The 49138-nt window shown below is 55.7% G+C and carries 36 protein-coding genes, 1 tRNA gene and 1 CRISPR repeat array; of the genes, 20 read left to right on the top strand and 17 right to left on the bottom strand.

The window, feature by feature from the left end:
* Window position 1: 1 nt before the first annotated feature.
* A CRISPR array of direct repeats spans window positions 2-690; the repeat unit is 30 nt; unit sequence CGCACCCCTCGCGGGTGCGTGAATTGAAAC.
* Between the two features lie 401 nt (window positions 691-1091).
* The 5 genes from bioA to bioD are packed head-to-tail and all read left to right on the top strand — an operon-like array spanning window position 1092 to window position 5591.
* Complete coding sequence (gene bioA / locus HMPREF2890_RS04250) at window positions 1092-2384, top strand: adenosylmethionine--8-amino-7-oxononanoate transaminase (RefSeq protein WP_070465901.1); 1293 nt, start codon at window positions 1092-1094, stop codon at window positions 2382-2384.
* Window positions 2381-3514, top strand: coding sequence for an aminotransferase class I/II-fold pyridoxal phosphate-dependent enzyme (locus HMPREF2890_RS04245; protein ID WP_070465899.1), 1134 nt, complete (start codon window positions 2381-2383; stop codon window positions 3512-3514). The genes bioA and HMPREF2890_RS04245 overlap by 4 nt, the downstream gene beginning before the upstream one ends.
* Window positions 3505-4173, top strand: a complete 669-nt coding sequence (locus HMPREF2890_RS04240) for a pimeloyl-ACP methyl esterase BioG family protein (protein WP_070465898.1) — start codon at window positions 3505-3507, stop codon at window positions 4171-4173. The genes HMPREF2890_RS04245 and HMPREF2890_RS04240 overlap by 10 nt, the downstream gene beginning before the upstream one ends.
* Entirely contained in the window at window positions 4149-4931 is a 783-nt protein-coding gene (locus HMPREF2890_RS04235; RefSeq protein ID WP_083289792.1) for a methyltransferase domain-containing protein, read from the top strand. The genes HMPREF2890_RS04240 and HMPREF2890_RS04235 overlap by 25 nt, the downstream gene beginning before the upstream one ends.
* 3 nt (window positions 4932-4934) lie before the next feature.
* Complete coding sequence (gene bioD / locus HMPREF2890_RS04230) at window positions 4935-5591, top strand: dethiobiotin synthase (RefSeq protein ID WP_070465890.1); 657 nt, start codon at window positions 4935-4937, stop codon at window positions 5589-5591.
* 10 nt (window positions 5592-5601) lie between these two features.
* On the opposite strand, the gene HMPREF2890_RS04225 is transcribed toward bioD, so the two are convergent.
* The gene (locus tag HMPREF2890_RS04225) at window positions 5602-6360 is read right to left on the bottom strand and encodes an ADP-ribosylglycohydrolase family protein (RefSeq protein ID WP_070465886.1); all 759 of its coding nucleotides are present in this window, start codon (window positions 6358-6360) and stop codon (window positions 5602-5604) included.
* Between the two features lie 205 nt (window positions 6361-6565).
* Between HMPREF2890_RS04225 and folP the strand changes: the two genes are divergently transcribed.
* The 10 genes from folP (at window position 6566) to HMPREF2890_RS04175 (ending at window position 20368) form a co-directional block, all read left to right on the top strand.
* Window positions 6566-7453, top strand: coding sequence for a dihydropteroate synthase (gene folP, locus HMPREF2890_RS04220; protein ID WP_070465883.1), 888 nt, complete (start codon window positions 6566-6568; stop codon window positions 7451-7453).
* Between the two features lie 18 nt (window positions 7454-7471).
* Window positions 7472-8290 carry a diadenylate cyclase CdaA gene (cdaA, locus tag HMPREF2890_RS04215; protein ID WP_070465879.1) on the top strand — a complete coding sequence of 273 codons (819 nt, stop codon included), beginning with the start codon at window positions 7472-7474 and terminating at the stop codon, window positions 8288-8290.
* Window positions 8291-8326: 36 nt separating this feature from the next.
* Complete coding sequence (locus HMPREF2890_RS04210; RefSeq protein WP_070465876.1) at window positions 8327-8941, top strand: nitroreductase family protein; 615 nt, start codon at window positions 8327-8329, stop codon at window positions 8939-8941.
* 28 nt (window positions 8942-8969) lie between these two features.
* A complete protein-coding gene (locus HMPREF2890_RS04205) occupies window positions 8970-11399 on the top strand; it encodes a DUF5686 family protein (RefSeq protein WP_148130671.1) in 2430 nt (809 codons plus the stop codon).
* A 20-nt stretch (window positions 11400-11419) separates the two neighbouring features.
* Complete coding sequence (locus HMPREF2890_RS04200) at window positions 11420-13594, top strand: TonB-dependent receptor (protein WP_148130670.1); 2175 nt, start codon at window positions 11420-11422, stop codon at window positions 13592-13594.
* A gap of 4 nt (window positions 13595-13598) precedes the next feature.
* Window positions 13599-14744 (top strand): hypothetical protein, encoded by a 1146-nt coding sequence (locus HMPREF2890_RS04195; RefSeq protein ID WP_070465868.1) that lies wholly within the window; start codon window positions 13599-13601, stop codon window positions 14742-14744.
* A gap of 193 nt (window positions 14745-14937) precedes the next feature.
* Entirely contained in the window at window positions 14938-16458 is a 1521-nt protein-coding gene (locus tag HMPREF2890_RS04190) for a zinc-dependent metalloproteinase lipoprotein (protein ID WP_070465863.1), read from the top strand.
* 4 nt (window positions 16459-16462) lie between these two features.
* Window positions 16463-17833, top strand: coding sequence for an ArnT family glycosyltransferase (locus tag HMPREF2890_RS04185; RefSeq protein WP_148130669.1), 1371 nt, complete (start codon window positions 16463-16465; stop codon window positions 17831-17833).
* A 4-nt stretch (window positions 17834-17837) separates the two neighbouring features.
* Window positions 17838-19760, top strand: a complete 1923-nt coding sequence (locus HMPREF2890_RS04180; RefSeq protein WP_148130668.1) for a hypothetical protein — start codon at window positions 17838-17840, stop codon at window positions 19758-19760.
* 107 nt (window positions 19761-19867) lie between these two features.
* A complete protein-coding gene (locus HMPREF2890_RS04175) occupies window positions 19868-20368 on the top strand; it encodes a flavodoxin (RefSeq protein WP_070465855.1) in 501 nt (166 codons plus the stop codon).
* A 97-nt stretch (window positions 20369-20465) separates the two neighbouring features.
* Here HMPREF2890_RS04175 and mscL read toward each other — a convergent pair whose 3' ends face one another.
* The 3 genes from mscL to lepA form a co-directional block, all read right to left on the bottom strand.
* Window positions 20466-20885, bottom strand: coding sequence for a large-conductance mechanosensitive channel protein MscL (mscL, locus tag HMPREF2890_RS04170; RefSeq protein ID WP_070465852.1), 420 nt, complete (start codon window positions 20883-20885; stop codon window positions 20466-20468).
* A gap of 67 nt (window positions 20886-20952) precedes the next feature.
* Entirely contained in the window at window positions 20953-22515 is a 1563-nt protein-coding gene (dnaB, locus tag HMPREF2890_RS04165) for a replicative DNA helicase (RefSeq protein WP_070465848.1), read from the bottom strand.
* 20 nt (window positions 22516-22535) lie between these two features.
* Window positions 22536-24326 (bottom strand): translation elongation factor 4, encoded by a 1791-nt coding sequence (gene lepA / locus HMPREF2890_RS04160; protein ID WP_070465845.1) that lies wholly within the window; start codon window positions 24324-24326, stop codon window positions 22536-22538.
* A 302-nt stretch (window positions 24327-24628) separates the two neighbouring features.
* Here lepA and HMPREF2890_RS04155 point away from each other — a divergent pair, with 302 nt between their 5' ends.
* Window positions 24629-26383 carry a DUF4091 domain-containing protein gene (locus tag HMPREF2890_RS04155; RefSeq protein ID WP_070465840.1) on the top strand — a complete coding sequence of 585 codons (1755 nt, stop codon included), beginning with the start codon at window positions 24629-24631 and terminating at the stop codon, window positions 26381-26383.
* A 69-nt stretch (window positions 26384-26452) separates the two neighbouring features.
* On the opposite strand, the gene asnS is transcribed toward HMPREF2890_RS04155, so the two are convergent.
* The 8 genes from asnS to HMPREF2890_RS04115 all read right to left on the bottom strand — a co-directional run bounded on the left by asnS (window position 26453) and on the right by HMPREF2890_RS04115 (window position 35912).
* The gene (gene asnS / locus HMPREF2890_RS04150) at window positions 26453-27853 is read right to left on the bottom strand and encodes an asparagine--tRNA ligase (protein WP_070465837.1); all 1401 of its coding nucleotides are present in this window, start codon (window positions 27851-27853) and stop codon (window positions 26453-26455) included.
* Between the two features lie 17 nt (window positions 27854-27870).
* Complete coding sequence (locus HMPREF2890_RS04145) at window positions 27871-29361, bottom strand: pseudouridine synthase (protein ID WP_246825297.1); 1491 nt, start codon at window positions 29359-29361, stop codon at window positions 27871-27873.
* Between the two features lie 101 nt (window positions 29362-29462).
* Window positions 29463-30812, bottom strand: coding sequence for an adenylosuccinate lyase (gene purB, locus HMPREF2890_RS04140; protein ID WP_070465834.1), 1350 nt, complete (start codon window positions 30810-30812; stop codon window positions 29463-29465).
* A 68-nt stretch (window positions 30813-30880) separates the two neighbouring features.
* Entirely contained in the window at window positions 30881-31666 is a 786-nt protein-coding gene (locus tag HMPREF2890_RS04135) for an ABC transporter ATP-binding protein (RefSeq protein ID WP_070465831.1), read from the bottom strand.
* Window positions 31663-32673: a FecCD family ABC transporter permease gene (locus HMPREF2890_RS04130; RefSeq protein ID WP_070465828.1), complete on the bottom strand. Its 1011-nt coding sequence runs from the start codon at window positions 32671-32673 to the stop codon at window positions 31663-31665. The genes HMPREF2890_RS04135 and HMPREF2890_RS04130 overlap by 4 nt, the downstream gene beginning before the upstream one ends.
* On the bottom strand, window positions 32674-33498 hold the full coding sequence (locus HMPREF2890_RS04125; RefSeq protein ID WP_070465825.1) for an ABC transporter substrate-binding protein: 825 nt from the start codon (window positions 33496-33498) through the stop codon (window positions 32674-32676).
* 18 nt (window positions 33499-33516) lie between these two features.
* Entirely contained in the window at window positions 33517-34194 is a 678-nt protein-coding gene (locus tag HMPREF2890_RS04120) for a porin family protein (protein WP_083289791.1), read from the bottom strand.
* A complete protein-coding gene (locus tag HMPREF2890_RS04115) occupies window positions 34194-35912 on the bottom strand; it encodes a LysM peptidoglycan-binding domain-containing protein (protein ID WP_083289790.1) in 1719 nt (572 codons plus the stop codon). The genes HMPREF2890_RS04120 and HMPREF2890_RS04115 overlap by 1 nt, the downstream gene beginning before the upstream one ends.
* Before the next feature lie 595 nt (window positions 35913-36507).
* Here HMPREF2890_RS04115 and HMPREF2890_RS04110 point away from each other — a divergent pair.
* Window positions 36508-40317 (top strand): TIM-barrel domain-containing protein, encoded by a 3810-nt coding sequence (locus HMPREF2890_RS04110; RefSeq protein WP_070465823.1) that lies wholly within the window; start codon window positions 36508-36510, stop codon window positions 40315-40317.
* Between the two features lie 6 nt (window positions 40318-40323).
* On the top strand, window positions 40324-41610 hold the full coding sequence (locus tag HMPREF2890_RS04105; protein ID WP_070465820.1) for a DUF2851 family protein: 1287 nt from the start codon (window positions 40324-40326) through the stop codon (window positions 41608-41610).
* Between the two features lie 52 nt (window positions 41611-41662).
* Here HMPREF2890_RS04105 and HMPREF2890_RS04100 read toward each other — a convergent pair.
* A tRNA-Gln gene (locus tag HMPREF2890_RS04100) sits at window positions 41663-41734 on the bottom strand.
* A gap of 303 nt (window positions 41735-42037) precedes the next feature.
* On the opposite strand from HMPREF2890_RS04100, the gene HMPREF2890_RS04095 reads away from it, so the two are divergent.
* A complete protein-coding gene (locus HMPREF2890_RS04095) occupies window positions 42038-44458 on the top strand; it encodes a transglycosylase domain-containing protein (protein ID WP_070465817.1) in 2421 nt (806 codons plus the stop codon).
* A 301-nt stretch (window positions 44459-44759) separates the two neighbouring features.
* Here the strand turns inward: HMPREF2890_RS04095 and HMPREF2890_RS04090 are convergent, their stop codons facing one another.
* Together HMPREF2890_RS04090 and HMPREF2890_RS04085 are read right to left on the bottom strand one after the other, a co-directional pair.
* Complete coding sequence (locus HMPREF2890_RS04090) at window positions 44760-45095, bottom strand: hypothetical protein (RefSeq protein WP_070465814.1); 336 nt, start codon at window positions 45093-45095, stop codon at window positions 44760-44762.
* A gap of 134 nt (window positions 45096-45229) precedes the next feature.
* Entirely contained in the window at window positions 45230-45688 is a 459-nt protein-coding gene (locus HMPREF2890_RS04085) for a ParB N-terminal domain-containing protein (RefSeq protein WP_070465807.1), read from the bottom strand.
* A 45-nt stretch (window positions 45689-45733) separates the two neighbouring features.
* Between HMPREF2890_RS04085 and HMPREF2890_RS04080 the strand changes: the two genes are divergently transcribed.
* The gene (locus HMPREF2890_RS04080) at window positions 45734-46087 is read left to right on the top strand and encodes a hypothetical protein (protein ID WP_070465804.1); all 354 of its coding nucleotides are present in this window, start codon (window positions 45734-45736) and stop codon (window positions 46085-46087) included.
* Window positions 46088-46194: 107 nt separating this feature from the next.
* Here HMPREF2890_RS04080 and HMPREF2890_RS04075 read toward each other — a convergent pair whose 3' ends face one another.
* Together HMPREF2890_RS04075 and fumC are read right to left on the bottom strand one after the other, a co-directional pair.
* Window positions 46195-46545 (bottom strand): hypothetical protein, encoded by a 351-nt coding sequence (locus HMPREF2890_RS04075; protein ID WP_070465801.1) that lies wholly within the window; start codon window positions 46543-46545, stop codon window positions 46195-46197.
* A gap of 1039 nt (window positions 46546-47584) precedes the next feature.
* Complete coding sequence (fumC, locus tag HMPREF2890_RS04070) at window positions 47585-48979, bottom strand: class II fumarate hydratase (RefSeq protein WP_070465799.1); 1395 nt, start codon at window positions 48977-48979, stop codon at window positions 47585-47587.
* Window positions 48980-49138 lie beyond the last annotated feature (159 nt).

Raw genomic sequence — 49138 nt, 5'->3', positions numbered from 1 at the left:
TCGCACCCCTCGCGGGTGCGTGAATTGAAACAAATCCTTAGGGAGATGGGGGTGACGGTAGTGTGTCGCACCCCTCGCGGGTGCGTGAATTGAAACACCCTACGAGCTGGGAGGGATGCCCGACCGGTTGGTCGCACCCCTCGCGGGTGCGTGAATTGAAACTGAGACGATGGGGACGCAAATGGGACGAGACACTGTCGCACCCCTCGCGGGTGCGTGAATTGAAACTGCGAGATGCCACGGGTAACCGTCGCTTCTGGGTCGCACCCCTCGCGGGTGCGTGAATTGAAACGCCTTGAGCCGTGGCAAGAGTTTTTGATCGCCTGGTCGCACCCCTCGCGGGTGCGTGAATTGAAACGTCTCACACGCCAGATAGTCCCTCTTGACCTCAGGTCGCACCCCTCGCGGGTGCGTGAATTGAAACTCTTGGTAGGTCAGTTGCTCCTCGATCAGCTTGTGTCGCACCCCTCGCGGGTGCGTGAATTGAAACTACACGATACTCAAGTTTGACCCTAAGCTCCTGAGTCGCACCCCTCGCGGGTGCGTGAATTGAAACTTCTGGATAGGGTTAATCCTATGCGAGTACTCTAGTCGCACCCCTCGCAGGTGCGTGAATCAAAATAGGTCAACAGCCTTCTAAGCTGTGGGTCTTGGGTTTGTCTCACCCCTTTCGGGTCGTGAGATGAAACAGCCGTCGGTTTTGTCGCTCAGCCGACTCCTTTTGTCGCACTCCTTGAGGGTGTATGGATTGCAAGGCAAGCTTTGAAGGGCGGACAAAATGGGCAAGGAATTCGGTGGGGGCCTTGCCTCTTTTGGGAGGAAATTCACCTGCATTCCCCGAGATGAGTAACACCATTTCTCATATGAAATACTCAGTAAACTGTGTGCGCAAAACGGATTCTCCAGAGAGTCTCTGAGGGTTTGAAACCCTCTTCCTACCCCACTCTATGCATCTGTCATAAGAGGGAGCAGTGAAGGGTCATAAGGTCAGTGGTAGTCCCCTGCGTACTCAATCGGGGGTGGAAATCTGCTGACAATTGAGGGAGGGATTGGGTACCTTTGCTGCCACAATGCAAGGATCACGAACTCTCATGACGACTGACGAACTACTGGAGTGGGACCAAACCCATCTCTGGCACCCCTACACCTCCACCACTCATCCCCAGCAGACCTACCCTGTCGCCTCAGCCAAGGGCTGTGTCATCACCCTTGAGGATGGCAGGGAGCTTATCGATGGGATGAGCTCTTGGTGGTGTGCGATCCATGGGTACAGCCACCCTATTCTCACGAGCGCCATCACGGAGCAGGCAGACCACTTAGCGCACATAATGTTTGGTGGGCTAACACACCGCCCTGCTGTGGAGCTGGGGAAGTTGCTTGTCGAGAGGATCCTTCCCGAGGGCATGGACCGACTCTTCTACTCCGACAGTGGCTCGGTATCGGTCGAGGTGGCACTTAAGATGGCGATCCAGTACCAGCTGGCGCATGGGCGGCGAGGGCACACCCACTTCGCTACCATAAGCAGGGGCTACCATGGGGATACTTGGCATGCGATGTCTGTCTGCGACCCGGTCACCAGTATGCACAGTCTCTTTAGTGGCACCCTGCCGGCTCATTACTTTGCCCCTCAGCCGAGATGCGCCTTTGGGGCCGAGTGGGATCCAGACGATCTCAGGCCGATGAGGGAGCTGGTCGCGGTGCATAGGGATGAGCTAGCGGGGATCATCGTGGAGCCAATCGTGCAGGGCGCAGGCGGCATGTACTTTTACCACCCCATGTACCTCGAGGGGCTGAGGGCACTCTGTGACGAGTACGACCTGCTGCTGATCTTTGACGAGATAGCAACCGGCTTCGGGAGAATAGGGGAGCTGCTGGCGACCTACTTCACCGATATCAAGCCCGATATCATTACGATCGGGAAGGCGATGACAGGCGGTTACATGACCCTCGCCTGCACGGTGACAACGCAAGAGATCGCAGATACCATATGCAGTGGAGAGGCGGGCTGCTTCATGCACGGTCCTACCTTTATGGCCAATCCTATGGCGTGTGCCGTGAGCAAGGCCTCCATCGAACTTCTCCTTAGCCAAGACTGGAGAGGACGTGTGCGTCATATCGAGCAGAAGCTGAGAGATGGTCTCACCCCACTGCAGGAGCTGAGTGGGGTACGCGAGGTGCGCTGCTTGGGAGCCATCGGAGTGGTGGAGATGAAGGAGCCTGTGGATATGGAGAGGCTGATCCCTGACTTCGTGGAGGAGGGCATCTGGGTGAGACCTTTCGGAAGATTAGTTTACTTGGAGCCGCAGTTTATGGCGATCACAGACGACCAGCTTGATCGACTCATCGATGGCCTCTCACACGTACTCAGAGCGCATGACAGATGATCGAGTATAGAGAGAAACTACAGAGGCTCATCTCCGGTGGCACCTACAGGACACTTCCACACTTCGAGAGGGACGGCAAGTACCTCGTAGTGGACGGAGAGAGGCTGCTCAACTTATGCAGCAACGACTACCTCGGACTTCAGCAGATCCCCGACTTGATAGAGGAATACCGAGAGGCACCGGAGTACTCCCCACTGATGAGCAGCGCCTCCTCCCGTCTGCTGACAGGCAATGACCCATCTTACGATGATCTGGAGCAGTACCTCTCATCAGCCTATCAGGTCCCCTCAGCACTCGTGTGGACGAGCGGCTACGATGCCAATAGCGGTATCATCCCCACACTCGTCGATGGGGAGACGCTCTTCCTCGCCGACCGACAGATCCATGCCAGTATGGTAGAGGGGCTGAGACTATCCGGCTGTAGATTTTCCCGCTTTGATCACAATGACTTATCCCGACTGAGAAATCTATTAGAGAAAAACGAGGGGGAGTACCGCCACATCTGGGTCTTGGTGGAGAGCGTCTACAGTATGGACGGAGACGAAGCCCCACTTAAGGCAATCGTAGCTCTAAAGCGAGACTTTCCCTCTATGTGTCTCTACGTCGATGAGGCACACGCAGTAGGCGTCCGAGGAGGTGGTCTGGGGATCTGCCGGGAGAAGGGGCTCGTCAGTGAAGTCGATGTGTTGATCGGTACTCTGGGGAAGGCACTCGGCTCAGTGGGCGCTTTTTCTCTGCAGTCAGAGAGCCTAAGGGAACTCCTCGTCTCACAGGCCCGACCTCTGATCTACACCACAGCCTTACCCCCAATAATGGTCGGGTGGACCCTCTTTCTCCTAAGAAAAGTATGCGAAATGGAGGATCGGCGTCAGCACCTGCAAGAGATGATCCGACGACTGGGAGACCGGATCGGACGTATGCTTGAGAGTCAGATCATCAGCTTGGTCATCCCCGGCGAAGAGCGGGTGGTAGAGGCTGCCGAGGACTTTAGGCGGCAAGGACTCTACGTACGACCTATCAGAAAGCCCACCATACCGACCGGGACAGAGCGTCTCAGGCTCTCGCTCACAAGTGCGATGAATGCCGAGGAGATCGATCACATAGCGGAGGTGATGAAGCGATGGATGTGAGGATTAGGCACAGGGGGACAGCATCAGGGACTGCCCTTCTCTACTTCAGTGGCTGGGGTGCTCCGCTATCACTCATTGATAGGATGGAGCTACCCGCTGAGTGGACGCTCGTGTCGGTATCGGACTATGGAGGAGACACCATACAGTGGCCGGACCTGACGCACTACCATCGGCTTTACTTAGTGGCATGGAGTATGGGCGTGTGGGCTGCAGAGTACTACCGAGACTGCTACCCAACCCCGGAGAGAGCGATCGCCGTCTGTGGCACTCCTGCACTGATCTCCGACCGCTATGGCATCAGGGAAGCAGACTACCGACAGATGGCATCGTCATTGGATGAAGAGATGTATCACCACTTCGTCCGTCAGATGTGTCTCTCCCGCAAGGAGATGTCAGACTTCCTCGCCCTGCCGGGTCACCGAGGGACACTCGCCTACCGAGAGGAGTTGCGCCGAGTAGAGAAGCTCGGAGGGTCTATTACAAGCTGCCGAGTGCCATGGACTAAGGCCCTCATCGGTGAGAAGGACCTAGTGATACCTCCTGCCGGACAGCGGTTGTTTTGGACGGAGAGGTGCATCGCGGTCACCACTTTACCATCAGCACCACACTTGGTCTTCAGAAACCATTTCAAGTCATGGAGAGACCTACTCAATTGCTAACCGCACGGAAGCAGAATATTGCCAATCACTTCTCCAGATGCATACCGACTTACGAGGTTGGCGGTGAGATACAGCGTGGCATAGCAGAGGAGCTGGTAGAGATGCTTGAGCCGATAGAGTGCGAGACGGTACTGGAGATAGGCTGCGGGACGGGCTTGCTCTCGGGGCTACTTCGAGCGAGGCTACCGCATTGCCACCTGGTCTGCAACGATCTCTCACCCGATATGGAGACTCCTCTGAGAGAGAAGGTCGGGGACAACGCTCTCTTCTACCCCGGTGACGCTGAGGTCATAGAGTGGCCGGGAGAGTGCGATGTGGTCGCATCCGCCTCCTGCATCCAGTGGTGGGAGGATCCGCTCGCTTTCTTCCCCAAGGCGTATAAGGCCTTAGCAGATGGTGGACAGCTAATATTTAGCACTTTTTTGCCCGGCAACCTACAGGAGCTCACCGCAGTCACCGGAGCCGGGCTTCGCTACCCATCTCGTTGTGAGATTGAGCGAGCCATGGAGGAAACAGGCTTCGTGGAGATCCGGCTTATTGAGCAGCGCCGGACGCTCCACTTCCCCACCCTTATCCGACTGCTGAGCCACCTACGCGACACCGGCACCAATAGCCTCTCCTCGGGTGGTCTCTGGACGCCACGGCGACTCGTAGAGCTGGAGCACTCCTATCGAAACAACTTACATCTGTCTCCCGAAGCCCCCTTACCCCTCACCTACGTGGGACTGAGAGGCTCCGGATGGCAAAAGAGAAAATAACAAATGAAAGAATTACTTCCCCTCCGCACCTACTTCATCTCCGGCATTGATACAGATGCCGGTAAGACAGTTGCCACCGGTTTTATCTCCAAAGCACTCCTTGATGATGGCGTCAGTGTGATTACTCAGAAGCTTATCCAGACAGGCAATCACGGCATCTCCGAGGACATCACAGTTCACCGTCAGATCGAGAGGAGGACTCTCCTGCCTGAGGATCTCGACGGGACTACCTGCTGCCTCATTTACTCCTATCCCTGCTCGCCTCATATGGCACTGGCGATAGATGGCAGGGAGCCGGAATACGACAAGGCTACAGCCAATACTCACCGGCTGGAGAGAGAGTATGACAAGGTGCTAATTGAGGGTGCCGGGGGGCTGATGGTACCCCTCACCGAGGACCTCCTAAATATTGACTATATCGCTCGAGAGGGACTCCCCTGTATCCTGGTCGGGACGGCTAAGCTGGGAAGCATCAATCACATCCTCCTGAGTATGGAAGCACTCGCCCATAGAGGCATCCCCACTCCTATGTTGGTATATAATAAGGGTGTTTCTACCGATGATCGCATCACTGCGGAGACAGAGCGGTACCTCAGGGACTACCTCCGAAAGCACTACCCCGAGACCACACTCATAGTGCTACCACCCCTTGCCCTTTGACCGAGCGAGTTTACTGCATATACTTGCTCCTGAAGTCCTCATAGACCCGACACATTTCATCGGGCAGGTAGGTGAGTGCCTTCTCGACCAAGTCGTCCGGCACGCCATAGTAGGCCTCCGCCATCCCGCCGACAATTGCTGCCAACGTGTCGCTGTCACCCCCATAGTGTATAGCGGAGCGTATGGCATCCTCATAGTCAGTCGACCGAAGCAGTATCGTCAGTGCGAGAGGGACACACCCCTGGCACGTTTCATCAAAGACTCCAGCAGCCGGCAGATTACTCTCATAGTCGGCTCCATACGAGGAGATAATGAGCTCCTGGATCTTGTCCCACTCACCGCACCTCAGACGGAAGATTGCCTCAGCGATCACCTGAGCCCCCTTGATCCCCTCAGGGTGATTGTGTGTAGGCTCAGCGCTACACTCTGCTTGGGCGCGGGTACTCTCTATGGTCTCAAATGCCCACCCCACCGGCGATACTCTCATCGCAGAGCCATTGCCATAGCTCCCATAGGGCTTAGGGGCAGCCGAGAGGAGCCAGCCGAGGAAACGCCCTCCATATCCCCTCCCCGGATATCGATGGCACCACTCCAGTAGCGAGGACTCATAGCTCTTTCCGTGCAGGATCGCATCCGCCACAGCAATTGTACAGACCGTATCGTCGGTAAAGGTCGTCCCCTCACGGAATAGGTCAAGGTCGTAGTGCTCCATATCGTTGTCAAACTCATAGGATGAGCCAGCAACATCTCCAATAATCGCTCCTATCATATATATGGTCTTCTTTTGTCCAAAAATACAATAATTGTCCTAATTAAAAAAATCCATAATTTTGCAATCCTTGCACTTCTCAGCAAGGGGCAGAAAGGTGAATGTGCTTGATCTTGTGGAGCCGAGCGGAAAGAGTTAGATTTGCTCTGTGAGCGACACAAGAGGTCGCCCCTTAGTCATAAGTTAACTAATAGACCTACCTATCATGAAGTCCGATCAGCACTGCACTCTACGTGTCAGGGGACAAGTCCTAGATCTCACAGAGGAGCCTGTCGTCATGGGCATCCTCAATCATACGCCAGACTCCTTCTATGCCGGGAGCCGCATCCAAGGGGAGGAAGCTGTCGAGGAGCGTATCGACAAGATCATCGCTGAGGGCGCCAAGATCATTGATGTGGGAGGCTACTCCTCCCGCCCCGATGCGGACGATGTCTCCCCTGAGGAGGAGTGGCGCCGACTACGTGAGGTACTCACCGCCATCCGCCATCACTACCCCGATGTGATCGTGAGCGTGGACACGTTCCGCGGAGAGGTGGCTCGCAGGTGTATCGAGGAGGGCGATGCCGATATCATCAACGACATATCCGGTGGCTTGATCGATCCGGAGATGCTCCCTACAGCAGCACAGCTTGACGTTCCCTATATCCTGATGCATATGAGGGGGACGCCCAAGACTATGCAGAAGCTCCTCCACTACGATGGCCGTGTCGCTGACGGGGCCATAGAGGAGCTCCTCGGACAGCTGCAGAAAGCTCGGGAGCTGGGTATGAGAGACGAAAATATTATCCTTGACCCGGGCTTTGGCTTCTCAAAGAATACGGAGCAAAATTGGGAGATGATGGCTGATCTCGACAAGTGGATCGACCTTGGCTACCCGCTCCTTGTGGGCATCAGCCGGAAGAGTATGATCTATAAGCTCTTTGGTCACACCCCCTTTGAGGCACTCAATGGCACCACCTTCCTCAATACCTACTCCCTCCTCCATGGCGCACACATTCTGCGGGTGCATGATGTGCGGGAGTGCGTAGAGTGCGTCCGTATGTATCAGGAACTCCGCCGGCTCACCACCGAGGATGCCAAGCCGGTCGACTAAGTAGCACCCTAATATACTATGGAGTGGCTGTCCTTTAATATCGTCGACGTACTCGACATACTTCTCTTTAGCGTCCTACTCTACTACCTCTTCAAGGCGCTCCGCAAGGGGGGCAATAGTACGCTCCTCGTGGGTATCATCACCTTTGTGATGATGTGGGTACTCTTTTCCCGCATCCTAAGCATGCGCCTCATGGGTCGGATCATGGACTACATGATGGGGATGGGGCTGCTGGTGCTGGTGATCCTCTTTCAGGACGACATACGTCGCTTCCTCACCCTGCTGGGATCGACGAATAAGTGGCTCTCCCCGGAGAAGATCTTCCGACAGCGCAAGCGCGACCAAGCCAAGCAACAGGAGGCCTCGTACATCGCGATGATGACCTTTGCCTGCCTCCGAATGGCAAAGAAAAAGGTGGGGGCGCTGATCGTCATTGAGAATAACGTCGACCTAACGCCAATTGCACACACCGGTGAACTGCTGAATGCGGACGTCAATTCGCGACTTCTTGAAAACATATTCTACGAGGGCTCTCCGCTCCACGATGGGGCGATGATCATCCGCGACCGGCGCATCCTCGCCGCTGCCTGCATCCTACCTGTCGCACACGGGAGTTCCCTACCAAAGGAGATGGGGCTCCGCCACCGCTCCGGTCTGGGCGTAAGTCAGCAATCGGATGCCCGTGTCATCATCGTCAGCGAGGAGCGCGGTGAGATCACCATAGCCTACCGCGGAGAGATCGTTCGCCAGGTAGACTCCGATGGGCTACGCCGCTTCCTCTCCTCAGACTTCTCCGATCTCTCCACCATCGGACCCATATTAGCCCCAACGGCGTGATACTAGTTTAGGTTAATAACGTCTTTGAAAAAAGAAATGAAAGGATTTATACAGAGCGAGGAGCCTATCCTCACCCGACACTCTCAGTACGACCTCAATAGCTCCCTACCGAACGGGATAGAAAAGGTCGAGGAGTTGCTGGGGAGCATTCTCCTCACCACACCCTCAGCCTTCAATTCCCAACCGGTTCGTATGGTCCTCCTCACCGGTCCGGCACACCACCGCCACTGGGACCTGATCAAGTCCCTCTTGATAGATAAAATCGGTGAGGAGAAGTATGTCGATGGCACAGCGGATAAGATCCAAGGGTTTCGTGATGCAGCAGGGACGGTCCTTTTCTTTGACGACGAGCAAGTGACCAAGTCGCTGCAGGAGCGCTTCCCCGCCTATGCACACAATTTCCCCCTTTGGGCGGAGCAGGTGCAGGGCTCACATCAGTATGCAGCTTGGCTGGGACTGGTTGAGCTTGGCTTCGGTGCTAATCTCCAGCACTACAACGGACTCGATGACAATCAAGTGCGTGAGGATGCGGGTGTACCCCCAGAGTATCGGTTCATCGCTGAGCTGGTCTTCGGTGGGAAGAACAGCGATACCGGAGAGGAGAAAGAGAAAGAGCCCCTCTCGAAGACCCTTCGGGTGGTCTCCGAATAGCCCCAGACCGCCCGGTACATAGTCCATCATGCGGCGGGTAATAGTCATAGCCCTCGTAGTGACGCTTATCGTCACGCATATGTCGTCATTGCTCTCTGCAGAGATAATGGCGGCACACCGGGAATACCCCGCTCCGAGAGACAGTCTCCCCATCACAAAGCAGGACTCTGTGCCACTCTTCTACACCATACCCAACATCACCATCGAGACCCCCAGGGGGAAGTACAGCAAGGAGGATAATCCTGCGATCACCCTCGTGCTGGATGCAATGGAGGGTGAGCGCAATAGGCGAGACAGCATAGACTACAGCTATCACCTCAGAGGAGCCGATCGGCTGACTCTCTCGCTTGCCAATTTTGACCTAAAAGCAAAGTGGCTCAATACGCTCTTCCCCTTTTTCCCAAAGTACGTTACTCGCTCCCGTCTTGATGGAAAGTGGGTACTCCCCCTCTCCATAAGAGATCGGATCTCAGACTACGGATATAGTGTGGAGGACAAGAAGTGGCGAGAGGTGATCCGTTACTCACGTCACACCGGGCTAGATCAGACCCTTGATGACGGGACGATGACCGTGGCGATAGAGGACCTCTTCCCTGAGGTGGACCTCTATGGCAGAGACGTCCGACTACTGCAGACGCACTTCGCTAGCCCCCTTAGCTCCGATGGGCTGAGCCAGTATAAGTACTACCTCACCGATACACTCATTATGCGTGGACAGGTGGCGCAGATGGTCACCTTCTTCCCCTTTGTGCCGAGCGACCCCACCTTCCGAGGGCATCTCTACTTCACCGTCACCGATCCACCACGCTTACTGAGGAGCGAGCTCATCGTCCCTCAGTCCACCAACCTCAATTTCGTCGATGCTCTCTCGATCACTCAGGAGTACGATCCCGCTCAGCCGGACAAGAGGCAGGTGAGCGAGGAGGCCCTCAGCCTCTCCTTTAGGCTCTACTGGCGCCTGCTCTCCCTCTACGTGGAGCAGACGAGACACTACGGCGGTCGAGAGGTGGTTACCCCGGGGATGCCGATAGCCCGATCAGACACTCTACTCTTCACGGCACCTCAGGCCATCACTGACCTCTCCTCCGACACCACGGCAGTCCGATACCGACCTGAGACGGAGCGGATGCTCGCCTCTGATCAGGGGCTCAAGGACTTCCTCGCAGAGGTAAAGGCGATCCCTATCTACCGCTTCCTCTTAGATGCAGCAGATATGATATCCCTCGGGTACATCAGGACGCGGTACGACAGAGACAAACTCTTCGGAGGGAGCTACTTCGACATTGGTCCGATCACTAAGATGATAGGATTCAATGAGGTGGAGGGCAACCGCCTGCGACTTGGGGGGAGGACAACGGGCTTTATCTCCCCACGCTTCTTCCTCGAGGGATACCTCGCTTATGGCTTCAGGGATCACGAGCTGAAGCACTCCCTATCTGTCATCTGGTCATTTCTCCCTAAAGGGTACTTTCGGGAAGAGTTTCCGAGGGACGAGCTACAATTCTCTTATAGCCACGACCTCTTTACCCCTGGTCAGCTCTATGCGACCGACCCGCAGGATAATACCTACTACCACTTTGGCACCACCTATCTCACCAATCGGTCCTATCGGAATATCTGGCAGATACAGTACATCCACGACTACGGCTCCACGCTGTCGCTCCGTGTCTACCTGCAGCATGTGACCGACACGCCGGCGGAGCATGGCTTCCCGTACCTCAAGGTTCAGCGGGATGGAGACCTGCTACGCCAGTGGTCCATCACGGATGCCGCTGCCGGAGTGGAGGTTCGGTGGGCACCGGGAGAGCGCATCCGCCCCGGCTCGATGGAGCGCCACTCGCCATTCAAGGATCTGATCAAGCGGGAGTACCCTGTTCTCTTCCTGAAGCACGAGACTGCTGCACGGGTCCTCGGGGGGGAGTACCTTAGGCACCGGACGGAGATCCGTCTGGAGCAACGCCTGCCGATGGGCATCTGGGGTCGTATGGACTACCAAGTGACGGTGGGGAAGCTCTGGAATACAGTCCCCTTCCCCCTCCTCTACATACCACCGACCAATCGTGGCTTCACCCTGCACGACAATGCATTTAAGATCCTCTACCCACTGGAGTATGTGGCAGACGAGTGGGCAACACTCTTCGCACAGTGGCATATGAGGGGGCTGATCCTAAATAGGATCCCCCTGCTGAATAAGCTAAGCCTAAGGGGTGTGTGGAGCATTAATTACCTCTACGGCAACACATCGAAGCTCAATCAGCAAGCCCATGCGACAGACATTTTCATCCTTCCCACGATAGCCACAGAGATGCGCCACCAGAGCTATGTGGAGCTCGGCTTCGGGCTGGAGAATATCCTGAAGCTGGGTCGCATTGATGTCTACCGCCGTCTGACCGCTCCGGGGGCCTACAGTCAGGGATCGCCCTGGGCGGTACGTGGCACACTCCGAGTCGACTTTTGACAAGACGAATACTTAGGGAAATGGAGCACGCTCTCTGCAGACTCATCGGCACTGTCCTCCTCACTCTCGCACTACCTCTTGCCGTTACGGCACAAGAAGCAACTCGACTCAGTCTCTCCGCCACAGGAGATATCATCGCCCCTCGGTTGCATCCTATGGGCGGGGTCAGCCTCTGCGGTAACAGCACCCTTCTTACCCCAAGGCTCCAAGTGGGCTACCACCTCTCATACCAGGATAGCAAGCAGACGGATGACGAGATGAGGGCAACCTGGGCGACGGGGTTGCCGGGACGCTATATCGGGAACTATCAGCTGAGACAGACAGTCAGTCGTCGGATGGGACTTAGTGCCGGGAGTACACTCCGCTGGATCATCTCAGAGCGAGATAGGATCAACCTCAGTGGCACACTCAAGCTACAGGACACTTGGGATCAGCGATACCACCTCGGGATCAATAACATAGTGCCTCTGGAGGCTGAGGGTCAGACCACTTACTCGGGAGAATTGGAGCGACTAACCCGAGCCGGAGGAGCTCTATCGGGTCGATTCCCCAACTGGGATGGCGGGCGACTGAAGCAAAAAGTGACCGGTACGCTGACTCTCTCCGGTGACCACCGACTGCCAAGCTCCTCAGCGCATCTCTCTTGGTCGATTGACCATCAGCACCATGAGGAGGACTGCCCCAATGAGCGGGTGGTTGCACATCACCTGCCGGATACTGAGATCAGGACGGAGATCAGAGAGGGGCACCTGCCACATCTATCGTATGATGAGGTAAGCGAGAGGTCGTACGGCTTCCGCAAGATCAGTGAGAAAAGCACACACCTCGGGGAGAGGAGCTATGGCACTAAGGCTAAGCTCAATGCCAAAGTGGCAGAGGGGCAGCTGACTCTACTCCTCTCGGGTAGACGGCTGGAGGCATCAGAGAGCGACACTTCAGATAAGGTCCATCCCCTGCTCAGCGCCCACTTCCCCACCTTTGCCTCAATGCCCAAGCGAGATCTCACCGAAGCCTCCTACCTCGGAGATAGAGGGGTACTCTACTGCCTCGGCCCCTTGGTCGACCACCGATATGTACACGACTTAGATACTTGGGATGAGCAGAGATTCTCTCGCACACCCAATATCCCCAGCTATCTCCCGGCCAGCTTTGACGTAGTGACGGAGCGCGCTGATGGTCTGGTCAAGTGGCAACGAGACCTGCTTCCCGACCAGCTCTCCCTGACGCTCGGCAGCGGCATCAGGGGCTATCGACTTAGCTATCTCTGTCACACGGTAGTAGAGAATAGAGCCGGCGAGGATGTCTCCGGCACCAAGCACTACTTCGCCCTGCTGCCCTACCTAACCCTTGATTACAAGACCGAGAGCAGATGGCTCTCCTTTGTCTCTCTGTCCACCGACCAAGTGTTGCCTGACTACAGGGTGATGATCCCCTACAACAAGCACTCGAGTACCGACCACACCGTGGAGATGGGACGAAGGGAACTGCGACCCGAGTATCGGCTGTCTGCCAGCGCCGGAGTCCGTAGGGAGTGGGAGGGAAACCACCTCTCTGCCTCGCTTGACTGGATCGGATCGCATGACTACCTCTACAGATATGTAGATCCCGACTTCACACAGGAAGACTTCAGTGAGGTGATCCCACGGCAAAAGAGTGCTGTACCCACGGATGGACACTGGTCGCTGGAGACAATGGGTAATGCACCCTTTGCGCAGACGATCGGGCTGACCATAGAGGCGATCTACAGACTCAGCCGCCTCTCCTCGCCTCTGCTAAGACCGATCGGTGTGAGGATGGAGTACCGGCTGACCGGGTGGGACACCTCGTCCGTGGAGACCCTGCAGCATGCCCGTAGAGAGCGGATCCCCCTACCAGGCATCGGGCATCATCGCCTCAGCAGTGCCATAGACTACTCCACCGAACTATGGGGCGTGACGATCACCGGTGAATACGCCTCAGATAGGTGTGTCAGTGTGGGTGAGAGTGCTATAGATGATCTCTATGAGAGCTCATCCCTACGTCTCTCCACGGAGGCGCATGCCAAGCTGTCTGATCATTTCTCACTCACTTTCCGTGGAGACAACCTGCTGAATACCCCTACAAGGCTCTACCAGGGATCCGGAGACTTCCTCTACCAGCTCGCCTACGAGGGACCAAGGCTGACGTTAGGCTTTAGGTATACACTTCCCGACTGATCTTATGACTTACCATACACTTAGCCTGCTGACGGCAGCACTTATCCTCCTCGCCGGTTGCAAGATGGATCCTGACTACACCCTACCTAAGGGTGAGAGTGGCGAAACGATCCTCGTCGGCGACATCACGGAGGACTTTGTGCTCAGCGCCGGGAGGTACCACCTCGAGGGGACAGTTCGAGTCCGAAAGGGAGCGACACTGACAATAGAGCGGGGAACGGTGATCGCCTCAATGCCGGGCTTCGATAAGTACATCCTCGTGGAGCAGGGGGCCAAGATACGGATCCTCGGTACGGCTGAGGAGCCGGTAGTCCTCTGTGCGGACAAGGGATGCAATCTCCCCGGCTACTGGGGAGGGCTGATCATCAATGGGAGGGCACCCATCTGCGGTGCTGCTCATCGGGTGGCGGAGGTTGATGAAGCGGAGCGCGACCAATACTATGGCGGAGACGTCCCTCGCGATGACTCGGGCGAGATACACTACCTGATCATCGATAGCCCCGGAGCAAGCCTGAGGGCAGATGTAGAGCATAATGGACTCACGCTCAATGGTGTCGGCTCCGACACCAAGATCGACCATGTGGCGATCCTCAGCTCAGGAGATGACGGACTGGAGTGCTTCGGCGGGACAGTATCCCCCCATACGATCCTTGTGAGAGGTGCTGAGGATGACCTGATCGATCTGACGGACGGCTACTGCGGCACCATCAGCCACCTCTATGGCATCTATAGCTCGGAGAGCAGGGAGAGAGGGGAGGAAAACCTCTGCCTCATAGAGACGGACGGCAATCTGGATGGGCGCTATCCCGATGCCAAAGGGATGACCTCAGCCACGATAACTGACTGCACACTGGAGGTGAGGGGCAAGGGACCGGACTACGGTGTCTTGGCTCGTCGCGGGGCCTCCATAGACCTAAGCAAGTGTGAGTTCCGCGGGTCCGGCAGGGTGGGACAGCTCCTCCGCTGCGAGAGCGAGGAGGGTCAATCCTCAATCACCGGCTCCTACGCCAGCGGACTAACTGTCTCCCGCCCCGGTTCCAGGGAGGGCGTCACGGCTCATGAGTCAGAGCAGATCACCGGCTGCGACCTCAGCTTATTTGACTGGGTAGAGCGTTACTACCGGCGTGCGGCAGCGGGGGATCAGAGGTAAGCGACCCTGCAGGCTCAGGGATTTTTCTTTTACCGATATTAGATGACACTAATACCGGTAAAAGACTCACCTAATATCGGTATTAGTTTTGCCCCACATTTTCACCTGCTCAGCACGATGATGCAGGCGCCCGGTGGAAAGAGTGTCTGCCGAAAAATGGGTAACTTTAGCCTCGGAAATGAAGGCTTGACATATGACCTCTAAGCACCCTATATATATCTACCTCGCCATCATCCTCGGTGGAGTCATCGCCCTACTCTCCGGCTGCCACCCGTTCGATACGATCGGACCGCTGAAGAGCAACAAGACGGACTTCCAAAACATTGCCGCCGAGGGTGATACACTAAAGGTGATCATATCCTCTGACCGGAAGTTTGTCCCCGTAACGGAAACCGACTGGCTCTCGGCCAACCTACCCGCCGGCAGAAGTCGGAATAAGGTGACCATCAATGTACGCCCCAATCTCTCCGACAAGGAGCGGGTCGGTGAGATAGCCTTTGTCATAGCCGAGGACGAGGAGGGGGAGAAGGACAGAGTGAGCATCAAGGTCCATCAGCTGGGTCGCGATCAGAACTTTGCCATTGACAGCGTGATGTACGAGATCCCGCTGATCTTCCACGTCATCACCAACCCCGAGGATATTGCCAAGAAAGATGCTCAGAATAACGACAACGATCCCAATAACGACTACACTAAAGTAAACGGGGAATCCCTCCAGCGACTGGTCGAGCAGGTCAATCAGCTCTACTCCGGCAATCCGCCAAACCCCAAGAGAGTAATGATGGGGAAGGGATACAATAGGATCGGCTTGACGAACTCCAGGATCCGCTTTGTCTTAGCCACAAAAGATCCGGATGGCAAGCGACTATCCCCATCAGGCATCACCTCACACGACATGACGGAGCGGGCTCTCGATCCGACTGCTGTGATGCAGGATAAGAAGGGCGGCATCTACCACTCGATGAGCTTCCCGATCAGCAGTTACATCAACGTCTATGTCTTCCCCTTCAAGCCCGGTAAGGATGTGGGGCAGATCACTCTCGGGATCTCCCATATGCCCTATCTCGTCACGGAGCATAAGATGGAGGGACTCGGTACATTTGACAGAGCGATAAAGGGATTTGACAACTACAATCACTGCATTGTGCTGAATTACCAGCAGTTTGAGAACCGAGTCAAGGAGACTCAGTCGATCAGCAAGATCCATGGGGATCTCACACCGGCAGCTGTAACGCTTGCTCACGAGCTAGGGCACTACCTCGGTCTGGGACATGTCTTTGCGGAGAAAAAGGCTGAGGGAGAGACGAGTGCCCTGCAGCTCACTAAGGAGTGCATCGACAGCGACTATGTCGAGGATACGCCCTCCTACAATCGGATCGCTTACAATAAGGTGATGAGTGAGCAGATCGCTGCTCTTGAGTCAAGCCAAGGCTCCACACTGCAGTCCGTCCTCTCCACCCTCCTGACGAGAGACCTCTGCGATGGGCGATTTAATCAGATTTCCTACAACCTCATGGACTACGAGGTCTCCTACAACGACCGCTTCACACCGGGTCAAATATCCCGGATGAGACAGGTGCTCTACTACAGCCTCACCGTGCCCGGGGACAAGCTGGTCAGCCAGACGAGATCGGCCCTCAGGTCGGATGAGGAGAGTGCCATCGGTCGTCCGGTGGCGGTAGAGTGCAAGATCCATATACATACTAAGCCGTAATGCCATGAGACGAAGAAGATCACGTGTGGTAGCACTCCTCCATGGGAGGAGAGACCTACTGCTGTACCTCTTGGTGATGGTCCTACTGGGACTCTTCAGCCTCTACGGGCTGGGAAGTACGACACCGAGGGAGGAGATAGTAGCCGGGCAAGTAGAGCAATTGTGTCGCTTGGACCGCAAGGGGGAGCTGACGACTGCCGATCTCCTCACACGGACAACTTCACCGATATACGAGGGCTCGGTACTCCTGATGCACAGAGTGATAGATAATAGTGACGAGCAGGTATCGACAGCAGCACTTCGGATACCGACCCTGCTGGCAACGATACTGCTCGGGGTCTTTTTCTTCATCTTTGTCTGTAGAGACCGCAGCCGACCCATTGCTCGAGTGGCGCTCTTCTTCCTCATTGCCACTCCATTCTTTCACTACTTCATCATCACCGGGGGGCCGGCCATGCCGGGTGCTCTCTTTGGGACCCTTGCGCTGATGGTATGCCACGATATGATGACAAGTGAGAGGAGGCATCCGGTAGGCCCCATACTACTCTGTGGTGTATTCCTGGCTCTCACCGGTCTGTCGGTAGGGGCCGGAGGAGTAGTCATCCCGTCACTTGCCATGCTCCTATGGGGTCTCCTCGGGAGCCGGTCCGGGGTGAGAGGTCGGCTGTGGATACCGATTGCATCAGTTGTCCTCGGCGTATTGCTCGTAGCCCTTTCCGCAACCATTCCGGGCGAGTGCCACTGGCTAACGCCTGAGTCAGGACGATGGTCCGGCCGTGGTCTGTGGGGATGCCTCCTGACGCTGATACCCTGGGGCGTGGTGACCCTGATGGATGAGAAAAAGTCCTCGGGGATGAGGTACAGCCTAGGGCACTTGTCTACCGAGGGTCTCGCTCTACTGACGATCGTCTCAGCCCTTGTCTACAACCTCGCCTCCGGCACAAGCGATCCTGCGCCATCCCTTGTAGTAGCCCCCTTTGTCTGTCTCATTGCCGGTGAGGCCTTCCGCTCACTGTTGCGGTGCGAGCCCGGGCGGATCACCACATTCGCTTACGTGATCAACATCCTGGGGCTGGTGATGCTCGGGGTACTGGTCTTTGTCCTCGTGGGGCCGAGTGATCCGGTCAACGCCCTCATCTCTACCCTCAATGGATCCGATGGGGCTATTGCTGTCACTGCTATGCGTGGGGCAGTCAGGTCACATATGGCTCTCTGCCTGCTCCTGATGGTGGGACCGGTCGTTGCTGCCCTGACTATGGTCTATCAGCGTGTCAGGGGGAGCGAAACGAAGCAGGCATACAGCAGCATCCTAATGGTGATCCTTATCACCCTGGCGGTCGACCTGCCTCTCGTGGCTCTCGTGGGATCGCTTTAGGTCCATGATAAGATCAAGGGGTAAGTCACTCTTCTCTTCTCTCCTCTTAGGTGCGGTACTCATCGCCACAGGAGGAGGCTGTCAATCACACCGCCCGCCTCTCAGTGAGATAGTGATAGACACAGACCTGCCGGTGATCTCGGAGGAGCCTCTTCGTATGGGGATCACTCTGGACGTCGGGTGCGGTGGGAAAGACCTCCTTACCCCTAACCTCATCCCGAATGCAGGATTTGAGTTGGCTCCACCTCTTCTGCACTGCAGCTACAATACATCCACATCAACACTCATCACCCCCAACGGGTACAAGACCTACTACCCCACTCCCACTTCGCTCTACGGATGGGGAGCTCAAAGCGGGGAGATAACCCTTAGCGAGGGCAGGACCTTTTACAAGGAGTCCTCTCACTACCTGACCTTTCGCCCCAAGGACACCGACTCTGTCCCATGCAGGATCATAAGCACACTCTTCCCACTGGAGGTAAAGGATGGTGAGCGGTATAGTCTTAGCTGCTATGTCAGCAGCGACTTGGCGGAGGCAAGGGTCTCCTTAGTGAGGGACACACTGTCCCCCAAAAAAGTCTCCACCGAGACCTCCATACGTGGTGACGTCTACTGGAGCCGTCAGGATGTGGAGCTGCAGATCACCACTGCGACGGACTCCGCCTACTTGATGATAGAGTCTCGACCCATCCGGCGCACGGATGAGGGGATGGGCTACACCCAGCCGAGGGGCTATGTCTCCCTCGATGAACTATGGCTCACGAGGAAAGAGCCACAGTCCGATCCGGAGGTCCCGCTGCCAAATGCGCTCATGAAGCTCCTGAGAGGGCTTGATCCCGACTTCGTGAGGTTTCCAGGTGGCAGAACTGCGAATGGCTATTACCCCGGGAGCTACCCCACTCCCCACTATGGTCATCAGGATACTCTCTCGATCTGGACCTTGGGAGGAACAGAGTACACCGGGGACTTTGGGATCTCTAAGCTCATCAAGGTATCAGAGCTACTCAGTGCCCGTCCTATGGTCATTGCTAATGCCGGGATCACTGATCCATCTGCCACACCGCGATACGAGGATGTCGCCGAGATAGGCGAGAGGACAAAGTATCTCTCGCGCTTGGCAATGAATCCTAAGCTCTTAGTTCAGATCGGCTATGGGCTCACTTCAGAGGAGTACAAGCGGCGCTTCAAGATCTTTGCGGCGAGCATCGGCCAGGATAATTTAGTCTCCGCCGGACCACTCGTAGACTCTACCACCCACTATAGCGACTACGCATTTGACTTGGCACTCACGGCGATCAAGGACCCACACTTGATCAATCTCATTCCCGAGGCGAATAGGAAGCTACAGACCAAGCGGCAACAGATGATGATCGGCGAAGCCACCTTCGCTGATCCGGAGTCGCTTGCCGTCTTTCTACCACCCCTGGCACAGCGAGCAGCTTTCCTGATAGACTCGGAGAGGCACACCCCTCTGCTTGAGGGAGTCGGTATCGCACCGCTGCTCTCAACCGATCCATCTGATCATCCTCTCATACTGGTACGAGGGGCGCACTATCACCCGACCTTACTGTACGACTTTGTGTCGCAATTCCAGCGGACCAGAGGAGATGCGGTACACGAGATAGATGACCACGATGACATCTGTCTCTCCCTTACCTCTGACAAGGAGCGAAAGCACTACTACCTCCGCGGGGTCAATCTCACCCGCCACCCACTTACCTACAGGGTAAGGGTCACAGGGAAGCGGCAAAGTGTCAAGAGAGTGACCATGGTGCGCTTCACTCCGGAGCCCCCGACCACTACGGCCGACTTGTCACGCTACTACAGCTACGTACGCACGGAGGAGGAAATCAGCCTACCCCTTAAGAAAGCATTTGACCTGACTATAGAGCCTTATCAGGTCGTCCTACTTGACTTCTCAGAATAAGAGCCAGACTGTAGATTGGGCTAAATATTCGAGCCAGAGGATTGGCTATGTCAAAACTACTTTCTATATTTGTCCGAGTGTATTACTACTAGTTATAATCACCTTATATGAAAACTATCATTGTTTACGGTTCCTCTACCGGAACCACCAAAGACATCGCTGACCGCATCGCCGAGAAGTTTGGTGTCGCTGCTGATGACGTACGTGACGCTTCTGACTTCGATGCAGAGGACGTAGCCAACTACGACCTGCTGATCTTCGGAAGCAGCACCTGGGATGACGGTGAGCTGCAGGACGACTGGTCCGACCTCATCGGAGACATCGCTGACCAGGATCTCTCCGGCAAGAAGGTTGCCCTCTTCGGATGCGGCGACAGCGAGGGCTACGGAGATACCTTCTGCGATGCTGTGGGTATCCTCAAGGAAGAGCTCAGCAACAGCGGCTGCACCTTTGTAGGTGCGATCAGCAAGGATGGCTACGAGTACGAGGCCAGCCGTGCCGAGGAGGGTGGCAAGCTGGTAGGCTGCTGCCTGGACGAGGACAATCAGGATGACCTCACCGACGAGCGTATCGACCGCTGGGTAGAGGCTGTCAAGAGTGCCCTCTGATAGCTGATCCGTAGATCATTCCTCTATATTTAGCAAAAGAGGCTGCGTGCTATTGAGCACGCAGCCTCTTTTGCATTAGTCTGAGCAGAGAGCGAGATTACTTCTTCTTCAGCTCATCACGGATCTCACGGAGCAGCTGGATATCCTCCGGTGTAGGAGCCGGCTCAGCAGGCTTCTCAGCCTCCTTGCGCTTGAAGCTATTGACCGTCTTGACCATCAGGAAGATCGCCCAAGCGATGATCAAGAAGTCTACCACCGTCTGGATGAATTGTCCATACATAATAGCTGACTCCGGCTTCAGGATCTCGCCATCAGTACCCATAGTGGCGGGACTGAGGACAAGCTTGAGGTCAGAGAAATTCACCTTCCCGAGGAGCATCCCAAGGGGAGGCATCAGCACGTCATCCACAAAGGAGGAAACGATCTTACCGAAGGCGCCACCGACGATGACACCAACAGCCATATCAAGGACGTTACCACGCATGGCAAACTCCTTGAATTCTTTCATCATACTCATATCGTAATCTATGTTTTCGATTAAAAATTCTTGAATCTTAGTATTCTTACCCATTTCCAATCAGTCATTACATCGTAAACCCTCCCTGATCATCGGGGAAACCACCTCCCGAGAGCGGGTCATCAACAGACGGCCCATTGAGACTCGAGGAGAAGGTCGACTGGTAGTCGTCATTGATATTGCTATCCAGCGCAGAGGAGAAGCGGATGAGATCACCCTCAAAGCGTAGGTAGACATCCCCCACCCGGCCATTACGGTGCTTGGCGATAATGACCTGTGCCAAGCCTCTCATATCACGATTATTCTCATCAGTGAGTATGCCGTAGTACTCCGGGCGGTGGATGAAGATGACCATATCTGCATCCTGCTCGATGGCCCCCGACTCACGAAGGTCCGAGAGCTGCGGCCGACGTCCCTCCTTATTCCGCTTCTCCAGCTCACGATTGAGCTGCGAGAGGGCAATGATAGTGATCCCTAGCTCCTTGGCGAGTTGCTTTAGCGATCGGGAGATAGTACTCACCTCCTGCTCGCGATTGGCATTATTCTTCAGTCCACTGGCCGTCATCAGCTGCAGGTAGTCGATAAAGACCACCCGCACCTGATGCTTGCGCACTAAGCGACGAACTCGCGACCGCAGGTCAAAGATCGAAATACTTGCCGTATCATCGATAATGATAGGCGCCTCCTCCATTGGTCCCAGACCATAGAAGAGCGTATGCATCTGCTCATCCGTGAGGGTCCCTCTCTTGATGTCCTCATTGGGGATAGAGGTGTGCATCGAGATAAGTCGCTTGGTCAGCTGATCCTCTCCCATCTCGAGGGAGAAGAATGCGACAGGCACCTTGTAGTCCAAGGCCATATTGAGCGCCATCGAGAGGGCAAAAGCGGTCTTCCCCATCGCCGGACGGGCGGCAAGGATCACCAGGTCCGTAGGTTGCCAGCCAAAGGTGATCTCATCCAAGTCCCGGAAGCCGGTATTCACGCCGCTCATACCATCCTTCCTCTCGGCAGCGTTACGGATCTCCTGCAGGGTATTGGGCAAAAGCTCCTTGATGGTCTTCATCTCGTTGCTATTGATACCCTGAGAAATATTGAAGAGCTCCTGCTCAGAGTCCTGCAAGAGGTCTCCTACCTCGATCTCCTCGTCAAAGGAGTTTTGGATCACTCGGTTACCGAAGGAGATAAGGTTGCGCTGCACCATCTTATCGTAAAGGATGCGCGCATGGTATGGTAGGTCGGCAGTGCTATTGACGATCGAGGCGAGCGTCGCGATATAGCCCATCCCCCCGACAGAGCGAAGCGTGCCATTGAGCTTCAGCTTCTCCACCACCGTCTGCGTGTCCACCGGGCTGTCCTCCAGAGTCAGCTGCTGGATAGCCTCGAAGATCATCGCATTCTTGGGGTCGTAGAAGCAGTCCTTTACCAAGACCTCATCGACCTGGGCAAAAGCCGACCGCTCAAGGATCAGTGCGCCGAGCACGGTACGCTCCAGCTCAAGATTGTGCGGTGGCACACGACTGGCAAGGATGCGCGAGAGTCCCTCTCTCACAAAGGCCGAGTCCTGCGGTGTCGTCTCCCCTTGGGGCGGAACCGGTGCCGATGGAGTGGCTGTTGTATCTTGATCTGACATAATTATATCTTCCGTTTCACTCAGTCCTCGTCCAGCTTAAGCACAGTAAGGAAGGCCTTCTGAGGCACCTCCACCTTACCGATGCGCTTCATCCGCTTCTTTCCCTCCTTCTGCTTCTCGAGGAGCTTACGCTTGCGGCTCACGTCACCACCATAGCACTTGGCAGTTACATCCTTACGGAGTGCCTTGATCGTCTCTCGGGCGACCACCTTGGCACCGATGGCAGCCTGCACGGCGATGTCAAATTGCTGCCGAGGGATCAGCGTCTTCAGTTTCTCACAAAACTTCCGCCCCATCGTCTGGGCGTTACCTCGGAAGGTCAGCATACTGAGGGCATCAACCGGCTCGCCATTGAGGAGAATGTCCACCCGCACGAGGTCTGAGGTGCGGAGGTCGGTGACGTGGTAGTCAAAGGAGGCATACCCGCTGGAGACACTCTTGAGTCGGTCGTAGAAGTCGATCACGATCTCCCCGAGGGGCATATCGAAGAGCAGTTCCATTCGGTTACCATAGAGGTAGTTTTGCTTGATGAGGATCCCCCGCTTAGCGAGACAGAGCTCGATGATCGGACCGATATAGTCCATCGTCGTGATGATTGACGCGCGGATGTAGGGCTCCTCGATATGATCGATCTCAGCAGCATCGGGGAGTCCGGATGGGTTGTGCACCTCCATCACGTCCCCCTTACGGGTGTAGACCATATAGGAGACGTTGGGGACCGTGGTGATGACAGACATATTGTACTCCCGGTCGAGACGCTCCTGGACGATCTCCATATGGAGCAGGCCGAGGAAACCGCAGCGGAAGCCAAAGCCGAGGGCTGCAGAGCTCTCGGGGGAGAAGGTCAGGGAGGCATCGTTGAGCCTCAGCTTATCAAGCGAGGTCCTGAGGTTTTCATAGTCCTCAGGGGCGACCGGATAGACACCGGCGAAGACCATCGGCTTCACCTCCTCGAAGCCCTTGATCGGAGCTTGAGCGGGACTCTCCACCGATGTGATGGTGTCGCCCACCTTCACCTCACCCGAGTCCTTGATTCCTGAGATGATGTAGCCAACGTCTCCACACGTCACCTCCTGCTTAGGCACCATATCCAGCTCCAGAGTCCCCACTTCATCGGCATCGTACTCGGTATTGGTCTGCATAAATTTCACCCGCTCACCGGCGTGGACCGATCCGTTCACCACCTTATAGTAAGCGATGATCCCGCGGTAGGCATTGAATACGGAGTCGAAGATGAGCGCCTGCAGCGGAGCGTCCGGATCGCCCACGGGAGCGGGGACCTTCTCCACGATGGTGTCAAGGATCTCCTTGACCCCTATACCCGAGCGCCCACTGGCAAGGAGGATATCCTCCCTGTCGCAGCCCAGGAGATCGATCACCTCGTCCCCGGCGAGGTCGACATTGGCACTATCGAGGTCAATCTTATTGAGCACCGGGATGATCGTCAGGTCATGCTCGATCGCCATATAGAGATTGGAGATCGTCTGCGCCTGCACCCCCTGCGAGGCATCAACCACGAGGAGCGCCCCCTCACAGGCAGCAATGGAGCGCGACACCTCGTACGAGAAGTCGACGTGTCCGGGAGTGTCGATGAGATTGAGTATATACTCCTCGCCCTGATACTCATACCGCATCTGTATGGCGTGGCTCTTGATCGTGATGCCACGCTCACGCTCCAGATCCATATTGTCCAGCACCTGATCCTCAGAGCGATTGGCGACCGTATTGGTGTAGTCCAGCAGACGATCGGCAAGCGTACTCTTACCGTGATCGATGTGAGCAATGATGCAGAAGTTTCGTATATGTTTCATGTAAGGGTCTAATGTATATCAGCTACAAAGTTACCTAATTTCCGACTGGCTTCAGATCGACTGAGGCCGGACCGGAGTCCCAGCCCTACGGGACTGCTGTGCCAGCCTATCGGGACTGCAGTGCCAGCCCTACGGCACTACAGTTCCATCCCTACGGGACTGGAGTTTCATCCCCTTGGGACCGGAGTCTCTCCCGCAAGAGACTGCCCGAGATGGCAGAGGGCGGAGAGGAAAAGTACCCATTAGAAACAATTTAGCGAACTTTGTCTCTGAGTAAAAACCAATCCACAAACCAAGAAACGATGAGAAAGAGAATAACCGCTCTCCTGGCAGGACTGCTGTCCCTCGCGACCGCATATGGTCAGTATCCCGTGGAGAGCTATCAGGAGCTGCCCAATCCCACACCGTCAGACCGGTCCCTCTGGCAGTCGCTTAGCGTCCCGGTCATCGGCTGGGGAAGCATTGACATCCGGTACCCCAAGGAGCGCCCCGCCGAGGGGCTGACAAGTAAAGAGCTTCGGCTGAGCGGATGGCGAGGCGAGCGTGTTTACGCCCAGGCAGTCGTGAGCAGTTCCACCCCTCTCACCGCACTCACCTATGAGATCTCCGATCTAAGGAGCAGCGATGGCGCAGTCATCCCCTCATCTCAGGGCAAGTCGGGTACCGGATTTGTCCGCTACGTGCTGACCGATGAGCTCAATAAGGATGGTCTCGGGGGCTGTGGTGAGCGACCGGATCACTCCCTCTTCGACTCCACACTGGTAGCAGACGGGATTGACCACCTTGCCCGCTCACTGGATCTCACGCCCTGCACGACACGCCCTATCTGGTTCTCAATCGACATTCCGAGGGATGCGAGAGCGGGAAGCTACCGGGCGATGGTCACCATATGCGATGGTGATCGGGCACTGGCGACCCTGCCCCTGTCGGTGGTGGTGGACGAGAGAGCACTGCCCGAGAGGAGTGACTTCTTCCTCGATCTGTGGCAAAACCCCTACGCCATAGCAAGGTACTACGGGGTGACTCCTTGGTCTGAGGAGCACTTCAGCATCATGCGCCCCTATATGGAGATGTACCGGGACGCAGGGGGCAAGGCGATCACCGCCTCGATCATGTACAAGCCCTGGAATGGCCAGACGCACGACCCCTTTGACTCCATGATCGACTGGAGGCTCGGGAGGGACGGCAAGTGGCACTTCGACTACACGCACTTCGATGAGTGGGTCAGCTTTATGCTGGATCTCGGGATCGACAAGGCGATCACTTGCTTCTCCATGGTCCCGTGGGAGCTCTCCTTTCGCTACTTTGATGAAGCGAGCGGGGAGTACAAGTTCCTCCGCGCTGAGCCGGGAAGCGAGTCCTACACGGAGCTCTGGTCTGCGATGCTTCGCTCCTTTGCGCAGCACCTTAGGGCAAAGGGGTGGATCGACCGGACCTATATAGCTATGGATGAGCGGTCTCCCGAGGTGATGGAGGAGTGCTTTCGCCTGATCCAGGAGGCGGACCCGGAGCTGAAGGTGCATATGACCGGGGCGCTACACGAGGAACTGTCAGATCACCTCGACTACTACTGCGTGGGGCTCGCCGCCAAGTACTCTGAGGAGCTCAAGGCGAAGCGGGGCAGCGAGGGGAAGATTACCACGTTCTACACCTGCTGTGCTGAGCCACGACCCAATACCTTTACCTTCAGTGCCGCCGCTGACGGAGAGTGGTATGGATGGTATGCCGCACGTGAGGGGCTGGACGGCTACCTCCGCTGGGCGTACAATAGCTGGGTGGAGCAGCCTCTCCTCGACAGCCGGTACAGCAATTGGGCTGCCGGTGACACCTACTTAGTCTATCCGGGTGCACGCTCCTCGATCCGCTTTGAGCGACTGCGGAGGGGAGTCCAGTCCTTTGACAAGATCAGAGCCCTGAGGAGTCAGTATGCAGGAGACCGGCAGGCGCTCGCCAAGATCGATGAGGCGCTCTCGCTCTTCGATGAGAGTAAGCTCAGCCCCTCCTACACCTCCGACCGGATCATCAATGAGGCGAGAGAGATCATAGAGACGCTCTGAGTCCTTCGCTACAGAGCATAAGCAAAAACCTCCGAGCCTTACGGTTCGGAGGTTTTTACTTATCAGTGATTAGAAGTTAGCGTTCTTAGGGGTGCGGGGGAAGGGGATGACGTCCCTGATATTGGACATCCCCGTGACGAAGAGCACCAAGCGCTCAAAGCCCAAACCAAATCCACTATGAGGGCAGGCTCCGAAGCGGCGCGTATCGAGGTACCAATTCATCGCCTCCAGCGGGATCCCGACCTCCTCACAGCGCTTGGTCAGCTTAGCGAGGTCTGCCTCACGCTCGGATCCGCCCATAATCTCGCCGATGCGGGGGAAGAGCACATCCATACCACGGACGGTCTTGCCATCCTCATTTTGCTTCATATAGAAAGCCTTGATCTCCTTCGGGTAGTCGGTGACCATCACAGGCTTCTTGTAGTGCTTCTCTACGAGGTAGCGCTCGTGCTCGGCCGCCAAGTCACAGCCCCAGTAGACGGGGAACTCAAACTTCACCCCGTCCTTGATCGCCTGCTCCAGCACCTCCACACCCTCGGTGTAGGTGATGCGGGCAAAGCGCTGACTATCGACAAACTTTAGTCGATCGATGAGGGTGTCATCGTAGGTGTCGTTGAGGAACTGCACATCGTCTGCGCACTCCGTCAGAGCCCAGTGGATGAGGTACTTGACGAAGTCCTCCGCCAGGTCCATATTGTCGGTATTGTCGTAGAAGGCCATCTCCGGCTCGATCATCCAAAACTCTGCCAGGTGGCGAGGAGTATTAGAGTCCTCTGCGCGGAATGTCGGACCAAAGGTGTAGATCTCGCCCAGCCCCATGGCTGCAAGCTCGCCCTCCAGCTGACCGGAGACGGTGAGATTGGTCTCCTGACCGAAGAAGTCCTGGCTGTAGTCTACTTCACCCTCCTCGGTGCGGGGAGGATTGGCTACATCCAGAGTCGTCACCTGGAACATCTGCCCGGCTCCCTCAGCATCAGAGGCAGTGATCAGCGGAGTGTGGAAGTAGACAAACCCCTTGTCGTGGAAGTACTTGTGGATCGCGTAAGCCATATTGTGGCGGATGCGGAAGACAGCACCAAAGGTATTGGTCCTCGGACGGAGGTGAGCCACCTCTCGCAGGAACTCAAAGGTGTGCTCCTTCTTCTGCAAGGGATACGTATCGGGGTCTGCTGTGCCGTAGATCTCAATGGCATCGGCCTGTACTTCTACAGTCTGTCCCTTGCCCTGACTCTCTACCAGCTTGCCGTCTACAGAGAGACAGGCACCGGTGGTGATCTTCTTGAGCAGCTCCTCATCGATCTTGCTCTTGTCGGCAACGATCTGGAGGTTATACACAGAGGAGCCGTCATTCATGGCGATGAAGGCGACATACTTGCTACCCCTCTTGGTGCGGACCCACCCCTTGACATTGACCTCCTGATCGATGTACTTAGGATCCTTGACGAGGTCGACTATCTTTACTCTTTTCATAAGAATTTCTTATCTGCTTACTCAAATGCTCCCATCTTGAGGTTATCCACCTCTTCCTGTGTCAGGTAGCGCCACTTGCCACGACCAAGATTCTTCTTAGTCAGACCGGCGAAGTAAACCCGGTCGAGCTTCACCACTCGGTAGCCCAGAGCCTCGAAGAGACGACGAACGATGCGGTTACGACCGGAGTGGATCTCTATACCCACCTGAGCGTGATCCTCATCGGTGACGTAGCTGATCGCATCGGCGTGCATCTCGCCGTCCTCAAGCTCGATCCCATCTGCCAGCTTCTGCATATCCTCGGGAGATACCTCCTTATCGAGCCAGGCGTGGTAGATCTTCTTCTTCTCGAAGGATGGATGGACCAGCTTAGCAGCCAGCTCACCATCGTTGGTGAGGAGAAGTACGCCGGTCGTATTACGGTCAAGTCGCCCCACCGGGTAGATGCGTTCCTTAGCAGCTGAGCGGACAAGATTGACGACCGTCATCCGCTCCTGCGGATCATCTGATGTGGTGACGCAGTTGCGCGGCTTATTGAGCAGGACATAGACCTTGCTCTCCGGCTTCACCTCCTGACGATTGACCTCAACACAGTCATTGATCGTCACCTTGGTACCAAGAGTGGTGACGGGGGTGCCATTGACTAACACGGCACCGGCAGCGATGAGATCATCCGCCTCACGACGAGAGCAGACACCGGAGTTGGCGATAAACTTATTGAGCCGGATGGGCTCATCCGTACTTATCTCAGGCTGATCGTAGGTCGGGCGGGCCGGCTTACGCTTGCCCATATTTCCTCCCTGACGCCCACCAAACTGATGGGGGGAGCTGCCGCCTCGAGAGCGATTATCCCTTGCTCCATTAGGGCGGCGCCCTCCACGATGCTCTCCATCCTTGTCATTGTAAGACCGGCGCGGTCTCTGTCCGTATGCGGGTCTATCCCCTTGATCACGACGATAGGGACGACCGCCCTGGGGGCGTCTCTGTCCCTGGCCATCACCATAGGGCCGGTAGGGGGAGCGACCTCTACTCGGGCGTCTCTCCTCCTGATCATCGGTAGAGATGTGGAAGGAGCCCTCGTCTGACTCACGATCATCGGCATAGGACTGACCATAGAGCCGGCGATTGCTCTCAAACCTCTGCTTGTACCTCGCTCTGTAGTCGGTATCAGGCTCACTATCCCGGTGATCAGTACGATCAGGCATCCTATCCTGACGTGAGAAGTTGGTGCGACGTCTGTAGGAGTCGTAGCTCTCGGAGACACCGGCTCTCTCCCTTCTGTAGTCGGTGGTAGTGGTAGGTCCCTCATCGGGACGCATATCACGGATGCGACGGCGGCGCCTTATGCCCACTGATTGGTCATCATCAGAGTCGGTTCGTCTGCTTCGGTACTGAGACCGTGGGCGACCGGTATAGTCGCTATCCGTTGCCGAGGAGCGTCCCTCGGGACGATCGGCAGGGTCATCATCGTAGAGAGACCCCTTGTCCATGTAGTCGTCTTTATTCATTTTAGACTTGTCTATCTCCCTCACGGGAGGGTGACGCAGCCTCACGGCTGCATGTATTGTAAATAGCTAATATTTAACGGTGTAAAGGTACGAAGAAATGGTCACTTACTATATACACCGGTGTAATTCCGCGGGGTGATCCTCTTCATCTCCTCCTTCACCTCCGGGCGCACCTCCAGGTGGTCAATGAAGTCCTCAAGATGCTCTCGGGTAAGTTTCTCATTGGTACGGGTAAGCTTCTTCAGCGCCTCGTAGGGCTTGGGGTAGCCCTCTCTACGCAGGATCGTCTGCAGCGCCTCCGCCACGACCGGCAGGGCATCGTCTAAGTCTCCAAGTATGGTCTCCTCGTGGAGGATCAGCTTATCAAGCCCTTTAAGGATGGAGGAGAAAGCGATCATCATATGAGCCACCGGCATACCAATATTACGCATCACGGTGGAGTCGGTGAGATCCCTCTGCAGGCGGGAGATAGGGAGCTTATGTGCCAGATGCTCCAGGTATGCCACCGCGATACCGAGATTGCCCTCAGCATTCTCAAAGTCAATGGGATTGACCTTGTGAGGCATAGCGGAGGAGCCCACCTCACCCTCCTTGATCTTCTGCTTGAAATACTCCATCGAGACATACATCCATATGTCACGGCAGAAGTCTATGAGGATCGTCGAGATCCGCTTGAGGCCATCCAAGAGCGCCGCAAGGTTGTCATAATTAGAGATCTGGGTCGTATACTCCTCCAGCCCCATACCGAGGTGGTGGGCAAAGTGATTGGCGAAGTTGCGCCAGTCGATCTCAGGGAAAGCGACATGATGAGCATTCATATTGCCCGTAGCGCCACCAAACTTTATCGTCTGTGGGACGAGGTCAAGTAGTGCCAGCTGTCTCTCGAGACGATAGCCGTAGACTCTCATCTCCTTACCGAGCGTAGTAGGCGACGCAGGCTGACCATGAGTGCGTGCCAGCATCGGGATGTCTGCCCACGCCTCAGCACGCTGATTAATCTCAGACAGCACCTTATCCAACCGAGGGCGCCACTGGTCATGGAGTGCCTCCTTGAGGGCCAGCGGCTGTGCGCTATTATTTATATCCTGGGAGGTGAGACCAAAGTGGACAAACTCGAGCACAGGGCCAAACTCATCATCGCTTATCTGCTCCTTGATGAAGTACTCTATGGCCTTCACGTCGTGGTTGGTCGTCCTCTCAATCTCCTTCACACGCTCAGCGTCCCGGAGCGAGAAGTCTTCGTAGAGAGCTCTTAGTCGACGACGGTCCTCGTCATTGCGGATCTTCTCAAGCTGGGGAAGCACCTCAGAGAGACATATCAGATACTCTACCTCTATGCGGATGCGATATCGGATGAGAGCGGCTTCAGAAAAGTAGTCACTCAGGTCCTCTACTTTGTTGCGATAGCGACCATCAATAGGTGAGATGGCTGTCAGTGGATTCAGCGTCATAAGATTGTTATTGGTTTAGTTGCCCAAATGTACCCATTCTTGCCCATTTTTCCACCACTATTCGTGTGCTAAGCCATCCGAGGGAGCACCATCGGCCGACCGGAGATAGGATGAGCCGTAATAGAGACCGGCATCCTGTAGACCTCCCCTATATGCTTCTCTGTCAGCACTTCCTCTGGGCTTCCCTGGGCGTAGACCTGCCCCTCCCTCATCAGGACAAGGTAGTCGCAGTACTCCGAGGCCATGGTGAGGTCGTGGAGGACAGCGAGGATCGTCAGGGGGTGGGTCGGGTCCTTCGCAAGAGAGCGGACCAGACTGAGCACCCGCACGGTATGTGTGATGTCAAGGTGTGCCGTGGCCTCATCGAGGAGTAGCAGCTGAGGCTCCACACAGAGCGCCTGTGCAATAGCCCCCATCTGCTGCTCACCGCCAGACAGCTCCGTCATATATCTATGAGCCAGTGGCTCCATGCCGACCATTCGGATAGATCGCTCCACCACTTCCTGGTCGGCAGTGCTCTCAAAGTAGTAGAGTGGCGGATGATGCGGTAGGCGACCCATAGCAACGTAATCCCTCAGCGTGATAGCTATGGGATCGATCATCTGGGAGACGACCGAGACGGCGCAGGCGCGCTCCCGCCGGCTCAGCAGTCTCAGGTCCTTCTCTCCGAGGGAGATCCGACCACTCATCGGTGAGAGATCCCCCATGACTGTCGCAAGGAGGGTAGACTTTCCCGAGCCATTGGGACCGATGATGCCGACCACAGCACCCCGCTCCACCTCAAGAGAGACATCTCTTATCGCGAAGCCTCGGGCGTATCCCGAGGACAAATGACGGATCGAGAGGAGACTCATAGCAGAGGCTTACGACTGCGGGGGCGTGTCAAGAGGAGGATGAAAAGCAACCCGCCGAGGATCCCGGTGATGACCCCGATGGGGAGCTCGTTGGGAGCAATGATCGTCCGCGCAACCAGGTCACAGAGCAGGAGGAAGAGACCGCCTAAGAGAAAGGAGGCAGGGATCACAACTCTATAGTCATTGCCTATCGTGAGTCGGACCACATGCGGGATCACAAGCCCGACGAAGCCTATCACGCCCGCTACAGCGATGGAGCACCCGGTGGCAAAGGAAGAGATGACAAAGAGCCATCGGACTGTCCGGCGAGTGTCCAAACCCAAGTGTCCCGCACTCCTCAGCCCCAGTCGCATGGCATTCATCGGTGTGGCAAAGAGGCAGGAGATCACTAAGAGCAGGAGAGAGAGAGCTGCCATTCCGATAACCATACCGGTGTCGGACTGCGTCAAGGAACCCATTGACCAGAGGATGATTTTCTGAAGATCCTCGGGATGTGCCACAGCCTCTATGAAGAGGACTGCCGAGGAGGTGACAAAGCTGATCATCACTCCGACAAGGAGCATCCGCTGCACCTCGACCGACCGCCGTCGCAGACTAAGCGTGTAGATCACGCCCATGACGGCAAGCGAACCTATAAACCCACTAATCGGAAGCCAAACGTACTGCAGGGAAGAGACTCCGAAGACGATGCAGATAGCCACACCCAGGGATGCCCCTCCCGAGAGACCCATAGTGTACGGCTCTACGAGTGGATTTCGGAAGACACCCTGTAAGAGACACCCTGCAAGACTGAGGGATCCTCCTACGGAGAGGGCAAGGACCATACGGGGTAGTCTTATGTAGCGGAGGACACGGTACTCGATGGAGTCCTCACGCATAATGGTAGATAGGTCAGCGAGACGGATTGGCATCTCCCCCACGGTGAGGGAGAAGACAGCAGTGATGAGAGACAGGACCAGAAGTCCGACGAGCAGAGTAGCCCACTTGGTCCACCTATTCATCGACATCTACTCTTTCAGACCCAGGTCAAGAGCCATCCTTCGCAGAGTAAGGACATAGGTAATCGGTGTAGGCTGCGAGGCCTCGTTAGCCTCCAGCTCACAGAGATGCCCCTGCCGAGTTGCCTTAAGATCCGGGAAGGACTGCCACCCCTTGATCATCGGCTGACGATCCTCCCCCATCCCTACGACGAAGATGTAGTCAGGATCACTCCGCAGCACATACTCCCTGCTGAGCGTCCCATGACTGAGGTCCTCACATATATTAATACACCCGAGACGGGTGATCATCTCTCCCATATAGTTTCCACCCGTCACTCCATAGAGGGGGTTATCCCCGAGCTGCATAAGCACTGTCCGTCCGGTAAGTCCCTGAGCGCTCATTCGCTGCCCGAGATCCTCCGCCACTACGAGGGAGGCCTCAGCAAGCTTCTTCGCCTCAGCCTCCTTACCAATCCTCTTGCCGAGGTCGACGAATTGATCACAGATCTCAGCCAGTGTGGTACCGGTGCGGTAGGTAACCACCTCAAGACCCAGTTTCCGCAGGGTCTCAATGTCACTCTGTCGTGTCAGTGAGGTAGCGAGGATCAGGTCCGGCTTCAGCGCCACGATGGCCTCAGGGCTGGTCTTGACCGCACTCGCAATCACGGTCACCCCCTTGCGCCCCGCAGCCATACAGTAGCTGGTGCACCCGACGATCCAGTCTGCAGCATCGAGGTAATAGAGGGACCGGGTGAGAGATGGAGCAAGGGAAACAATGCGCCTCGGTGTCGATGCCATCAGGGCATAGCACCCTACGAAGAGGCAGACTAAGAGAGAGAAAAATCGTCTCATGGCTATAAACTATGCGGATCAGAAACGATATAGGAGGTACGTACGCACATCGATCACCTGCTCAGAGGAGGTCCCGAAGAGGGAGGTCCGGCTATTGTCAAAGAGCTCCCCCAGATTATAGATATAGCCACCTCTCAGCCCGATCACAAAGCGACGCATATGGTACTCCGCACCGACGCCACCACCGACACCCCACCAGAAGTTGTGATCCAGCTCATGCCCGTGATGCTCCCGATAGACACGGCGCATCGTGGCGGGGTCAAAGCCTTCGTCCACCTGCTCCTCCTCACGCTCTCCCAGCTTGTACCCGAAGTGAGAGCCCGCATCAATGGTGAGCTTAAGGGGACTATTGGCTCCACCGATCATAAAGTGGGTCATGATCGGCACATGCACAAAGGAGAGGTTACGCTTATAGGTATACTGCGGATAGTCCTCCGGAGCCTCCGTCCAGCCACGCTGCCAGTAATTAAGCTCCACCAGCACACCGGCATAGCTCTCCACATCATACCTCAGTGCCACTCCGCCACTGTAGCCGAGATAGGGTTTCTGCTGGATGATGGGACGAAAGGTGACGGTGGAGAAGCTGACTCCACCGGTCGGACCGATGAGGAGCCTGCCCCATCTCTCCGCCCCAAGCCTCATAGGAGACAGGGTCAGGAGAGTCAGCAGCAGAGAGAGTGCTAGTCTTTTCATCATCAGAAGCGCGACACGCTATTGTCCTTATTGTACCGGACGAGGAAGACCCCTTGATTGCTCCTGGTCCCACTCTTCATCGGTGCACTCTTGCCAAAGTCAAGCAGCGACTGCACACCCTTGTAGGCCGTGTCCGACGCCTCGTTTTTCCCCAGGAAATAGCTCCCCGTATCGTAGCCGAGAGCCGAGTATCGTGGGAAAGTGTTGCCGGTACCGTGACCAAACCACTTCATATAGTCCGCCGAGAACCGCTGGTAGGCACGATCTCTCGGATAGATGAAAAAGGTGGTAAAGAAGGTTGCCTCAGCTCGGTACATCTGTCTCCCGAGCGAGGAGGCATAGGTCTGCCACTCAGGATATCCAAAGGCAGTAACCACGGAGCTATCCCCGAGCTCCTCCTGTGCGCTGTCGATGGCACTCAGCACCTGCCGTGCTGCAGAGAGAGACGAGGAGGTCGGCACCACAACCACCCTCAGGTGACCTAAGCTCTGCCGAGATACATCCTCACCGCTCATAAAGTCTGACGAGGCACACTCCGAGTACGAGGTGCCGGCAAGGCGCAGTCTATTCCGGAGAGCTAGCACGAAAGGACTCTCCTCCTCGCCCGCTATGGGACGGACAAAGAGTACATGGTATGAGCCATAGGTCTGCATAAAGCGCTCCGCAGCCTGATCATACAGTAGTGCTGCCGGGGTATTGACCTGGTAGATACGACCGGAGAGAGAGGAGGCTACGTCCTTGGAGGAGAAGGGGATCACATAAGCAGCCTGCTTGTAGCGAGCCAGCTCGCTCAGCTGGCGGATCGAGGAGATCGAGACGCCACCGATGATCAGGTCGACGTCGGGGAGGTTGCTTATCGCCACCTTGGTTGACGGCAGCTCCACGTCATCGCAACTGTAGACATACAGGTTGATGTCCCGACCTTTCCGCTTAGCCTCCAGCACACTCATCAGGAACCCCTCGTAGTAGTCCGCAAAGCGCCTCTCCCTATCAAGCCTGAAAGGAAGAGCAAGCACTACATCCATCGTCCCTGATCCGGTGGTAGGGCGAGTGGCAACGACACTCCTGGCAGCCAGGTTATTCGGTATACTGCCATCCGGCAGGAAAACCGACTCCCCGGCTCTCAGCCCACGCTCCAGCACCTGAGGATTGTACTTGTAGAAGTCCTCCTCACTCCAGGCAGTACCCTTGACGAGCGAGTAGACGCTAGCCCCTCCGGAGACTGTCTCAAGCCGGATACCATTGAGACTGTCCGCAGCCGCCGGCACGACACGCTTGGCATCAGGCGACGAGGGGGATGTCGCAGAGTAGGCAGGCAGCTTGATGATCATGCCTACCGCAATGTCGTCAGGAGACTTGAGGAACGTATTGAGAGCCATCAGCTCCCTCACCGTGGTGCCTGCTCGGCGAGCTATGCTGTAGAGGGTATCCCCCTTCTTGATCGCATAGAACTCCTCATCCGATGAAGCTGCCGTGGATACGCCTGCGGGTAGCACCAGCCGCTCCCCGACACGTATACCCTGACGGGCAGAGGGATTGAGCCTATAGAGATCAGCCACAGTGACGCCATACTGCTTACCTATCCGATATAGGGTCTCGCCGGACCGGACCACGTGGACACGAGTCGTCGTCTGCGCCGACCCACTGACAGAGACGAGCAGCACCAAACACATCCACAGGATGGTCTGTCGCACTCGGCTTCCCTCAATACTTCGCTTCATCTTGGATACAATACTACTATTAGGATAGGTACACAGCGCATAGGCGCCACTCTTCGGTGATGGCACAAAGGTAATGAATTGCCCCCTTTCTGCCACAATTCTAATACCGGGATTGAGGGGTCACGCACTTGAGTGGTACAGAAGCCACTCAACTCATTCTGAAGAATAGGAAACGAAACACCAGCAAGAGGGTCGCACCATCAAGCCTTCTCACCGAGTGCGTCACCCCTACCCAAGCAGCCCTCTCCTCATGGAAATCTCTAATACCGATATTAGTGACGCCTAATACCGATATTAGACTTCACTAATATCGGTATTAGATCGAGCCCCTATCCATCGGGCATTGGACACCCGTCTCTTATGGGCTCCGCAGCAAAGGCTATAGATGGTAGACGAGGAAGCAGTTAGAGCCTAAGGAAACTTTTGCCACCACCCACAGCCTCCGTTTCCTCCTCCCGGTACATCAATGCGGATTAGCCGTAACCCCTGTGCCGGGGTCAGTCCGAAGCGAGAGGACACAGGCGAATATTGGTACCTTTGTATACAGATCCCATCGGGGTTCTTTTACTTTGACACCAAATTCAATAGATAAACCATGAGACGTTCTCCACGACTGATCTTAGCTACACTCGCCCTCATCCTGAGCCTTGCCTCTCAGGGTCAGACAGTCACACGATGCGAGCCGACAGGTCCATCCACGATCACTATCACGATGGATAATGGGCAGGCGAGGGTGCTGGACTTCTACAGCGATCATATCGTCAGGATCTATCAGGACCCCAAGGGCAGACCGCTTCGCGATCCTCTCTCGGAGCCGCCGGCAGCGATATTGGTCAGTCACCCGAGAAGCGCCACTCCCTTCCGGATCTCCATTAGCACAGACCGATCGGGCAATCCGGTGGTCTCCACCGATGCGGTCTCTATCACCACGGGGCTGAGAACCGGTCTTATGAGCGTGACCGACCTGCGAAGTGGCAAGGGTGTTGTCAAAGAGTTGAGAGCTCCGATTTTTAAGGATGCGTCAAGCGCACTCTTCCTCTCCATGGGAGAGCACGAATACTTCTATGGGGGAGGTGTGCAAAATGGTCGTTTCTCTCATCGTGGACAGTCTATTGCCATTGAGAACACCAATAATTGGGTCGATGGAGGAGTGGCTTCCCCTACTCCTTTCTACTGGAGTACAGCCGGCTATGGGATCCTGACGTACACCTTCCGCCCCGGGAGGTACGACTTTGGCGAGGAGACCAAGGATCAGGTTGCCCTACAGCACAGTCAGGACTACTTAGACTTCTTCCTCATGGTGAGCGACACGCCTGATAAGCTTATCTCAGACTACTACACTCTGACAGGGAGACCGGCATTGGTGCCAAAGTTTGGCTACCTCGAGGGTCACCTCAATGCCTACAACCGCGACTACTGGCTGGAGACCTCAGAGCAGGGTAAGGGGATCCTTATGGAGGATGGGAAGCGCTATATCGAGAACCAGAAGGATAATGGCGGTATCAAGGAGTCGCTCAATGGGGAGCGGGACAACTACCTCTTCTCCGCCCGTGCGGTGATCGACCGCTACGCCCGGCACGATATGCCGCTTGGCTGGGTGCTGCCCAACGATGGCTACGGAGCCGGCTATGGGCAGGAGGACTCACTGGACGGAAACATTGAGAACCTCAGACAGTATGGCGCATACGCTCACAAGCATGGTGTAGAGATCGGACTCTGGACTCAGAGCGACCTCCATCCGGTCGAGGGCATAGAGCCACTACTGCAGAGGGACCTCAATAAAGAGGTAGGGACAGCAGGTGTAAGGGTACTCAAGACTGACGTGGCATGGGTAGGAGCAGGCTACTCCTTTGGTCTCAATGGGATTGCCGATGCTGCCGAGATCATGACCCGTGAGGGCAGTGGAGCTCGCCCATTCATCATCACACTGGACGGATGGGCAGGGACACAGCGCTACGGCACTGTCTGGTCGGGTGATCAGACCGGTGGCGACTGGGAGTACATACGCTTCCACATACCGACCTACATCGGCAGCGGTCTCTCGGGGATGCCCTTTATCAGCTCCGATATGGACGGGATCTTCGGCGGAGGCAACCTCCCGGTGAATGTCCGAGACTATCAGTGGAAGGCTTTCACTCCCATTCAGCTCAATATGGATGGCTGGGGTACCAACCCTAAGTACCCCATGGCACTGGGGGAGCCGGCCACCTCGATCAACCGATCTTACCTGAAGTTCAAGTCTGCCCTCCTGCCGTATATGTATAGCTGTGCGTATGAGACGTTGGATGGGACACCGCTGATGCGTCCGATGTTTTACGAGGAAGCGTCACCCTATACCCTTGGGAGTGCGACGAAGTACCAGTTCCTCCTCGGGCCGAGTCTACTCATCGCACCTATATACAAGGAGACGGCTCCTGACAAGGAGGGAAATGATCTCAGGCACGGCATTTACCTGCCGGTCGGTCTCTGGTATGACCTCTTCACCGGCGAGCCCTACGAGGGCGGACGGGTGATCAATTGCTTCGATGCCCCACTCTGGAAGCTCCCCGTCTTCGTCAAGGCCGGCGCCATACTCCCATACACCCATCCATTCAATCAGATAAGCAAGGCCCAAAAGGACTTCCGGGGCTATGCGCTCTACGGAGGAGCGGATGGCTCTTTCACTGAATACGATGACGATGGGCGCACGGTAGCCTATACGGAGGGAGCCTCCGTCCGCACACCGCTGACTCTCAATATGAGCGGGGATCGGCTCACCTTTGACATAGGCTGTACGAATGGAGGTTACAAGGGCTTTAAGCCCCTCAAGACGACAGAGATCAGACTAAGTATCTCACAGAAGCCCGCTGCTGTATCTGTCTCTGTAAATGGTCGACCGATACTCCTGCGAGAGGTGACAAGTCGTGCAGATTACGAGGAAGCCAAGGGAGGGGTATTCCTCTACGACGAGTCACCGGAGCTCAATCGCTACAGCACCAAGGGATCCGAAGCATCTCAGATTAGCGTCAAGGGAAATCCTGTAGTGCTGATCAAGCTGGATAAGGTCGATACCACCACTGAGCCGATCCGGGTAGCAGTCGATGGCTATACACTCAACCAGCCAAACCACTTTTATCGCCATACGGGTCGGCTCCAGGCGCCCAAGCTGTCACCCGAGGAGAGCTTGATGAATGCCTACACTTTAACTCCCCACTGGAGTGCAGTGAAGGGGGCAGACTTCTATGAGATAGAGCTCGGGTCGGTGCTTTACTCGACGATCCTTGGCGAGCACTTCACCCTTGAGGAGCTGGAGCCGGAGACAGAGTATACCCTGCGACTGAGAGCCGTCAATAGCGATGGCACATCGGACTGGTCTCTGCTCACCCTCCGGACGGCCAAGGACCCGTACGAGAATGCGATCAAGGACATCGTCGCCACCACCTCCGTCCCCAACCAGTCCGGTCAGGGCGTTTCCAAGCTCTTCGACGGAGACAAGTCCACCACCTGGCATACCGAGTGGAGTAAGGAGGCGACCCCCTTTGACCTCACCCTGGACCTCAGAGGGGTCGCCCGGCTTGACTCTATGGAGTACTACCCCCGACCCGATGCGGGCAATGGCACACTCCTCAAGGGGACCATCGCCTACTCTGAGGATCGGAAGAGCTGGTCTGCTGAGCAGCCCTTCAGCTGGAGTCAAGACGGGTCGATGAAGACCTTTACTTTCGCTGAAAAGCCGGAGGCGCGCTACCTCCGTCTCCACATCACTGAGGGAGTCGGTAAATATGGCTCCGGGCAGGAGCTGTACGTCTACAAAGTGCCGGGAAGTACCCTGCGACTACAGGGCGATATCAATCGCGATGGAAAGATTGACGAGAACGACTTTACTTCCTATACAAACTATGTAGGTCTGAGGACAAAGGATGCCGACTTTGGCTATATCTCGATCGGGGACATCAATAAAAATGGTCTGATCGATGCCTACGACATCTCCACAGTAGGGACGGTCCTTGATGGCGGGGTCTACCCGTCAAGCAAGGTGGTGAGCGGACGCCTGACCCTCTCAACAGACCGGACCACCTTTACCGAAGGTGAGGAGATCAAGATCCTTGTCACCGGAAACGATCTGAAGCAGGTCAATGCCCTTAGCCTTGCCCTACCCTACGATGCGACCCTTGTCCGCAATGTCGGCATGCGGCTCATCGGGATGAAGGATCTGGTCAATCTCTCTTACGACCGACTCCACAGCGATGGGTCCAAGGAGCTCCTCCCCACCTTCGTCAATAGGGGAAATAACTTCCTCCTTGAGGATGGTGACCTCTTTGAGATCACATTCCGCGCACTGAAGTCCGGCAGCTGGACGCCGGAGGCTGTGGACGCACTGCTGGTGGACCGAAACCTCAATAGCATCGATCCACTCTCAAAATAAATAGGAGTGACTGAGGATATACTGCAATACTGCTGGAGCAATCGGCTCTTTGATGACCTCACCGTTCGGGGTCAGCAGGTTGAGGTGGAGAGTGTCGGAGTGCAGAATGGCTCCGATGGGCCTGACTTCACCATGGCACGTATTCGCTTAGGGAGTATCCTATGGGTAGGCAGCGTAGAGCTGCACCTGCGCGCCTCCGACTGGTACGCACACGGTCACGACTCCGACCCACGCTACACCGACCTCATACTCCACGTTGTCCTGGAGGACGACAGAGAGGTGTATGACCAGAGAGGCGAGAGAGTGCCCTGTGGGGTGCTGCGCCTCAGCAAGGAGTCGGTAGACCGGATGACAGAGCTACAGGTGAGTGGCCGCTCCCTCCGCTGCACACCCGAGATCACCGAGATCAGCATCGATGAGATCAGGAGTTGCTTCCGACCACTCATCCATGAGCGGATGCACAATAGGGTGGAGCGAATGGCTGCAGGTCCTGTCGATGAGGGCGGGGTCAATGCCTTCCTCTTCCGCTCTATCATGCGCTACCTCGGCTGTCACCGCAACAACGACCCTATGGAGGAGACCGCCCGAAGCATCCCCTACAGAGCCCTCAAGCGCCACGCCTCCGACCCTACGGCCCTGGAGGCGATACTGCTTGGACAAGCGGGGCTTCTCCATACCACCGCCCCACGAGATGAGTACGAGGTGCAGCTGACCGAGGAGTATCTATTCTACCGCTCAGCCTTTGACCTTACACCGATCGGGGAGGGGAAGTTTCGCAAGCTGAGGTTACGCCCTGCCGCCTATCCCGCTCGGATGCTATCCGTGGCGGCTCAGATCTTCCACCACGAGGACGAGCTAATGGGGGCTGTCACCACGAGGGACTGGGAGAGGCTTGATCACCTGCTACGGGTGAAGCCCTCACCCTACTGGCAGTCTCACCTCGACTTCGGTCAGCCGTCAGCTCGCAAGATAGGAGCAATAGGCGACAGCCTGATCCGGATCTTGATGATCAACGCCATCATCCCCACCGTCTATTACTATGCGGAGTGGAGTGGCTCACATGCGGGCAAGGAGGCTGCACTCGACCGGCTGCGGGAGCTCCCTCCCGAGCGCAATAGTTACATCGACCTCTTCAGCCGGTATGGCATCACGGCGACTAACGCCCTCGACACCCAGTGTATGCTGGAGCTCTACACCAACCACTGCATCCCCTACCACTGCCTCAGCTGCCCAATGGCGATCCGCCTCTTTGAGCTGCTCCGCACACTGCCACAGAGCGGTCAGTCTACATAGACCTGACAAGCAAAACGACCCCACCGCATCTGCAGTAGGGTCGTCTCGTCAGTTGTCCTATAAGGACTCGAACCTTAAATTCAAGAGCCAGAATCTTGCGTGTTGCCAATTACACCATAGGACATTGTGTCTCTTTGACGTTGCAAAGGTAAGACTATTTACCGACTTAGCCAATAGCTGTAAGCAAATATTTTCACAATGGTTAGCCACAAGCCTCTCCGCAATGATCGTTATGAACGGGAAGTGAAAAAGTGGGTACCCTACTCTCATGGCAGCGATGACTCAGCCCTTGAGATTGGAGGAGGACAGAGTGAGCGAAAAGTGGTAAATTTGGCGCACCAATTAGGTCTTCACATTGAGGTTGAGGGCCTATGAATTAGAATGGACTTATCCGCCTCAAGCACGGATACTTGATATACTCATCGTCATGTCACAAGGCTTCAAAAAGTTTATCACCTGGCTCTGGATCATCTTCGCTGCCGGAGTCGTGGCCGTAATACTCCTCTTTTTCCTGATCTCTAAGGGGATCATCGGCTATATGCCCCCGATTGAGGACCTGCAAAATCCGATCGACCGCTACGCCTCACAGGTGATCAGCCAGGATGGCCAGGTGCTGGGGACCTATGCCCTGCAGGATAATAACCGAATCCATACGGACTACAACGACCTCGCCCCCTCGCTCGTCCATGCGCTTATCGCTACTGAGGACAAGCGATTTACCGACCACAGCGGCATCGACATGATGGGCGTACTGCGGGCCTTCTTCCGCACCATCATCATGGGCGACAAGGACTCCGGCGGTGGCAGTACGATCACCCAGCAGCTCGCAAAGCAGCTCTACTCCCCACACGCAGACAATATCATAGAGAGGGCGCTGCAGAAGCCGATCGAGTGGGTCATAGCGGTGGAGCTGGAGCGACGCTACTCCAAGGAGGAGATCATCAGCCTGTACCTCAATCAATTTGACTTCCTCTACAATGCCATCGGGATCGAGCAGGCCTCTCTCACCTACTTCAGTAAGCTACCTAAGGATCTGGAGGTGGAGGAGTCGGCTCTCCTCGTGGCTATGGTGAAGAATCCCTCCTTCTACAATCCCCGTCGCCATGAGGAGCGCGCTCTTACCCGGCGTAACTTAGTGATGGACCGAATGGTCGAGAAGGGCTTCCTCACCAAGGAGGAGGCTGCCAAGCACAAGGAGATCCCGATCAAGCTGATCTTCAATCGCCGCACCCACAACAACGGAGCTGCACCCTACTTCAGGGAGTATATCCGCCAGATAATGACTGCTAAGGAGCCACGCCGAAGCGACTACCCGGACTGGCAGAGAGATCAGTACAGCCGAGACTCTGTCGCCTGGATCAATAATCCGCTCTATGGCTGGTGTGCAAAGAATAAGAAGGAGGACGGCTCCAACTACGACATCTACACAGACGGGCTCAAGATCTACACCGGGATCAATACCCGGATGCAGGAGCACGCTGAGGCGGCTATGATCGAGCACTTGGCCTCCACTCTTCAGCCCGCCTTTGATCGGGAGAAATCAGGTCGTGCCAATGCGCCCTTCTCCAATAGCATCACGCCACAGGAACGAGACAAGATCATCGACCGGTCAATCCGTCAGAGTGGACGCTACTTCACCATGCGAGCTGCAGGGGTACCCGAGGAGGAGATCATCGCCTCCTTTGACAAGCCCACCGAGATGCAGGTATTTGCTTACGAGCGGAGCGGAGACAGCTACATCACCACCCTTCGTGACACCGTGATGACCCCGAGGGACTCAATCATCTATGCCAAGACCATCCTCCGATCCGGCTTCATGGCAATGGACAGCGAGACGGGAGAGGTACGCGCCTACGTCGGTGGACCGGACTTCCTCACATTCAAGTACGACATGGTCACCCAGGGACGCCGTCAGGTGGGGTCGACGATCAAGCCTTATCTCTACTCCATGGCGATGAACGAGGGCTTCACACCATGCGACCAATTGCTTCACGTACAGCCGGCACTCCGCAATCCTGACGGCTCCATCTGGACACCGCGAAACGCCGGCTCCTCCATGATCGGCGAGATGGTCTCCATCGGATGGGGACTGAAGCACTCGGATAACTGGGTCACCGCCTGGCTTATGGGTCAGCTGTCAAGTGACGGCTACTCCACTAGCTTCGTCAATTACCTCCACAGTATGGGCGTCACCGGCACGATAGAGCCGACCCTCGCCCTCTGTCTCGGCTCTTGTGACATATCGGTCGAGGAAATGGTGGGAGCCTTCACCACTTTTAGCCAAAAAGGAATGCGACAAGAGCCCCTCTACGTCACCAAGATTGTGGATAAGTATGGAAATGTGGTGGCCAACTTCACCTCCAAGGTCCACGAGGTCCTCCCGGAGGATGCCGCCTACAAGACGCTCTATATGATGCGTGAAGTAATGAATGGCGGTACCGGCAGCAGGATGCGCTTCCGTTACGGCATAGATGCCGATATGGGAGGGAAGACCGGTACGACACAGAATCATTCGGACGGATGGTTTATGTGCTTTACCCCTAAGCTCAGCACCGGCTGCTGGGTAGGCGGCGAGGACCGATCGATCCACTTCGATGGTATGCGTATGGGTCAGGGCGCGAGCTTGGCACTACCGGTGGTGGCGAGGTTCTTCCAGAAGATCTACGGAGACAAGGAGCTGCAGAAGGACACCTCCCTCGGCATTGATCCCGGGCTAAAATTTACCTTCCCCGAGGGCTTTGAGCCATGTCGCAGAGACGATGCTGCCGGTGTCGCGTACGACAGAGAGGATGTCACAGAGCCACACCACCAGCAAGCCCCCAAGGAGATCGATGATCTCTTCTCCTGAGTCGGGATCCTTATTAAGGTCTTCCTCGGGCTAACAGGGAGTCCCTCTAACCACTCGGTATTCAGGGCGATATTTTCCAGCTCGTTTTCTGTGTGGATTGAGTCCATTACCTATGTTATTTGACATTATGTAGTTATCTTTGGCGTATCAAAGGGGTTCGTCTCGGGTCTGTCCCGAGGGGCTTCCCGCCAGGGTCGGGAATGCGAGGCCAAACGCATGAGTTGGATGTTAAGCCGAGACCCATCATAGACGTGGTGCCACTTGGCACCACGTCTTCATTTTATCTGCCCCTTTATCTTCTTTAGGTATTGACCGGATAGTAAGGTAATTTCTCGGAACTTTGTATTACTCTGTTGTATTGAGTTATCAAGCCAAGTCCCCTACCTATCGCCCCCTCGCGCGTGAGATCATCTATAGCGTCTCTAAGTGCACCAGCGTCTCCCTCGCCCATTTTCAGTCCTCGGAGACCATTGCCCTGGCCCATTCCTCCGTCTGCTGGTTGTCGAGGATAAGGTTCGGTCTTAAGATTGCGGAAAACGCTGATGTCTATCTTCCTCGGTTTTGCAGGTAGTCTATCTATTTGTTTAGTGATGACAATGAGATTATTCAGCTCGATTTCTGTGTGGATTGGTTCCATTATCTATATTATTTGATATTATGTAGTTATCTTTGTCTCAGCTTGAAAGAGTTAGTTCGTCTCCACTCTCTCGGGTGCAGTCGGACGCCCCTCCCCCACTTGTTCCGTGAGTTAGGAACAGGCGGGGGTTGACGTTATAGGGCAATAATCTCATCCTCAGAATCTAATAGGTCAGTCATAGTTTTATATACGACCCGCCTGACCACGTTGCCGTCCGCCGAAAGGTCGTCTACTCGGTGACCATTGCCCAGTCCCACTCTCCCGCCTGCTGGTTGTCGAGGACGGTGTAGGTCTTGAGCTTCTCCACGGGGGGTACCCGGCGGCACTATGATACAGGGGGCTTTATCAAACGTTCCCAGCTCTCGCATGGCTCGCAGGCGCATATTACCCCCGATGACTACGTACTTACCGCCCTCGGTCTCGTAGACGATAAGCCCCCTGAGGGCGAGCATTTCGGGGTTATTGGTGATGTTCTCCTTAAGCTTGGAGAAAGCGTTAACGTCTATCTTCCTCGGGTTGGCAGGTAGTCCCTCTATCTGCCCGGTGTTGAGGACGAGCTTTTTCAGCTCGATTTCCGTGTGGATTGGTTCCATTATCTTTATCTTTGTAGTGAGTAATTATATCAGATTTAGTAGCCCATGACTAAGGAAGAGCTTATTAAGCAGTGCCGGTACTTCAAGGGGGAGGCGGGCAACCCGTACACTGGGAAGGACCAAGACAAATCAATGTTTTGGGACTATGAGCGGATGTGGGTAGAGCAAGGGGGCGTATACGAAGATCCTGAGGTTGCACAAGACAAATACCTTGAGTCTCCTTGTATCGCGAAAATAAAAAAGGAGGACGCTTGGTGGAGTGTACCGGTGTCGCTTCAGATCTTGCTCTTCAACAGATACGTCTATTGGCTTGGCGGGTATGCTCATATTGAGAGAGATCTTGAGAATTACGTGAAGTGGTTGAGAAGGACATATATCGGTGAAATCTATGTTATCTGATATTATGTTGTTATCTTTGTCCTAGCTTGAAAGAGTTAGGCGCGAGACCATCTTAGGGTGCTTGAGTGCCACTATTCAGCCCTGCGGTTTATCCCCGTGGGGCTGTCTCATTTTTTGTCATAGCTTGTGTACTTTCCCGTCATCTGAATAGTAGTAGCCTTCGTGTTCTCGTAGAAATGCCGTCTCTCCCATTGGTCGGGGTCGTAAGCTTCAAATCTTCTGCGCCCCTCTTCGATATGGTCTCCGTCGGGTGCCGGTGGCGGGGTGCCATGTGGCGGCTTCGGGGGCTTGCGCCCTCCGCCTGACGTGCCGGGCTTCGGGGGCTTCCTGCCGGCATCGGTGAGCTTGCCCTCTTTGGAGAAATTATCCCGCACCCAGTAGGGGGCGGTTCCTTTCTTGATTGACCTGTCCAGGCGGGGCTGGTTGTCGGTGACCCACTGCTTGAAGTTTGGTGGCACGTCCCGCACCTCTCCAACCCCTGGGTCATCGTCAAAGATCGCAAGACAAAAACAGCGGCACTGAGGGTGCCACTTGGTGAACTTGAACCACTTCGGGTACTTCCCCGCCAGTTCGTCGCAGATGTCGGTAAAAAAGAGGTGACCGTTGCAGGTGTGGTTGTTGGAGAGCCTGACCTCGTACCCGATGACAAAGTCCAGCCGCTGCCACCGCTCAAAGTCCGCTTCCGCATAAGGCAGGCAGTCCCTCTATCTGCCCGGTATTGAGGACGAGCTTCTTCAGCTCGATTTCTGTGTGGATTGGTTCCATTGTCTTTATCTTTGTGGGTGTTATATAATCACGTAATTCAATGGGCATGAGAGCAAAGTGTACGAAAGAAGAAAAGGAAATTGCTGACGCTTATGCGAAAGAATGGCTTTGGGATTTCGCAGTCTGCGTTGGCAGGTACCGTGGATGCCCCGTTTTTTACGCTGCTTCACTCGTCCCTGCTTGCGTCGGTCTCCCACTGTACTTTTATATTACAGATGACGGTGAAGTTGTGAAATTACCCCGGCAGGTCTGGTCTAAACTCTAACGTTTATCCGTGGCGGTGTGATAAAGTACCCTTTTGGCGACCTTTGGGTCAATTATCAAGTCATCTACTCGGAGGATGTTTAGTCCGTAAGTAGGGCTAACGTACCGAGTTAAGTACGCCCTTACCGCTCTTGTCCCCTCTATCCTCTCATTAATTTGTGGGTCGTAAATGCTGAGGGATCCCTTGTCGTCTCGTATCAGTGTTACAATGTGTGCCCCGCCCCCTCGTCTATGTTATTTGACATTATGTTGTTATCTTTGTCTCAGCTTGAGAGAGTTAGGGACGTGTTACGCTTCGGGCGGCTCGTACCGTCCCCCCCGTCTTGGTTCCAGTCGAGGCGGGGGCGTTTTTTTGGCGAAAGCTTTTCATCTCGTCTTAGGTGGTATGGAGGGCTTATGACAAAAAGTCGGATCCCGCACCTGATGAAGTGCGAGATCCGACTTTTTTCGGATCAGTAGGTTACCCTATTACTTAAGGCTACCCACCATATCCTCCGGGCGAACCCACTGGTCAAACTCCTCGGCAGTGAGGAAGCCGGACTTTACAGCCTCCTCGCGGAGAGTGGTCCCGTTGTGGAATGCAGCCTTGGAGATCTTGGCCGCCTTCTCATACCCGATGTGGGTATTGAGTGCCGTGACCAGCATCAGAGAGTTATTGAGCAGGGTATTGATGCGCTCCCTATTGGGCTCAATGCCGGCAACGCAGTGCTCCTCCAGTGAGAGGCAGGCGTCGCCGAGCAGCTGAGCGGACTGGAGGAAGTTGGCAGCCATGACCGGCTTGAAGACATTCAGCTCGTAGTTACCACTTGCACCGGCCATCGTGATCGTGGTCTGATTACCAAAGACCTGCACGCAGACCATCGTCATCGCCTCACACTGGGTAGGATTGACCTTACCGGGCATGATCGAGGAGCCCGGCTCATTCTCCGGCAGGTGGATCTCACCGATGCCGCAGCGGGGACCGGAGCCGAGGAGACGGATGTCATTGGCGATCTTAAAGAGAGCGGCCGCAAGACCATTGAGTGCCCCATGAGCCGCCACCACGGCATCGTGAGCGGCAAGGGACTCAAACTTATTGGGCGCTGTCACAAAGGGCTCCCCGGTAAAGTCTGCGATGTACTTAGCCACCAGCTCAGCGTAGCCCTTGGGCGTATTGAGTCCGGTGCCGACGGCCGTCCCGCCAAGCGCCAGCTCAGCGAGGTGCGGCAGGGTCGCCTCGATCGCCTTGATCGCATAGCCCAGCTGTACAGCGTAGCCTGAGAACTCCTGCCCGAGCGTCAGAGGGGTAGCATCCTGCAGGTGGGTCCTGCCGATCTTGACGATGTCCTTGAAGTCCTCAGCCTTCTTCTCCAAGCTCTTCTGGAGCTTCTTCACCGCTGGGAGGGTATGCTGTATCACCTTAGTGTAGGCGGCGATGCTCATCGCGGTGGGGAAGGTGTCGTTGCTGGACTGCGACTTATTGACATCATCATTGGGGTGGATCAGGCTCGGCTCGCCCAGCTTGCCACCATTGAGGACGTGGCAGCGATTGGCAACCACCTCATTGACATTCATATTGGACTGCGTGCCGCTACCGGTCTGCCAGATGACAAGAGGGAACTGATCATCCAGCTTGCCCTCAATGATCTCGTCGCACGCCTGAGCGATGAGATCACGCTTCTCCTGAGGGAGGACCCCCAGCTCGCAATTGGCATAAGCGGCCGCCTTCTTCAGATACCCAAAGGCGGTGATGATCTCGTGCGGCATAGAGGCAGCGGGACCGATCCGGAAGTTATTGCGACTGCGCTCCGTCTGGGCAGCCCAGTACTTATCAGCGGGGACCTTCACCTCGCCCATGGTATCATGCTCGATACGATACTCCATAATTGGCTTGACTATTTACTATTAGCGTTGTACTTACCTAACTTTCTTCCAAAGTTACCCAAAATCGAGTCTTTCGCAAAGAAGTCCCTCCATCCCCGCTCCACCGGTCAGACTGCACTCTTAATTGTGTGGTGTCCTAGAAAAGTACACACATAGAGG

This window comes from Porphyromonas sp. HMSC065F10, assembly GCF_001808555.1.
In the GTDB taxonomy this organism is placed as follows: domain Bacteria; phylum Bacteroidota; class Bacteroidia; order Bacteroidales; family Porphyromonadaceae; genus Porphyromonas_A.
Note: the sequence above shows the minus strand (reverse complement) of the source record. Positions and strands in the feature narration are given on the sequence as shown.

Bases quoted from the DNA above. Each gene is read 5' to 3' on its own strand.
- mscL (WP_070465852.1), bottom strand. From the start codon at position 20,885: ATGAGTATGATGAAAGAATTCAAGGAGTTTGCCATGCGTGGTAACGTC.
- HMPREF2890_RS04090 (WP_070465814.1), bottom strand. From the start codon at position 45,095: ATGGAACCAATCCACACAGAAATCGAGCTGAATAATCTCATTGTCATC.
- bioA (WP_070465901.1), top strand. From the start codon at position 1,092: ATGACGACTGACGAACTACTGGAGTGGGACCAAACCCATCTCTGGCAC.
- HMPREF2890_RS04245 (WP_070465899.1), top strand. From the start codon at position 2,381: ATGATCGAGTATAGAGAGAAACTACAGAGGCTCATCTCCGGTGGCACC.
- HMPREF2890_RS04190 (WP_070465863.1), top strand. From the start codon at position 14,938: ATGACCTCTAAGCACCCTATATATATCTACCTCGCCATCATCCTCGGT.
- dnaB (WP_070465848.1), bottom strand. From the start codon at position 22,515: ATGTCAGATCAAGATACAACAGCCACTCCATCGGCACCGGTTCCGCCC.
- HMPREF2890_RS04205 (WP_148130671.1), top strand. From the start codon at position 8,970: ATGCGGCGGGTAATAGTCATAGCCCTCGTAGTGACGCTTATCGTCACG.
- asnS (WP_070465837.1), bottom strand. From the start codon at position 27,853: ATGAAAAGAGTAAAGATAGTCGACCTCGTCAAGGATCCTAAGTACATC.
- HMPREF2890_RS04155 (WP_070465840.1), top strand. From the start codon at position 24,629: ATGAGAAAGAGAATAACCGCTCTCCTGGCAGGACTGCTGTCCCTCGCG.
- lepA (WP_070465845.1), bottom strand. From the start codon at position 24,326: ATGAAACATATACGAAACTTCTGCATCATTGCTCACATCGATCACGGT.
- cdaA (WP_070465879.1), top strand. From the start codon at position 7,472: ATGGAGTGGCTGTCCTTTAATATCGTCGACGTACTCGACATACTTCTC.
- fumC (WP_070465799.1), bottom strand. From the start codon at position 48,979: ATGGAGTATCGTATCGAGCATGATACCATGGGCGAGGTGAAGGTCCCC.
- HMPREF2890_RS04195 (WP_070465868.1), top strand. From the start codon at position 13,599: ATGACTTACCATACACTTAGCCTGCTGACGGCAGCACTTATCCTCCTC.
- HMPREF2890_RS04135 (WP_070465831.1), bottom strand. From the start codon at position 31,666: ATGAGTCTCCTCTCGATCCGTCATTTGTCCTCGGGATACGCCCGAGGC.
- HMPREF2890_RS04200 (WP_148130670.1), top strand. From the start codon at position 11,420: ATGGAGCACGCTCTCTGCAGACTCATCGGCACTGTCCTCCTCACTCTC.
- HMPREF2890_RS04095 (WP_070465817.1), top strand. From the start codon at position 42,038: ATGTCACAAGGCTTCAAAAAGTTTATCACCTGGCTCTGGATCATCTTC.
- purB (WP_070465834.1), bottom strand. From the start codon at position 30,812: ATGACGCTGAATCCACTGACAGCCATCTCACCTATTGATGGTCGCTAT.
- HMPREF2890_RS04125 (WP_070465825.1), bottom strand. From the start codon at position 33,498: ATGAGACGATTTTTCTCTCTCTTAGTCTGCCTCTTCGTAGGGTGCTAT.
- HMPREF2890_RS04175 (WP_070465855.1), top strand. From the start codon at position 19,868: ATGAAAACTATCATTGTTTACGGTTCCTCTACCGGAACCACCAAAGAC.
- HMPREF2890_RS04235 (WP_083289792.1), top strand. From the start codon at position 4,149: ATGGAGAGACCTACTCAATTGCTAACCGCACGGAAGCAGAATATTGCC.
- HMPREF2890_RS04085 (WP_070465807.1), bottom strand. From the start codon at position 45,688: ATGGAACCAATCCACACGGAAATCGAGCTGAAAAAGCTCGTCCTCAAC.
- HMPREF2890_RS04240 (WP_070465898.1), top strand. From the start codon at position 3,505: ATGGATGTGAGGATTAGGCACAGGGGGACAGCATCAGGGACTGCCCTT.
- HMPREF2890_RS04115 (WP_083289790.1), bottom strand. From the start codon at position 35,912: ATGAAGCGAAGTATTGAGGGAAGCCGAGTGCGACAGACCATCCTGTGG.
- HMPREF2890_RS04210 (WP_070465876.1), top strand. From the start codon at position 8,327: ATGAAAGGATTTATACAGAGCGAGGAGCCTATCCTCACCCGACACTCT.
- HMPREF2890_RS04180 (WP_148130668.1), top strand. From the start codon at position 17,838: ATGATAAGATCAAGGGGTAAGTCACTCTTCTCTTCTCTCCTCTTAGGT.
- HMPREF2890_RS04225 (WP_070465886.1), bottom strand. From the start codon at position 6,360: ATGATAGGAGCGATTATTGGAGATGTTGCTGGCTCATCCTATGAGTTT.
- HMPREF2890_RS04185 (WP_148130669.1), top strand. From the start codon at position 16,463: ATGAGACGAAGAAGATCACGTGTGGTAGCACTCCTCCATGGGAGGAGA.
- HMPREF2890_RS04120 (WP_083289791.1), bottom strand. From the start codon at position 34,194: ATGATGAAAAGACTAGCACTCTCTCTGCTGCTGACTCTCCTGACCCTG.
- folP (WP_070465883.1), top strand. From the start codon at position 6,566: ATGAAGTCCGATCAGCACTGCACTCTACGTGTCAGGGGACAAGTCCTA.
- bioD (WP_070465890.1), top strand. From the start codon at position 4,935: ATGAAAGAATTACTTCCCCTCCGCACCTACTTCATCTCCGGCATTGAT.
- HMPREF2890_RS04080 (WP_070465804.1), top strand. From the start codon at position 45,734: ATGACTAAGGAAGAGCTTATTAAGCAGTGCCGGTACTTCAAGGGGGAG.
- HMPREF2890_RS04145 (WP_246825297.1), bottom strand. From the start codon at position 29,361: ATGAATAAAGACGACTACATGGACAAGGGGTCTCTCTACGATGATGAC.
- HMPREF2890_RS04110 (WP_070465823.1), top strand. From the start codon at position 36,508: ATGAGACGTTCTCCACGACTGATCTTAGCTACACTCGCCCTCATCCTG.
- HMPREF2890_RS04130 (WP_070465828.1), bottom strand. From the start codon at position 32,673: ATGTCGATGAATAGGTGGACCAAGTGGGCTACTCTGCTCGTCGGACTT.